Annotated in this window: 53 protein-coding genes, 4 tRNA genes and 2 pseudogenes (2 of these 59 cut by a window edge); 35 read left to right on the top strand and 24 right to left on the bottom strand. The window is 41.1% G+C overall.

Translation table 11 applies throughout. The features are described from left to right. The 7 genes from ACDG22_RS08345 to miaA form a co-directional block, all read left to right on the top strand. Positions 1-252, top strand: the final stretch of a protein-coding gene (locus tag ACDG22_RS08345; protein ID WP_270669123.1) for a DUF4153 domain-containing protein. It extends 1,470 nt beyond the left edge of the window; the window shows 252 of its 1,722 coding nt (coding positions 1,471-1,722); its start codon lies beyond the left edge, outside the window; the stop codon is at positions 250-252. A 17-nt stretch (positions 253-269) separates the two neighbouring features. Then, entirely contained in the window at positions 270-1,094 is an 825-nt protein-coding gene (pyrF, locus tag ACDG22_RS08340) for an orotidine-5'-phosphate decarboxylase (protein ID WP_007564889.1), read from the top strand. A gap of 282 nt (positions 1,095-1,376) precedes the next feature. Then, the gene (gene lpxD, locus ACDG22_RS08335; protein ID WP_007564891.1) at positions 1,377-2,417 is read left to right on the top strand and encodes a UDP-3-O-(3-hydroxymyristoyl)glucosamine N-acyltransferase; all 1,041 of its coding nucleotides are present in this window, start codon (positions 1,377-1,379) and stop codon (positions 2,415-2,417) included. A gap of 4 nt (positions 2,418-2,421) precedes the next feature. After that, positions 2,422-3,807: a bifunctional UDP-3-O-[3-hydroxymyristoyl] N-acetylglucosamine deacetylase/3-hydroxyacyl-ACP dehydratase gene (locus ACDG22_RS08330; protein ID WP_007564893.1), complete on the top strand. Its 1,386-nt coding sequence runs from the start codon at positions 2,422-2,424 to the stop codon at positions 3,805-3,807. Positions 3,808-3,912: 105 nt separating this feature from the next. After that, positions 3,913-4,680 carry an acyl-ACP--UDP-N-acetylglucosamine O-acyltransferase gene (lpxA, locus tag ACDG22_RS08325; RefSeq protein WP_007564895.1) on the top strand — a complete coding sequence of 256 codons (768 nt, stop codon included), beginning with the start codon at positions 3,913-3,915 and terminating at the stop codon, positions 4,678-4,680. Between the two features lie 51 nt (positions 4,681-4,731). Beyond that, complete coding sequence (locus tag ACDG22_RS08320; RefSeq protein WP_007564897.1) at positions 4,732-5,286, top strand: IS1096 element passenger TnpR family protein; 555 nt, start codon at positions 4,732-4,734, stop codon at positions 5,284-5,286. 112 nt (positions 5,287-5,398) lie between these two features. Then, entirely contained in the window at positions 5,399-6,304 is a 906-nt protein-coding gene (miaA, locus tag ACDG22_RS08315; protein ID WP_007564899.1) for a tRNA (adenosine(37)-N6)-dimethylallyltransferase MiaA, read from the top strand. Between the two features lie 476 nt (positions 6,305-6,780). On the opposite strand, the gene ltrA is transcribed toward miaA, so the two are convergent. The 3 genes from ltrA to ACDG22_RS08300 form a co-directional block, all read right to left on the bottom strand. Beyond that, a complete protein-coding gene (gene ltrA, locus ACDG22_RS08310; RefSeq protein WP_007567634.1) occupies positions 6,781-8,187 on the bottom strand; it encodes a group II intron reverse transcriptase/maturase in 1,407 nt (468 codons plus the stop codon). Positions 8,188-8,714: 527 nt separating this feature from the next. After that, a complete protein-coding gene (locus tag ACDG22_RS08305) occupies positions 8,715-10,001 on the bottom strand; it encodes an NCS2 family permease (protein ID WP_178269915.1) in 1,287 nt (428 codons plus the stop codon). A 27-nt stretch (positions 10,002-10,028) separates the two neighbouring features. Next, positions 10,029-10,730, bottom strand: a complete 702-nt coding sequence (locus ACDG22_RS08300) for a nucleoside-specific channel-forming Tsx family protein (RefSeq protein ID WP_007570589.1) — start codon at positions 10,728-10,730, stop codon at positions 10,029-10,031. Between the two features lie 744 nt (positions 10,731-11,474). Between ACDG22_RS08300 and ACDG22_RS08295 the strand changes: the two genes are divergently transcribed. Then, positions 11,475-13,484: an AAA family ATPase gene (locus ACDG22_RS08295; RefSeq protein WP_178269914.1), complete on the top strand. Its 2,010-nt coding sequence runs from the start codon at positions 11,475-11,477 to the stop codon at positions 13,482-13,484. A 5-nt stretch (positions 13,485-13,489) separates the two neighbouring features. On the opposite strand, the gene ACDG22_RS08290 is transcribed toward ACDG22_RS08295, so the two are convergent. Both ACDG22_RS08290 and ACDG22_RS08285 read right to left on the bottom strand, forming a co-directional pair. After that, on the bottom strand, positions 13,490-14,422 hold the full coding sequence (locus tag ACDG22_RS08290; protein WP_118482969.1) for a glycoside hydrolase family 25 protein: 933 nt from the start codon (positions 14,420-14,422) through the stop codon (positions 13,490-13,492). Positions 14,423-14,523: 101 nt separating this feature from the next. Then, positions 14,524-16,167, bottom strand: a complete 1,644-nt coding sequence (locus ACDG22_RS08285) for a diphosphate--fructose-6-phosphate 1-phosphotransferase (RefSeq protein ID WP_007570582.1) — start codon at positions 16,165-16,167, stop codon at positions 14,524-14,526. A 145-nt stretch (positions 16,168-16,312) separates the two neighbouring features. Here ACDG22_RS08285 and ACDG22_RS08280 point away from each other — a divergent pair, with 145 nt between their 5' ends. The 3 genes from ACDG22_RS08280 to ACDG22_RS08270 all read left to right on the top strand — a co-directional run bounded on the left by ACDG22_RS08280 (position 16,313) and on the right by ACDG22_RS08270 (position 18,395). Beyond that, positions 16,313-16,585, top strand: coding sequence for a hypothetical protein (locus ACDG22_RS08280; protein WP_007570580.1), 273 nt, complete (start codon positions 16,313-16,315; stop codon positions 16,583-16,585). Positions 16,586-16,590: 5 nt separating this feature from the next. Then, positions 16,591-17,148, top strand: coding sequence for a 1-acyl-sn-glycerol-3-phosphate acyltransferase (locus tag ACDG22_RS08275; RefSeq protein WP_007570578.1), 558 nt, complete (start codon positions 16,591-16,593; stop codon positions 17,146-17,148). Positions 17,149-17,435: 287 nt separating this feature from the next. Further along, a complete protein-coding gene (locus tag ACDG22_RS08270; RefSeq protein WP_178269913.1) occupies positions 17,436-18,395 on the top strand; it encodes a bile acid:sodium symporter family protein in 960 nt (319 codons plus the stop codon). A 74-nt stretch (positions 18,396-18,469) separates the two neighbouring features. Here ACDG22_RS08270 and ACDG22_RS08265 read toward each other — a convergent pair whose 3' ends face one another. From ACDG22_RS08265 to ACDG22_RS08235, 7 genes and pseudogenes are all read right to left on the bottom strand, one after another. After that, on the bottom strand, positions 18,470-20,101 hold the full coding sequence (locus tag ACDG22_RS08265; protein WP_178269912.1) for a WG repeat-containing protein: 1,632 nt from the start codon (positions 20,099-20,101) through the stop codon (positions 18,470-18,472). A gap of 219 nt (positions 20,102-20,320) precedes the next feature. Next, positions 20,321-20,486: pseudogene (locus tag ACDG22_RS08260) on the bottom strand (MobV family relaxase); the annotation flags it as partial. A 441-nt stretch (positions 20,487-20,927) separates the two neighbouring features. Further along, entirely contained in the window at positions 20,928-21,620 is a 693-nt protein-coding gene (locus ACDG22_RS08255; protein ID WP_118034412.1) for an SIMPL domain-containing protein, read from the bottom strand. A 4-nt stretch (positions 21,621-21,624) separates the two neighbouring features. After that, a complete protein-coding gene (locus ACDG22_RS08250; RefSeq protein WP_118034411.1) occupies positions 21,625-22,194 on the bottom strand; it encodes an immunoglobulin-like domain-containing protein in 570 nt (189 codons plus the stop codon). After that, complete coding sequence (locus tag ACDG22_RS08245) at positions 22,191-23,819, bottom strand: WG repeat-containing protein (RefSeq protein ID WP_178269911.1); 1,629 nt, start codon at positions 23,817-23,819, stop codon at positions 22,191-22,193. Before ACDG22_RS08245 ends, ACDG22_RS08250 begins: the two co-directional genes overlap by 4 nt. Positions 23,820-23,917: 98 nt before the next feature. Further along, positions 23,918-25,288, bottom strand: coding sequence for a MobV family relaxase (gene mobV, locus ACDG22_RS08240; RefSeq protein WP_178269910.1), 1,371 nt, complete (start codon positions 25,286-25,288; stop codon positions 23,918-23,920). A 154-nt stretch (positions 25,289-25,442) separates the two neighbouring features. Further along, complete coding sequence (locus ACDG22_RS08235; RefSeq protein WP_258997494.1) at positions 25,443-25,838, bottom strand: hypothetical protein; 396 nt, start codon at positions 25,836-25,838, stop codon at positions 25,443-25,445. Positions 25,839-26,178: 340 nt separating this feature from the next. Between ACDG22_RS08235 and ACDG22_RS08230 the strand changes: the two genes are divergently transcribed. Then, complete coding sequence (locus ACDG22_RS08230) at positions 26,179-26,328, top strand: hypothetical protein (protein ID WP_178269908.1); 150 nt, start codon at positions 26,179-26,181, stop codon at positions 26,326-26,328. Here ACDG22_RS08230 and ACDG22_RS08225 read toward each other — a convergent pair. The 3 genes from ACDG22_RS08225 to ACDG22_RS08215 form a co-directional block, all read right to left on the bottom strand. Continuing rightward, positions 26,325-26,696, bottom strand: a complete 372-nt coding sequence (locus ACDG22_RS08225) for a hypothetical protein (RefSeq protein WP_178269907.1) — start codon at positions 26,694-26,696, stop codon at positions 26,325-26,327. The genes ACDG22_RS08230 and ACDG22_RS08225 overlap by 4 nt on opposite strands. Before the next feature lie 201 nt (positions 26,697-26,897). Next, positions 26,898-28,706 (bottom strand): reverse transcriptase/maturase family protein, encoded by a 1,809-nt coding sequence (locus ACDG22_RS08220; RefSeq protein ID WP_370858840.1) that lies wholly within the window; start codon positions 28,704-28,706, stop codon positions 26,898-26,900. A gap of 550 nt (positions 28,707-29,256) precedes the next feature. Then, complete coding sequence (locus tag ACDG22_RS08215) at positions 29,257-30,417, bottom strand: site-specific integrase (RefSeq protein WP_270230477.1); 1,161 nt, start codon at positions 30,415-30,417, stop codon at positions 29,257-29,259. 299 nt (positions 30,418-30,716) lie between these two features. On the opposite strand from ACDG22_RS08215, the gene ACDG22_RS08210 reads away from it, so the two are divergent. The 4 genes from ACDG22_RS08210 (at position 30,717) to mnmA (ending at position 37,104) form a co-directional block, all read left to right on the top strand. Continuing rightward, a complete protein-coding gene (locus ACDG22_RS08210; RefSeq protein ID WP_270230478.1) occupies positions 30,717-33,584 on the top strand; it encodes a golvesin C-terminal-like domain-containing protein in 2,868 nt (955 codons plus the stop codon). A gap of 61 nt (positions 33,585-33,645) precedes the next feature. Further along, positions 33,646-33,972, top strand: a complete 327-nt coding sequence (locus ACDG22_RS08205) for a hypothetical protein (RefSeq protein WP_022125100.1) — start codon at positions 33,646-33,648, stop codon at positions 33,970-33,972. Positions 33,973-34,149: 177 nt separating this feature from the next. Next, positions 34,150-35,964 (top strand): YgiQ family radical SAM protein, encoded by a 1,815-nt coding sequence (locus ACDG22_RS08200; protein ID WP_007570542.1) that lies wholly within the window; start codon positions 34,150-34,152, stop codon positions 35,962-35,964. Between the two features lie 78 nt (positions 35,965-36,042). Further along, a complete protein-coding gene (mnmA, locus tag ACDG22_RS08195; RefSeq protein WP_040312142.1) occupies positions 36,043-37,104 on the top strand; it encodes a tRNA 2-thiouridine(34) synthase MnmA in 1,062 nt (353 codons plus the stop codon). 70 nt (positions 37,105-37,174) lie between these two features. Here the strand turns inward: mnmA and ACDG22_RS08190 are convergent, their stop codons facing one another. Next, positions 37,175-37,774 carry a MarC family protein gene (locus tag ACDG22_RS08190; RefSeq protein WP_007570538.1) on the bottom strand — a complete coding sequence of 200 codons (600 nt, stop codon included), beginning with the start codon at positions 37,772-37,774 and terminating at the stop codon, positions 37,175-37,177. Between the two features lie 170 nt (positions 37,775-37,944). Between ACDG22_RS08190 and ACDG22_RS08185 the strand changes: the two are divergent. From ACDG22_RS08185 to ACDG22_RS08160, 6 genes and pseudogenes are all read left to right on the top strand, one after another. Further along, positions 37,945-38,604 (top strand): annotated as a pseudogene (locus ACDG22_RS08185) (Crp/Fnr family transcriptional regulator); the annotation flags it as partial. 39 nt (positions 38,605-38,643) lie between these two features. Further along, positions 38,644-40,680: a M3 family metallopeptidase gene (locus tag ACDG22_RS08180; protein ID WP_270230488.1), complete on the top strand. Its 2,037-nt coding sequence runs from the start codon at positions 38,644-38,646 to the stop codon at positions 40,678-40,680. Next, complete coding sequence (locus ACDG22_RS08175) at positions 40,677-41,141, top strand: DUF4847 family protein (RefSeq protein WP_022125105.1); 465 nt, start codon at positions 40,677-40,679, stop codon at positions 41,139-41,141. The genes ACDG22_RS08180 and ACDG22_RS08175 overlap by 4 nt, the downstream gene beginning before the upstream one ends. Before the next feature lie 11 nt (positions 41,142-41,152). Further along, positions 41,153-41,587 (top strand): deoxycytidylate deaminase, encoded by a 435-nt coding sequence (locus ACDG22_RS08170; RefSeq protein WP_007570533.1) that lies wholly within the window; start codon positions 41,153-41,155, stop codon positions 41,585-41,587. Positions 41,588-41,592: 5 nt separating this feature from the next. Next, entirely contained in the window at positions 41,593-43,233 is a 1,641-nt protein-coding gene (locus ACDG22_RS08165) for a S41 family peptidase (protein ID WP_007570531.1), read from the top strand. Between the two features lie 223 nt (positions 43,234-43,456). Beyond that, a complete protein-coding gene (locus ACDG22_RS08160) occupies positions 43,457-44,017 on the top strand; it encodes a 5-formyltetrahydrofolate cyclo-ligase (RefSeq protein ID WP_007570530.1) in 561 nt (186 codons plus the stop codon). 29 nt (positions 44,018-44,046) lie between these two features. Here ACDG22_RS08160 and ACDG22_RS08155 read toward each other — a convergent pair whose 3' ends face one another. Both ACDG22_RS08155 and recF read right to left on the bottom strand, forming a co-directional pair. Continuing rightward, positions 44,047-44,337 (bottom strand): DciA family protein, encoded by a 291-nt coding sequence (locus ACDG22_RS08155; protein WP_007570528.1) that lies wholly within the window; start codon positions 44,335-44,337, stop codon positions 44,047-44,049. Then, entirely contained in the window at positions 44,334-45,455 is a 1,122-nt protein-coding gene (gene recF / locus ACDG22_RS08150; RefSeq protein WP_007570526.1) for a DNA replication/repair protein RecF, read from the bottom strand. Before recF ends, ACDG22_RS08155 begins: the two co-directional genes overlap by 4 nt. Before the next feature lie 163 nt (positions 45,456-45,618). On the opposite strand from recF, the gene ACDG22_RS08145 reads away from it, so the two are divergent. From ACDG22_RS08145 to ACDG22_RS08120, 6 genes are all read left to right on the top strand, one after another. Beyond that, the gene (locus ACDG22_RS08145) at positions 45,619-46,296 is read left to right on the top strand and encodes a tetratricopeptide repeat protein (RefSeq protein ID WP_007570524.1); all 678 of its coding nucleotides are present in this window, start codon (positions 45,619-45,621) and stop codon (positions 46,294-46,296) included. Between the two features lie 154 nt (positions 46,297-46,450). Then, on the top strand, positions 46,451-46,945 hold the full coding sequence (gene ribH, locus ACDG22_RS08140) for a 6,7-dimethyl-8-ribityllumazine synthase (protein WP_007570522.1): 495 nt from the start codon (positions 46,451-46,453) through the stop codon (positions 46,943-46,945). A 51-nt stretch (positions 46,946-46,996) separates the two neighbouring features. After that, positions 46,997-47,079 (top strand) — tRNA-Tyr (locus ACDG22_RS08135). A gap of 8 nt (positions 47,080-47,087) precedes the next feature. Continuing rightward, positions 47,088-47,160 (top strand) — tRNA-Gly (locus ACDG22_RS08130). Positions 47,161-47,185: 25 nt separating this feature from the next. Next, positions 47,186-47,268 (top strand) — tRNA-Tyr (locus ACDG22_RS08125). 8 nt (positions 47,269-47,276) lie between these two features. Then, positions 47,277-47,349: transfer RNA gene (locus tag ACDG22_RS08120), tRNA-Gly, on the top strand. A 92-nt stretch (positions 47,350-47,441) separates the two neighbouring features. On the opposite strand, the gene ACDG22_RS08115 is transcribed toward ACDG22_RS08120, so the two are convergent. From ACDG22_RS08115 to ACDG22_RS08100, 4 genes are read right to left on the bottom strand one after another with little or no spacing between them, the layout of a single operon-like run. After that, entirely contained in the window at positions 47,442-48,434 is a 993-nt protein-coding gene (locus ACDG22_RS08115; protein ID WP_155162804.1) for an ISAon1 family transposase, read from the bottom strand. Continuing rightward, complete coding sequence (locus ACDG22_RS08110) at positions 48,400-48,786, bottom strand: ISAon1 family transposase N-terminal region protein (RefSeq protein ID WP_007565224.1); 387 nt, start codon at positions 48,784-48,786, stop codon at positions 48,400-48,402. The genes ACDG22_RS08115 and ACDG22_RS08110 overlap by 35 nt, the downstream gene beginning before the upstream one ends. Positions 48,787-48,831: 45 nt before the next feature. Continuing rightward, complete coding sequence (locus ACDG22_RS08105; RefSeq protein WP_370858839.1) at positions 48,832-49,836, bottom strand: ISAon1 family transposase; 1,005 nt, start codon at positions 49,834-49,836, stop codon at positions 48,832-48,834. Then, positions 49,802-50,188, bottom strand: coding sequence for an ISAon1 family transposase N-terminal region protein (locus tag ACDG22_RS08100; RefSeq protein ID WP_007565224.1), 387 nt, complete (start codon positions 50,186-50,188; stop codon positions 49,802-49,804). Before ACDG22_RS08100 ends, ACDG22_RS08105 begins: the two co-directional genes overlap by 35 nt. A gap of 140 nt (positions 50,189-50,328) precedes the next feature. On the opposite strand from ACDG22_RS08100, the gene ACDG22_RS08095 reads away from it, so the two are divergent. The 6 genes from ACDG22_RS08095 to ACDG22_RS08070 all read left to right on the top strand — a co-directional run bounded on the left by ACDG22_RS08095 (position 50,329) and on the right by ACDG22_RS08070 (position 55,749). Next, positions 50,329-51,033 (top strand): SIMPL domain-containing protein, encoded by a 705-nt coding sequence (locus ACDG22_RS08095; protein ID WP_007569794.1) that lies wholly within the window; start codon positions 50,329-50,331, stop codon positions 51,031-51,033. A gap of 353 nt (positions 51,034-51,386) precedes the next feature. Further along, the gene (gene rpsA, locus ACDG22_RS08090; RefSeq protein WP_007569796.1) at positions 51,387-53,171 is read left to right on the top strand and encodes a 30S ribosomal protein S1; all 1,785 of its coding nucleotides are present in this window, start codon (positions 51,387-51,389) and stop codon (positions 53,169-53,171) included. A gap of 157 nt (positions 53,172-53,328) precedes the next feature. Further along, positions 53,329-54,243, top strand: a complete 915-nt coding sequence (locus ACDG22_RS08085; RefSeq protein WP_270668775.1) for a ribonuclease Z — start codon at positions 53,329-53,331, stop codon at positions 54,241-54,243. A gap of 83 nt (positions 54,244-54,326) precedes the next feature. Beyond that, complete coding sequence (locus tag ACDG22_RS08080; protein WP_270668776.1) at positions 54,327-54,878, top strand: RNA polymerase sigma factor; 552 nt, start codon at positions 54,327-54,329, stop codon at positions 54,876-54,878. 49 nt (positions 54,879-54,927) lie between these two features. Beyond that, complete coding sequence (locus tag ACDG22_RS08075; protein WP_270668777.1) at positions 54,928-55,302, top strand: hypothetical protein; 375 nt, start codon at positions 54,928-54,930, stop codon at positions 55,300-55,302. Positions 55,303-55,320: 18 nt separating this feature from the next. Then, entirely contained in the window at positions 55,321-55,749 is a 429-nt protein-coding gene (locus ACDG22_RS08070) for a hypothetical protein (RefSeq protein WP_007569024.1), read from the top strand. 53 nt (positions 55,750-55,802) lie between these two features. Here the strand turns inward: ACDG22_RS08070 and ACDG22_RS08065 are convergent, their stop codons facing one another. Together ACDG22_RS08065 and ACDG22_RS08060 are read right to left on the bottom strand one after the other, a co-directional pair. Further along, positions 55,803-57,023 carry an IS256 family transposase gene (locus tag ACDG22_RS08065; protein ID WP_370858838.1) on the bottom strand — a complete coding sequence of 407 codons (1,221 nt, stop codon included), beginning with the start codon at positions 57,021-57,023 and terminating at the stop codon, positions 55,803-55,805. Between the two features lie 212 nt (positions 57,024-57,235). Then, positions 57,236-57,373 carry a winged helix-turn-helix domain-containing protein gene (locus ACDG22_RS08060; RefSeq protein ID WP_007569028.1) on the bottom strand — a complete coding sequence of 46 codons (138 nt, stop codon included), beginning with the start codon at positions 57,371-57,373 and terminating at the stop codon, positions 57,236-57,238. 131 nt (positions 57,374-57,504) lie between these two features. Between ACDG22_RS08060 and mazG the strand changes: the two genes are divergently transcribed. Then, positions 57,505-57,671 carry the start of a nucleoside triphosphate pyrophosphohydrolase gene (gene mazG, locus ACDG22_RS08055; protein ID WP_270668779.1) on the top strand. It continues 619 nt past the right edge of the window, so only the first 167 of its 786 coding nucleotides appear in the window; it begins with the start codon at positions 57,505-57,507; its stop codon lies off the right edge, out of view.

The raw sequence follows: 57,671 nt of genomic DNA, 5'->3' as shown, positions 1-57,671 counted from the left end.
TCAACTAATGACGAATGCGAAAAACAAATATTGGCCATACCGTTACAACAAGAGAACGATACTGTGTACATAAGCTACCAGACCCTTGAGAAGCTTAACCAATATAAATATGGAGAAATGCCTCCGACAGAATTGAAATGCAACTCAAATAGAAAAATATTTTACCTCACCGAATTTTCGGTCGAGAATACCACAGAAAACAACAAAAAACATACACAAGTAAGTATAAACGGTTATTTATTCAGCAAATAATTTAAAACCCTATAGATATGAACAAACAGCAATTATTCGAAAACATTAAAAACAAAAAATCTTTTTTGTGTGTAGGACTGGACACTGATATCAAAAAGATACCAGAACATCTGTTAAAAGAGGAAGATCCTATTTTCTCTTTCAACAAAGCTATTATTGATGCTACAGCTCCTTACTGTATTGCTTATAAACCCAATCTGGCTTTCTATGAAAGTATGGGAGTAAAAGGATGGATCGCATTCGAAAAGACTGTAGAATACATTAAGAAAAATTATCCTGACCAGTTCATCATTGCTGATGCAAAACGAGGAGATATAGGTAATACTTCTGCCATGTATGCTCGCACATTCTTCGAAGAGCTTAACATTGATTCTGTAACTGTAGCTCCTTACATGGGAGAAGACAGCGTGACTCCATTCCTCACTTATGAAGGTAAATGGGTTATTTTGCTGGCACTTACATCCAACAAAGGTTCACACGATTTTCAGTTGACTGCCGATCCGGAAGGTGAACGTCTTTTTGAAAAGGTTCTTCGTAAATCTCAAGAATGGGCTAATGACCAAAACATGATGTATGTTGTTGGAGCCACTCAAGGACGTATGTTCGAAGATATTCGTAAGATTGTTCCTAATCATTTTTTATTGGTTCCGGGAATCGGTGCACAAGGAGGCTCACTCGAAGAAGTATGCAAGTACGGAATGACCAAAGAATGTGGTCTGATTGTCAACTCCAGCCGAGCTATTATCTATGCAGATAAAACTGAAAACTTTGCAAAAGTAGCAGGAGAAGAGGCTCATAAAGTACAGCAACAAATGAGTGAATTACTGAAAGCTATCTTATAATAAGATCTTTCCCAAAGAATAACTTCCTGCTACTAAATCAGGAGAATTTGTTAAATCAATCTAAAATACTGTCTTCCGTTTTTATACATGGAAGGCAGTATTTTATTTTATAAATCAGAGAAAAAGAACACTTTTCCGATAGGATACAGATAAATAATTTACATTTTACACGGATATATAAAAAAAAAATACGTAATTTGCATAATTAACAACGTGGATGTAGTTTTAAAGACATTCCAAAACTCAAACTATTAAAGTAAAAAAAGAACAAAAACATCAATTATGGAGTTTTCAGCCAAGCAAATTGCAGAATATATCCAAGGAACAATTGTGGGAGATGAAAATGCCACTGTACACACTTTTGCTAAAATAGAAGAAGGTATCCCAGGTGCATTATCTTTCTTATCAAATCCTAAATATACGCATTTCATATATGAGACTCAATCGTCCATTGTATTGGTCAATAAAGATTTCACACCTGAACATGAGGTAAAAGCAACTCTGATTAAAGTAGAGAATGCCTACGAAAGTCTGGCAAAGCTGATGACCTTATATGAAATGAGCAAACCGAAAAAAACTGGCATCGATCCATTGGCTTCAATTTCACCTAGTGCAAAAATTGGCCAGAATGTTTATATAGGTCCTTTTGCTTGTATAGAAGACGGAGCTGAAATTGGAGATAATACCTATATACATCCGCAAGTAACAGTTGGAGCACATGCCCGAGTTGGAGAAAACTCTATTTTATATCCTCAAGTAACAGTATATCATGACTGTCGCGTAGGGAACAATTGCATTATACATGCCGGGGCGGTTATCGGAGCTGACGGATTTGGTTTTGCACCATCACCTGAAGGTTATGAAAAAATCCCCCAAATAGGTATCACTATCATCGAAGATAATGTAGAAATTGGAGCTAATACATGTGTAGACCGTGCTACGATGGGAGCAACAGTTGTACATAAAGGAGCAAAGCTCGACAATTTAATCCAATTAGCACATAATGTAGAAGTCGGCAGCCATACCGTGATGGCATCACAAGTTGGAGTTGCCGGATCTGCAAAAATAGGAGAATGGTGTATGTTCGGAGGACAAGTTGGAGTTGCCGGACACATAAAAGTAGGTGACCATGTAAACGTTGGAGCACAGTCTGGAATACCGGGTAACACAAAATCTGGAAGTACTTTAATGGGATATCCAGCTATTGAACCGAAGCAATTTGCTCGCTCATCTGCAATATTCAAGAAACTCCCAGAGATGTACACTGAACTAAACCGATTACAAAAGGAAATTGAAGAACTAAAAAAACAACTTAATAAATAAACCCATGTTGAAACAACAAACTTTAAAAGGCAGCTTTTCACTGAATGGCAAAGGGCTTCACACAGGAGTCAAACTGACAGTTACATTCAATCCTGCCCCAGAACATCACGGGTATAAAATTCAGCGAATAGATCTAGATGATCAGCCCATCATTGATGCAGTAGCTGAAAATGTAGTTGATACAACCCGCGGTACAGTCTTGGTGAAAAACGGGGTAAAAGTAAGTACCGTAGAACATGCCATGGCCACACTTTATGCAGCTGGCATAGACAATTGCTTGATTCAGGTTAACGGTCCGGAATTTCCAATTCTGGACGGAAGTGCCAAAGCATATGTAGAATGTATCAAACGAGTTGGCATTGAAGAACAAAATGCGCCGAAAGATTTTTATATAATCAAGTCTAAGATTGAGTTCCGTGATGAAGCTACCGGTTCATCCATTACCGTACTTCCAGATGATAAATTTAGTGTCAACACACTAATTTCATACGACTCAAAAATACTTACCAACCAATATGCTACTTTAGAGAATATGGAAGATTTTCCAGCAGAAGTAGCATCGGCACGTACTTTTGTTTTTGTTCGAGAAATCGAACCATTGCTTAATGCTGGTCTGATTAAAGGAGGCGATCTGGATAATGCGATTGTCATTTACGAAAAGCAAATGACACAAGAGAACTTCGATAAGCTGGCAGATGTAATGGGAGTACCTCATATGGATGCAAGCCAATTGGGATATATCAACCATATTCCATTGGTATGGCCTAACGAACCTGCACGTCATAAGCTTCTTGATATTATCGGTGACTTGGCATTAATTGGAAAACCTATTAAAGGACGAATCATTGCTACCCGTCCGGGACATACAATCAATAACAAGTTTGCCCGTCAGATACGCAAGGAAATTCGTTTGCATGAAATTCAAGCACCTGTATATAATTGCAACGAAGCACCAATCATGGATGTAAACCGCATTCGCGAATTACTTCCTCACCGTTATCCATTCCAATTAGTAGATAAAGTTATTGCCATTGGAGCAAACCATATCGTTGGTATAAAAAATGTAACATCCAACGAACCGTTCTTCGTTGGCCATTTCCCTAACGAACCGGTCATGCCTGGTGTGCTTCAAATAGAAGCAATGGCACAAGTCGGAGGATTGCTGGTATTGAACTCTTTGGATGATCCGGAAAAATATTCTACTTATTTCTTGAAAATAGACAATGTTAAGTTCCGGCAGAAAGTTGTTCCGGGTGACACGTTAATATTCCGTGTAGAATTAATGGCACCTATCCGCCGAGGAATTTCTACTATGAAAGGCTATATCTTTGTTGGCGAAAAAATTGTCTGCGAAGCTGAATTCATGGCACAAATAGTGAAAAACAAATAAAAACGATACATAAACAAGGATGAAGAATTCTATCTAATACATTTAGACTGAATTCTTCATCCCTGCAATTTATACTCTTAATACTTAATACTTCTTATAAAAAATATGATTAGCCCATTAGCATACATACATCCAGAAGCTAAAATAGGAGAAAATGTCGAAATAGGTCCCTTTGTATTTATTGACAAGAATGTAGTGATAGGCGACAATAATACAATTATGCCCAACGTAAACATTTTATATGGTTCACGTATTGGAAATAATAATCGCATTTTCCCAGGAGCAGTCATCGGAGCGATTCCACAAGATTTAAAGTTTCGTGGAGAGGAAACAACCGCAGAAATCGGTGACAATAATACCATCCGTGAGAATGTAACAATAAACAGAGGAACAGCTGCAAAAGGAAAAACAATAGTAGGCAACAATAATCTGCTGATGGAAGGAGTACATGTTGCTCACGATACAATTGTCGGAAGCGGATGTATTATAGGAAACTCTACAAAAATGGCAGGCGAAGTTATCATCGATGATAATGCAATTGTCAGTGCCAATGTTTTGATGCATCAGTTCTGCCGGGTAGGAGGTTATGTTATGATTCAGGGAGGATGCCGTTTCAGTAAAGATATTCCTCCTTATATCATTGCCGGTCGCGAACCGATTGCATATAGTGGAATTAACATTATCGGATTACGCCGTAGAGGATTTTCAAACGAATTAATTGAAAACATCCACAATACATATCGCATTATTTACAACAGCGGAAAAAATGTTAGTGATGCTTTGCAGCAAATTCGTGAAGAGATTACTATGACTCCGGAAATTGAATATATCGTTTCTTTTATTGAAAATTCGGAAAGAGGAATTATCCGATAAAGAAAATTTTATATCTTTACAACATCAACGAATATTAAACAGGAAAGAACAATGGTATATAAATTCAGAATCATATCCGATGAAGTCGATGATTTCTTGAGAGAGATAAAAATCGACTCAGAAGCTTCTTTTTACGATTTACACGAAGCTATATTAAAATGTACCGGTTATAAAGATGATCAGATGACTTCTTTTTTCATCTGCGATGATGACTGGGAAAAAGAAATTGAAATTACTTTAGAAGATATGGGTAATGGAAGCTCTGAAGAAGATACTTTCGTTATGAAGGAAACTCCATTAAGTGAACTGTTGGAAGACGAAAAACAGAAATTACTTTATGTATTCGATCCGCTTGCTGAACGTGTTTTCTTTATAGAGCTTTCCGAAATTATTACAGGAAAGGATTTACAACATGCAACTTGCTCACGCAAAGAAGGAAATCCACCTAAACAAACCATTGATTTTGATGAGCAAATGAATACAAACACTGCTCTCGATTTAGATGAGAACTTCTATGGTGACCAAGATTTCGATATGGAAGACTTCGATCCGGAAGGCTTTGATATGGAAGGAGGAAGCAATCCTTACGATGAAGACAAATATTAATTAACAGATATTGTAATTGTTATTTTCATCTACGCGAAAAGGAGGAAAATCTCGAAAGACAAATAACGGATACGAGATTATTCCTCCTTTTTTAGTTGCTTTAAAAGAATATATGAATAAACCAACACTCATTGTACTGATAGGTCCTACAGGTATAGGTAAAACAGATTTAAGTCTATCTATTGCCGAAGCATATCATACCTCTATTATTTCAGCTGATTCACGACAGCTTTATGCCGACCTGAAAATAGGGACGGCAGCCCCTACCCCCGACCAGTTAGCACGTGTTCCACATTATTTTGTAGGAACTCTGCAACTGACAGATTACTATAGTGCGGCACAATACGAAAGTGAAGTACTGAAAAAGCTTAATGAATTATTCCAAGAAAAAAGCGTAGTAGTACTTACAGGAGGATCAATGATGTATGTCGATGCCGTATGCAAAGGTATTGACGACATTCCTACCGTAGACAATGATACACGTCAGTTAATGCTGGAACGTTACGAACAGGAGGGATTGGAACGTTTATGTGCAGAGTTAAAGCTTCTTGATCCTGAATATTACAATATTGTTGACTTGAAGAATCCCAAACGCGTAATACATGCACTTGAAATATGCTATATGACAGGAAAAACATATACATCTTTCCGTACACGTACATGTAAGGAGCGTCCTTTCAACATATTAAAAATCGGATTAAAACGCGACAGGGAAGAACTATACGATCGTATTAACCGTCGAGTAGACATGATGATGGAAGAAGGATTACTGGAAGAAGCACGAAAAGTATATCCGTACCTCAACCTGAATTCACTGAATACCGTAGGATATAAAGAATTATTTAAATATTTCGACGGAGAGTGGGAGTTACCTTTCGCTATCGAAAAAATAAAACAGAACTCACGCATCTATTCACGTAAACAGGTAACATGGTTTAAGCGTGATACAGAAATAGCCTGGTTTCATCCTGACTCAACACAGGAAATCATGCAATACATTGAACAACATCTGGCATAAAGCAAACATTTATTCCTGGTGAACTGCACATTTAAAATAGAAAAATAGTCCCGATTCGGTACAATTCTTTCAAATCCATCTCCGACCGAATCGGGACTAGTAACATAAAATAATACATGTTGTCCGATAATACTTTTCAAATCATCAATAACTTATTGATATACATAAAATTAAACAACAACTTTAATAAGGGAGCTTATCCATAAAAATAATACTTAGAATCAGCTTATTCAATATGTTTATCGAAAACAAATAACAATAATACCATTAAATTACACCCGTTCGAGACACAGAGCTAGTGTTTCACTGAGTGTATCCGAGGTAAGTTTGCCTTAGAAGTAATGATGGAAAGTTAATAGACAATTTTGCATTTCAATCGAGTAGGAGGTAAACATTAATCATAGGTGTTTATCTCCTATTTTCATGTTCACCGACCTCTCACACCACCGTACGTGCCGTTCGGCATACGGCGGTTCCTATTTTGGGTACCATTCGAGATACGAGCCCATTAAGGTAGGATATCCTGCTTTTCGCAGGCTATCATTATTTATCGCCACTTTCAATATAGGACTGTCAGCGATACGCCAATAACCTTTGCGAGTGTTACCCCATTCACATGCCTTATATTTTTCTATACCGCATTTAATGAGGTTCCCCACCTTGGTCTTGGGTTTCTTCCAAGCTTTCCATATACACATACGTATTCTACGTCTTAACCACTCATCTGTGTCAAGAAGAAAGCGTTTCATATCGGCAAGGTGATAGTATCCAATCCACCCACGTATGTAATCTTTCAGCTTCTGTTTCCTCTTGACGTATCCCCATCCATTGCTACGATTAGTCAGCTCTTTGAGGCTCAATTTCATCTTTGCTTTGGATTTAGGGTGTACTGTAAGGCGATATTTGCCTTTCATTACATAAAAGGAATAACCGAGATACTTCACTCCTCGAACATACGATACTACAGTCTTTTCCTTGTTGACTTTAAGATATAGAGTTCCCTCTATAAATCGGGTTATGGACTCTTTGACTCTTCTTGCTGCCCTTTTGGACTTACAGAATATCATCGAGTCATCGGCATACCGCACAAAAGGAAGTCCTCTGCGTTCGAGTTCCTTGTCCAGCTCATTGAGCATAATATTACTTAACAATGGACTTAGTGGTCCTCCTTGGGGAGTTCCTTCCTCGCTCACTTCGAACAGACCTTTGTTCATTACACCGCTTCGGAGATATTTGTGTATCAGACTGACAACTCTGCCGTCTTTAATAGTACGGCTGAGAATTTCTATGAGTTTGCTATGGTTCACGGTATCGAAGAAGCGTTCAAGGTCAAGGTCTACAACGTACGTGTAGCCTGTATTGATTATCTCTTGGGCTCCTCTCACCGCGTCATGACAACCTCTTCTCGGACGGAAGCCATAACTTCTCCTGGAGAATTGTTTCTCATATATAGGACTCAGAACTTGGTTAATGGCTTGTTGCACCAAACGGTCTACCACAGTGGGGATTCCTAATAGACGCATCTTGCCATTGTCCTTGGGGATTTCTACCCTTTTGACGGGGTTCGGACGGTAAGAACCGTCCATCAAGGAACGGATGAGCGCATCTTTGTTGGCTAATAGCCATAAAAACAATTGTTCACATGACATATTGTCGATACCGCCACAGCCCTTGTTTCCAATCACTGCCTTATAGGATCGGTTTAGGTTCGCAGGACTCAGGATTTGCTCGAAAAGGTGTTCCTTGTCGAATGGTACTTCCACGATGTTGTCTTCACATATCCACATGAAAGTCTGCACTCCCTCATACCATTCGGTTTCCGACCTATCTCTTTGAGGGCAGTCATTAACTTCGGATAATGTTTTCTGCATTCGTTCTTTCATTAGGTATGTTTCAATTACTATCGTTTAATTATTAGGTTCAGTCCTTCGCAAACCTATCGGCTCGTTTGCTACTATGACTTCTGCTGACTTCTCACGGCAAGCTTTACTCCGCTGATTTCGATTTTTTTCTATTTTCATGCGTCCGTGAGACCTCCTCGGATAAGGGTATTAACTTTCAATCTTATGTCTGCTTCATCTACATTAACCGTTCCGAATAGCTATAGGGCTTTGGTTTGGGTAGCAACCTTACCCACGGTTTTTATGCCTTATATGAAGTTTCTGTTCGTCAGACCAGATGTTTGCCGCCAGCTTCTTTCAGATTCCACCTCACGATGGACACCCTTGCTATTGGCTGTATGATTCCCGCTATTAGGGCTCATTGGGGACTTGCACCCGTTAGCTAATACTCATGCCGAGCATACTATCAAAAAAGCATGTGAAACAAAGCCTGAAGACTTTTATTTCACATGCTTTTTATATTAATCTATCAAAGCTATCTCTCCCTTAAAACAGAGAGAAACTAGATTCTACATAAAGAACTTAAAGACAAAGATAACCGACAAAATATACATAGCCGGAGTCAATTTCTTATAATTTCCGCATAATAAATTTATCAGCACATAGCTTATCATTCCCAATACAATACCATCAGAAATACTATAAGCCAAAGGCATAAAGATAATACATATAAATGCAGGTATAGCCTCCGAATACTCAGTAAGATCAACTTTCTTGATAGAAGACATCATCATCAATCCTACCAGAATCAGTACCGGAGCAGTAGCAGCCCCCGGAACAGCCAGGAAGAAAGGAGCAAGAAACAAAGCAAGCAAGAAACAAACAGCTGTAACAAAAGCTGTCAGACCGCTACGTCCACCCTCACCTACTCCTGAAGCACTTTCCACAAAAGTAGTAATTGTACTGGTTCCCAACATAGCACCTACCGTTGTACCAACAGCATCTACCAAAAATGCTTGTTTCAAGTGAGGAATCTTTCCTTCTTTTGTCACCATACCAGCCTTAGTAGTTACTCCCACCAGTGTACCGATTGTATCAAACATATCTACAAACAAGAAAGTAAACACTACTATTACCATTTCTTTAGTAAATATATGTTCCCATTGGAATTTAAAGAAAATCGGCTCAATAGAAGGAGGAGCACTTACAATGCCGTCAATATGTGTCAATCCCATTGGAATACCAATAATTGTAGTCAGCAAAATACCAAAAAGCAAAGCTCCGCGTACACGCTTCACCAACAAGATAGATGTAACCAGCAAGCCGATAATTCCCAGCAAAGCAGAACCTGAAGTTATATCCCCCAACGAAATAAGAGTCGCATCATTATTCACAATGATACCAGCATTCTGCAAACCCAGAAAAGCAATAAACAGACCAATACCTGCACCAATCGCATTTTTCAATGTAGCCGGCAAGGCATCAACGATCTTTTCACGCAAATTGGTAACTGTCAGCAAGATGAAGATAATACCCTCCAGCAAAACGGCAGTCAGTGCAAATTGCCATGAGTACCCCAGTGTCAAACAAACAGTATAAGCAAAAAAGGCATTCAGTCCCATACCCGGAGCCAGTCCGAAAGGTAATTTGGCATAAAAAGCCATAAGCAAAGTAGTAAAGGCCGACGCTATCACAGTGGTAGTAAACAACGCCCCTTTATCCATTCCCGTAGCACTCAGGATGTTCGGATTAACAGCAAGAATATAAGCCATCGTCAGGAAAGTTGTGATACCAGCCAGTACCTCAGTACGTACACGTGTCACTTTCCGGTCGAAGCCAAACAATTTTTCCAGCATACTATTTATAATTTTATGATAAATCTATTAGAAAGTCCACTTCATTGCCAGCGTAGGGATATAATAGAATCCGTTACGAGTAGCAAAATTCGTACTCATCTCCCACTCTGTACCAACGCTTAAATTCAAATCCTTATTTACATGCTTAAACTGATTCAGGTTTACCCAGAACTGAGGCTCAGTCATAAAGATGTAATTATGTTCGTTACCGTGAACATCAAAATGTTTCTCACGCCAGAAATCAGCAAAACCGCTGAAAGTATACTTACCCTGACAGAAGTTGATAGTCCATGTACCAGTCACCTGGAAGTTATGCGGTTCGTCATTCTTCTGGATATACTTATACATTACCTGCACACCAAACACACGAGAAAAGTCTGCACTGTTCCAGTTGTATGCCGGACCGGCCAGAAAAGCATTGTTAATATAATTCAAACCACCATTATATTCTATATGAGCAGATACAGGAGCTTTCCAGAATTTCAGTTCACGGCTGATTTCCCAATAAGCAGAAGCCACGCCCTTATCTGTATAGTCCATATCAACAAAGAAGAAAGTACTACCCCACTTGTCAGCTTTAAACATTTCTACTGTAGTAGTAACCCATGGACGGTCCTCCAGAGAATTGTACATAGCACGTCCTAAATCATAATGCAACTGGATGTTTTGTGCCTTTGCCACTCCTGCAAAACAGCACATCAAAAGAACGAATAAGAATGTTTTTTTCATCGAATTTTAATTTTGCTTAATAATTTGAAAACGCAAAAATAGTAAAAAATCTGTTTAAAAGCATAAATAAAAGCTATTTTGTTTCTCTTTTTAGCATTAATCTCCTTCTACACACCAATCATATACCTTAATTATATATGCGAAGAACATGCAGTCCTCATCGACTGCCCCGATTACTTTTTCCGCCAAAAGTCCAATACCCTCCGATAGAAATGTTCAGTCACGTCACACCTATGTAACAAAAGAAGGGCTTTTTTTGATTTAGGTCAAAAAAGAGGCACTTTTTGCAATATATATGCTATAAAACATATTTTCTATTAAAATAACTCGTATATTTGCAGTGTAAAACAAAAGGAAATAATAAAAGACTAGACTTAACTAGATTTGAATTTTTAAGGTTAAAGGTTGAAAAGATGAATTAAAAAGCCGGCCGTGAGGCTCGCCGTAAAATTAAAAAGTAAAGTTTTCAGGTATTATTTAATGTTTAACTAAAAAAGAAAGGATAACATTATGAAAAAGGTAAAAAACATTTTTCACAAGATCGTAAATGCAGATCCAATGATCTGGGGTTACGTAATGCTGAACGATAAGATCAGCAAGTAAAAACAAGCTGAATGCTGAAAAAGGCTTCAGCTTTGAGAGAGAATCTGATAAATGCCGAGAGGCGTGTAAATAATCAACTAAGCGGTTGCACATGCGACCGCTTTTTTTATGTATCTTTGTCAGCAAATCAAGTTTTCACCTATGGCATATACACCGATAGATACCGACAACGCAGAGTTCCAAAATGCTTTAAAGCTGATACAATACACCCGCCAGTCGGTTTTCCTGACCGGAAAGGCCGGAACCGGTAAATCTACCTTTCTGAAACATGTATGCCAGATTACCAAGAAAAAATTTGTGGTACTTGCCCCGACAGGCATTGCAGCCATCAATGCAGGAGGAAGTACCCTGCACAGCTTTTTCAAGCTCCCTTTCTATCCCCTCCTGCCCGACGATCCCAACTTTAGTCTGAAAGGAGGAAAACTGCACAGTTTCCTGAAATATTCATCAGACCACCGCAAACTCATCAAGAATATCGAACTGGTGATCATCGACGAGATTTCCATGGTACGTGCCGATATCATCGACTTCATCGACAAAGTGCTACGTGTATATTCACAGAACATGCGCGAGCCCTTTGGCGGAAAACAGCTGCTGCTCGTAGGAGATGCCTTCCAGCTGGAACCGGTAGTGAAAAGCGATGAACGAGAAATTATTAATCGCTTCTACCCCAATCCCTACTTCTTCTCTGCACGTGTATTCCGCGAAATGGAGCTGGTAGCCATCGAGCTGACTAAAGTATACCGACAGACCGACAAAGTCTTCGTCAACGTGCTCGACCATATCCGCACAAACACCGCCGGAGCAGCCGACCTACAACTGCTGAACACACGTTACAACGCCCCGGTAAAGGCAAGCGAAAACGACATGTACATCACTCTTGCTACTCGCCGAGACAACGTAGACTATATCAACGAACGTCGTCTTGCCGAACTTCCCGGCGAAGCCGTCACCCTGCAGGGAGAAATACATGGCGAGTTCCCCGAAAGCAGTCTTCCTACACTTATGGAACTGACCATAAAACCCGGCGCACAAATTATTTTCATCAAGAACGATTCCGAAAAGCGCTGGGTAAACGGAACCATCGGAACCATTTCCGGTATCGATGCCGACGGAATCATATATGTCATTACCGAAGACGGAAAAGAACTGGACGTTCATCGCGAAAGCTGGAGCAATATCCGCTACCGCTATAATGAAGAAGAAAAGAAAATTGAGGAGGAAGAACTGGGAACATTTACACAATATCCTATCCGCCTTGCCTGGGCTATAACCGTACACAAAAGCCAAGGCCTTACATTCAGTCGGGTAGTCATCGATTTTACCGGTGGAGTTTTCGCCGGCGGACAAACCTATGTCGCTTTAAGCCGCTGTACTTCATTGGAAGGCATCTGCCTGAAACGTGAAATAACCCGTGGAGATATCTTTGTCCGCCCCGAAATTGTAGCTTTTTCACAACGGTTCAACAACGAACAAGCCATCGAGCGTGCCATGAAACAGGCACAAGCCGACATACAATACGTAGCTGCTGTCAAAGCATTCGATAAAGGCGACTTCGAAGAATTTCTCAATCAATTCTTTAAGGCTATCCATTCACGTTACGATATAGAAAAGCCCCTCCAGCAGCGTTTCATCCGGAAAAAGCTTGGCACCATCAACAAGCTGCGCGAAGACAACAAGCGACTGAAAGAACAGATGCAGGAACAGCAGAAAAATCTTCAAAAATACGCCAAAGAATACTATCTGATGGGAAATGAGTGCATCACACACATGCACGACACCCGTGCGGCACTTGCCAATTACGATAAAGCCATCGAACTGTATCCTGACTACGCCGATGCATGGGTACGTAAAGGAGTCACCCTGTTTAATGCCGACCGTATAAATGAAGCTGAAGCCTGTCTAGACAAGGCTGTACGTCTGCGCCCGATGGAATTTAAAACCGTTTATAACCGCGGAAAACTGCGTCTTCATACAGGAGATACCGAAGGAGCTATTGCCGACCTCGACAAAGCTACTACCCTGAAGCCTCAACACGCCGGAGCACACGAATGCTTTGGCGATGCACTTACACAAGCCGGAAAAGAAATGGAAGCAGCCATCCAGTACCGCCTTGCCGAAGAGCTCCGCAAGCGTAAATCCAATCAATAAAATAGTTAGTTTTCTTCTTCAGACACAGGAATTGTCATCTGCTTCAGTTCCTCCAGTGTTCCGTTGAACACATTCAGGTCCACCTGTTCCCTTATGCCCGGCAATGTACCGGCATCTGTATGCTGCCAGAATCTCCACTGGCCCTTATATTCTACAGAATCAACATAATAATGAGCAATCCAATACGGATAAGTATTGAAGACAGAATCGTTCAGATAACGAGTTTTAAACTTATACGAAGTATAAAGAATAGGCTTCACTTTATAATGCTGTTCTATTTTACGAAGCCATACCAGCAAATCTTTCCGCAAACGGTCGTCATCATCCCCTCGCTTTTCTATATCCAGCACAGGAGGAAGATCTCCCGGCTCCAGCTGAACCGAGCGGATAAAGAAATCAGCCTGCCGCGAAGCATCTGTCTTTGGATTATAAAAATGATAAGCACCGCGGATAAACCCGTACTGTCGCGCCAGATCAAAGTTATGGACAAATGTAGTATCACTGAAATCTCCACCTTCCGAAGCTTTCAGAAAGACAAAACGGATAGGGAATGGAGTAAACTGTGTCTTGCTGAGCACTGCCCAGTTTATTTCACCCTGATGGTGAGAAATATCGAACCCATGCACCCGATAGCCTGAAGGAAGACATACGCCATATGCCTTTGTACCATAGCAAGGCTTCCATCTGTATGCATAAGGACGGATAAAGAAATAATAAAACCCGATGACCAGCAATGCAGCAGCCCCTCCCATCAGAATATAATATATCCACGATGGAACTTCCCACTTACGTGCTATTTTCTTTTTATCCTTGCTGCGTCTGGTTCTTCTCTTCGGTCCTCCAGAAGAAGTCGTATTCGATGAAGAAGAACTCGTGCGCTTACGGGATGTAGTTTTGCGAGGCTTATTTACCACCATTATGGGCGGTTCTTTTGTCATAGGTTCTATCCAGTTACATTAAAAAATAGTCACTGCACCTCTCTGCCAGTCACAGACAGGCAGAGAAGGCAATGACAGATTTCTTTATTTATAAGCAATTATTATTTTGCTTGTTCAAGCTGCAAAGTCTTAGTCGGCTGATCGCAAACTTCAGTAGGACCAAAGTACTGGATCGGACCCGGATAAACATAAGCAGTTTCTTTAGCCCAAGTTTCACGCTGAGCAGCGAAAGCCTTGAACGGAGCACCATCCAACTTAACCAGAGCTTTCTGGATAACCGGTTTCATTTCACCGTGACGGCGTTCCATGTTCATCATCATTGTGATAGGCACACCACCTGCAATCCATTCAGCAGCCGGAGCAGTAGTGTTACGAACTGATGACATATAACCAGTCTTACCGTTAGCAATCAACATAGATGCAGTGTAACCCAAAGAGTAGCAATAGTCAGCATCGAAGTTAGATGGAGCAGCGCAACGTCCTTCGTAACCGAAGAAGTGGTGCTGAGCAGCAAACTTACCAACATATTTACCTTCTTCTTTCCATGCAGCCAACTTAGTAGCAACCATTTCAGACAACAGTTTTTCAGTTTCGATCAATGAAACCTGAACGTTTCCGTGCGGGTCACGATCCAAAGACAACTGACGAGCAACACCTTCCGGCAGAGAAGCGTAGATAGCAGCATTTTCCGGAGTCAGCTTGCTGATGATGTATTCACGCTGTTTAGAACGTTTGATGTTGTTGAATTCTTCACCGTTAGCAGCCAAGAAGTCGTTCAATTCAGCGATCAGACGCTTCATAGCAGGGATGAATTCGATCAAACCTTCCGGAATCAATACTGTACCGAAGTTGTTTCCTGCAGCAGCACGGTCAGCTACAACCTGAGCAATATATGTTACTACATCATCCAAAGACATGTTCTTAGTTTCAACTTCTTCAGAGATGATACATACATTAGGCTGAACCTGCAAAGCACATTCCAAAGCGATGTGAGAAGCAGAACGTCCCATCAGTTTGATAAAGTGCCAGTACTTGCGAGCTGAGTTACAGTCACGCTGGATGTTACCGATAACTTCAGCATAAGTCTTACAAGCAGTATCAAAACCGAATGAAGTTTCAATCATGTCGTTCTTCAAGTCACCGTCGATAGTCTTCGGACAGCCGATAACCTGGATACCATAGTTCTTAGCTGCATAATATTCAGCCAATACACAAGCATTTGTATTAGAGTCATCACCACCGATGATAACCAATGCTTTGATACCCAATTCTTTCAAGATTTCATAACCTTTTTCGAACTGATCTTCTTTTTCCAGTTTAGTACGACCAGAACCGATAATATCGAAACCACCAGTATTACGGTATTCGTCGATAATATCAGCTGTCAGTTCCATATATTTGTGGTCAACCAATCCACCAGGACCCAGGATGAAACCATACAATTTGTTTGCAGGGTTCAATTTCTTTACGCCATCAAACAAACCAGAGATTACATTGTGTCCACCAGGAGCCTGACCACCAGACAAAATTACTCCCACGTTCATAGGAGCATATTCTTTTTCTTCTCCTTCAACAAATTTAATCAACGGCATGCCGTAAGTATTCGGGAACAATTTCTTGATTTCTTCCTGATCGGCAACCGACTGTGTAGGTTCTCCTTCCTGTACCTTTACAGCACCCTTCAATGCCTTAGGCAATTTTGGCTGATAAGCAGCTCTTGCAATTTGTAATGCGCTTTTTGTCATAATTGTTTTTAATTTATATAAGGTGTATAAATTTCGGTATGGCAAATTTCGCCTTTTTTTCGGAAATATGAAAACGTATGCAAAAAAAATGTTATCTTTACCCCGCAATCAATCTATTTTATTAACCCATTAAAACAATAAAACTATGGCTAGTAGAAGAAATTTAAAAAAGAACGTCAATTATATTTCCGACCTTATCGCAGGTCTGTGTATCGTAGAAAGCATGAATGCCAAAGATGAAAACCGTGAAGAACTGAGCAAATTGTTCCTTCAGGCAGTCAATCTCCGTCAGGACATCATCAGCCGCATCAGCCATACTGAACCGGGTAATGTAAAAGGCTTCTATAAGAAACTGAAAGAAGACTTCAACAACGGTACACAAACTATTTTCAAAAAATTGGAAGAACTGGGTAAATAAGGAGCATGAAACAAGCCATTTGCAGCTTTATCTACCACAAGATACTGGGATGGAAAGCTGAAGTTTCCGTCCCTGATTTCGACAAGTGCATTATCTGTGCAGCCCCTCACACCACGAACTGGGATCTGTTTATCGGCAAGCTGTTTATCAGTGCCATAGGTCGTGAGTCGGGATTCATGATGAAAAAAGAATGGTTCTTCTTTCCGTTGGGTATTTTGTTCCGCTGGATGGGAGGAATCCCCGTACATCGTGACAAACGTACCTCAATGGTAGATCAAGTCATCAAGCAAGTAAACGCCAGCGAGAAATTTCATCTTGCCATCACCCCTGAAGGAACCCGCTCTCCTAACCCGAACTGGAAAAAGGGATTCTATTACATAGCATTAGGGGCAAACATTCCTATCGTACTGATCGGCATCGATTACGAAAAGAAATGTATAACAGCAGGCAAGTATATCATACCCAGCGGGGATATAGACAAGGATATGCGCGAAATCAAACTGTATTTCAAAGATTTCAAAGGAAAACATCCTCACAAGTTCGTCTTAGGCGATATAGACTGACAATGTATAGTCTTTATATACAACGTCCTGTGTGCTTTTTCACACGGGACGTTTTGTTTTTATAATTCATCAGGAAGTTCCTTTTTCTTTTTGTACAAATTTTCTCTAAAACTTCATGATATTTTGGAGAAAAGATGCTGAATTTTTAATCAAAATATCTGCAATAATTTATTTCCCGCCTTCGATTCACCGGAAGTTGACAGACAGTGCTTTCGACAAGACAAACATACACGTCAAGATTCACATGAAATTTTGTAACTTTGCAGACAATTTTTGAGATAACAACAATGAAAAATAAACTCATCCAACTATCTATATGGATTGCCGCCCATATTACCCTTGTGGTAGTGCTAGTGACGGCTGTGGCCCTCTTTTTGCCTTCTTCGTTCGTCTGGATAGACACTTCGGCCATCACACCAATGCTGGGCGTAGTGATGTTCGGCATGGGACTAACACTCCGTCCGTCCGACTTCAGACCGGTCTTACAGCATCCGAAAGACATTCTCGTCGGCGAACTGGCACAGTTTCTTATCATGCCCTCACTGGCGTGGCTACTCTGTAAGTTACTGTCTTTGCCGGAAGAACTCGCCTTAGGAGTAATCCTCGTAGGATGTTGTCCGGGAGGTACGGCCAGCAACGTTATCTGCTACCTGGCCAAAGGTGATGTAGCCCTGAGTGTAGCTATGACCGGAGTTTCTACCCTGCTGGCTCCCATCATGACACCTGCCCTCGTATGGTTACTTGCCGGTGAATCGGTGGAAGTAGACGTAGCAGGCATGTTCTTAAGTATCGTACAAGTGGTGATAGTACCCATCGTACTAGGAGTGGCTGCCAATCATTACTTCCAGCGGACTACCCGACGAATAGTGCCGTTGCTACCGATGATTTCTACCTTATCCATTGCCTTCATCATCGGCATTATCGTAGCACACAACGCGACCAGCATCCTTACATGCAGCCTGATAGTAGCTGTAGCGGTAATTCTACATAATGTATTCGGACTAGTCTTAGGGTACGGCCTCTCTGCCATAACCGGAAGCGAACCGTCTAAACGTTCGGCCATTGCCATCGAGGTCGGCATGCAGAATTCCGGTCTGGCGACTTCACTTGCCGCCACCCATTTTGCCTTGTTTCCTATGGCAGCCGTACCTGGAGCCATGTTCTCGGTATGGCACAACTTTTCAGGCAGCATCGCAGCACAGATTTTCAGAAGACAATCAGAAAATCAGCATAATGTGATTTTATAAGAATCAAGGCCTATATGGTATTCGGTGCATTAGATAAGAAAAGTTGAGGTAAGGGCTAAAGTTAGCAATAAACCCTATAAAATTTTGCCATTCGTATCTATATAATACCAGTCGGGACTATCCCAGTAATATTTTTCATCTTTAGAATCAGGAACGACCTTACTTTCTCCTGAAAATGTAACCTTTGCCTTGCCATTCTCAAAAGGGAAGGCAAATTTGAATTGGGGCTTTATAACTATATTCCCTAAAGAATCAGCGAAGCCAATCAGTCCGTTTTCATCCGTTATACGAAACAGTCCTTCCCGAAGTTTATCCGGTCCGTTGTCATACTGAAAGACGTAGAACAGTTCTTCGCCTTGACCATTCAAGCAGACAATCCGGGTATCTTGCTTGTTTTCGTATGCGAAAACTAAATTTTTGACGCGATTTATTTGACAGTAATTATACTTGCCGTATGGCACAATGGTATCTCCCCGTTCATTCAGGAAGCATACGGGAACACCTGTCTCAAGATTTTTCTCAAATGTATGAGCAATCAGCTTGCCTTTTGTCTTCCTGAAGAAAACGTTCATGGTCCATATAGACTCCCGGTATTTGCTTTTGCCATAATAACTGATGGCAGGTGTCCATCGGGGCATACCTTTGATAATATCCACTACTTGCGCGTCCCACTCATGTATGCCGCAGCTACGGAAAACATCAACTTCGGATACCTCTCCATACGAATTTATTTTTACTTTATAAAATCCTCTCATCTGTTCTTTATTACCTAACAAACTCGGATCGTACACAAGTCTTTCGTCTATATAATTTTGTATAGTCCTTGGATTTCCATCCATGAAACGAGATGGTGATTCCCATTCCACAAAGCAATGTTTCTGTTCTTCTTCCCAAATACTGTCTTTTCTTACTCTGTCTTTATAGTGTTGTGGCAGAAATGGGACATATACTGTGTATAGACATTCCATACGCTTCCCGTTCTTGTCCCGACATGGTAGGCAGTGCGGAAGCTCTTTGGTCAATCTAATGACTTCCTTGTCGAAGTCTTTATATTTGGTTGTCAAAATATTGATAGCACGTGGCAATCCCAAAGTATCAATGGAAAACATCACTACAGAATACCCCGCCCTGTTCTTTTTCAGCAATTCTTCCGGGTATTTCATCTTGGCAACATAGTATTTTGTCAGATCATAATCCCAAACAGCCCATCGTGGAGGTTCTATCGTGGATAAATCTTTAACAGGTTCTCCGGTTATCATTGTAACACCCATGTTCCAAATTTCCTCTTTACGCCAGATACTGTCCAGCCGTTCTTCGTTCTTACGCTGTCCTTCAATACTGTTGTCTGTTACACATTTGACAGAGCCGACTCCCATCGTCAAGCTATCCGGCAGATATTGGAAAACCAAAGTGCTGTCTGTCAGTTCTTGAATGATATACTTTTTCCTTGACTCAAAAACCTTGATTGTATCTCCACATAAAGAATAAGAATAAAATGTTTCTGTTTTCTTCTCATCATATAAAAAAGTCTTTTCCCATCCTGCATCACGAAATTCCATCTTCATAGCATATTGCCTACCTTTTGGTAATTGTACATTCCAGATTTTGTTTTCCAGCAATGCGGATATGTCTGTATAATCGCTGTTTTGTGCGGTAAGCTTACTGATAACGACCAATGAACACAATATGAACAGAAACTTTTTCATAATCTTTCATCTTGATGATACTCAAAGATACTGATAATAAGTAACCTAACCAATTTTTGACTATTCCTTTTCGATTAAGACTAAGTAAATTAATTCTTATATTTGATTCCTTTTCTGTCTTAAAACTGTATAAGGCTTTTTCCGTATAGTTGTAAAACTTGTCGAACTGCTCCTTGAGCCACTCTCCAATGGGCTTCCCTTCGATGCAAAGTACAAGAAATCACGGTAGTATTGAGCTGTTGTCGTATGCCGTGCTTCTGAGCCACGTACACCTCGTTGCAAAACCGTATTTTTCCATTGCTTTTGCGTAACTGTCGTGGTAGGTAACGAGTTTCTTACATGTTAGCACATCATCGGCACACAGACGTACGGTATTGGCTTTCTTGTATTCTCACGTCACTATCCGTAGATGTGTGGTGTATGTTAGTCCAAATACTGGATATGAAATTTAATTTTCCACTTACACAAGCAATAAAAAAACTAACCTGAAGCCGAGTTTAAAACTATTATTGATAACATAACTATACACAGAATAACCAATTGATGCTACATCATATCAACTTTGACATCAAGACTTTTAGCATCATTTCCCCCGTTTCACAAGGTTATTCCACAGATTTTCTGTAAATCTGTATAAGGAATATAGCTATTTGATATTAAACAAGTTAGAAGGATTACCTTGTTTTGGGGTAATGATTTGGCAACCGTTCTAATTGCCGTGGTCTGCATCGCTTTGCTTGTTTGGGTAACTCTTACGGATGCAAATATACACAAATAAAGCGGACGAAAAGAAGAATATGGCATTTTCCTTTCGTCCGCCTTACATTTAATCAATGATTTCAAAACGTACCAGCATGGAATATTTTTTCTTGATGGTGCGGAAGTTGTCGAATGAAGAAGCATCGGATGACAGGACATTGCTTTGTGCAAACGGGAACATATTATTGCTGCTCCCTTCTTCTACAATACGTATCACGTTACCCAGTCTCTTACCCAACGCCTCCACCAAATAGGTTGCTTTCCGTTGAGCGGCTTTCAGTGCTTCAATCTTCCCCTTTTGGTGATAGGCAAGTATATCCTTGTTCTCCAATTCACCGATGCGCATGGTGTGGATACCTTTCGTATCAATGTGCTTGACGATTTCATTTATCTGATTGAAGTCGGTCAGTGTAATATCAAACTTCTTGGAAACCAAGAAGTCCTGCCCTTGCTGCCGCCAATAATCGCCGATTTCTTCTGTCCGGATAGCATTTTGTGGGATGCCTGCTTGGGCAATGGCTTCTCTCAATCCTTGTTCTATCTCTGCCAAAGGCACTTTGGTGCGGTATTCTTCGGGCTTCGATTTCCCGTCGAATTCTTCCTCGAAGTATTCACGGATTTCAATCAGATAATGGATTCTGTCGGGTACAATTTCTATTTCCGATGTACCTGTCACTTCAATGTACCGTTCATTGGTTTGCGCTTGCAAGGAAAAGGTTGCCAATAGACTGATAATGAATACTGATAATCTTGTTTTCATAAAGCTATTTGATTTCAAATTCTGCACTTAATTCTATATACTCTCTTTTCGCGGAGAACGATTTACATATCCGGTATTTCCCTTTGGGAAGATAATAGTACCTGCCGACGGGGAAACGAAAGCAATACAATAAAGGTGCTTTTTGCTTGTTAAACCCATCATCAAACCAACTTCTGTCACCTTTTGTTTTAGCTATACCCCATTCTTTCCCGTTCCATTGTTCTAATTTCCAACCTCTTCCATACATCAGCGAAACAGGTGTCGGGTTTGCAACGAACACATTAACGATTTGTACATTCTCCCCATAAACAGAACATTCCGTCCACATGGAAACTGGTTTGTCTTTGTACTTGTCCGACAAATCTTCGACATACCAAAGGTAACACTCTGGCGTATCATAGATGACGGTGTCTTTATCCGCTGATACAACTTGGATGCTTGTAACCGTATCGTTTCCTCCAATGATAGCCAATTCTTTGTCCGGTGTTGCTTCCGGCTGGAACTGTTGCCGCTTGTTGGTGCAACTCAGGCAAACGGCACTTGATAACATTGCTACTAAAATTATAGTTCTCATTGTATAATCTCTCCTTTCTTGTTAATATATTGCCATTTATCACTTACCCATTCGCGATGCTCTCCGTCAAATATCGCTTTCTCTTCTCCTGTAAATGTAACTTTTGCTTTGCCGTTCTTGAATGGGAAAGCAAATTTGAATTGAGGTTCAATGACTACATTGCCCAAAGAATCGGCAAAACCTATCAGTTCGTTCTCATCCGTGATACGGAAAAGTCCTTCACGGATATAATCGGGTCCGTTATCGCATTTGAACACAGAGAACAATTCTTGGCCTTGATTGTTTATGCAAACAATCCGTGCGTCCTGCTTGTTCTCATACACAAAACCGATGTCCCGTATAGTGTCTGTTTCGCAGAATTTGTATTTGCCGTATGGCACAATGGTATCGCCTTGTTCATTCAAATAGCATATAGGGACATCGACCTCAAGACGTTCTTCAGTTGTGTGGGCAATCAAACACCTGTCCTTCTTAAAAATTATAGGTATAGTCCATACAGATTCCCTATATTCTCCTTTCCCGTAGTAATTGATGGTAGGCATCCAGCGGGGCATCTTTCTGATGATGTTCAATACTTGATTATCCCAATCTTCAATGCTACAGCTTCGCAGGGTTTTGGCTTCATATACTTCCCCATACGAGTTAATCCGCACCGTATAGATGCCTCTCACCTGCTTCTTGTCCCCCAACAGCGCTGGGTCATATACCAGCCGTTGGGTGATATACTCTTGTGCAGACCACGGCTTCGCTTCTTGGAAATAAGCGACTGTTTCCCATTCAACGAAGCACTGTTTCAATTCTTCTTCCGCAATGCTGTCCGCCTTTATCCTATCCCTATAGTGTTGGGGCAAGAAAGGCACATACACCGTATAGAAACATTCCATCCGCTTGCCGTCCTTATCCCTGCATGGTAAGCAATGCGGCAATTCCCTTGTCAGTCGGATAACTTCTTTGTCGAATTTTTTATGTATGGTGGTCAATATATTAATGCCGCGCGATAACCCTAATGTATCGATAGAGAACATAACTACGGAATATCCGGCTTGGTTCTTCTTCAATAGCTCTTCGGGATAAACCATTTGGGAAGTGTAATATTTCTCCAAATCGTAATCCCATTTCGCCCATCGGGGAGGCTCTATGGTTGACAAGTCTTTGATTGGCTTTCCGGATATTGAGGCAATGCCCTTGTTCCAGATGTCCTCTTTGCGCCAGATACTGTCCAGCCGATTTTCATTCTCACGCATCTTTGCAGGCGAATTAACGATATTGATGTATTTCACCGCCCCAACACCTATTGTCATCCTTTCCGGCAAGTAAAGGATAACCAGTGTACTGTCTGTGAGTTCGAGTATTTTATATTGTTTACGGTCATACGTTTTGATGGTATCACCGCATATCCCGTAGGAGGTTTCAATCGTGTCTGTTTTCCCCTTGTACAAGAATGTAGACCTCCAAACATGGTCGCGAAACTCCATTTCCGTGACATATTGTTTTTCGTCCGGCAATTTTGCCCGCCAGATTTTGTTTTCCAATAAGACAAGCGTGTCTCCCTGAACGGTGTTTTCTTGTGCTTGGACAACACAGACGGTCGCAAGTAAAAGTATGAAGGCGAAGAATCTTTTCATGACACGATACATTGATAATATGACAAAAATAGCGAAAAGGAATAACCTAATCAATTATTAGACTATTCCTTTCCCGTTAGGTTTAAGCAAATTAACTCTTATTGTCGAAGACTTTTCCTGCTTCGAGGTGATATGACAGTCTTTCGCATGGATGCGTATAGCCTATCGAACTGCTCCCTGAACCATTCACCAATCAATTGCCCGTTGATGGCAAGTGCAAGTTTAGAGCTGTCTTTCGGGTCTTTCACCATTTGGAAGCCAGCCTTCTCGGTCTTGAACTTCCGTTTGTGTTCCTCCGAATAGAGTTCGCCCTCGTAGAATAGCGGCTTGCCACTGATGAGCGTAGCGGTCTGCCTCTCGTTGAAACCGACTTTAAGGCAGAACTTCTCCATATACACCAATTCTTGGAACAGCGGAAACCATGTTTGGGCTTTTGAAATGATGGATTTCAAAAATGATACCTTCTTTTGGTGTTCCGCTTCCTTGTCCGTTATTTCCTTCCGATGCTTGGCTTGCATTTCCATAAGCTGGCGGTTGTGTTCCTCCTGCTGCCACTCAATCTGTTGCTGCAATAGTTCTATTCTCTCGTCACGGGCTGCAACCTCGCTTTGCAGGGCATGATTGTCGGCTTCCAACTCCTTGAGTTTGCCGCTGCCGAAAAGAGAGCCGACCTTTGCCACAAGTGCGGTCTTAGCTTCCGTCTTGGCGGCTTCCAGCTTCTCCGACTTGATTTCCCGTTTCACTTCGTCAAGCTGTTGTTCCGCCTGTCGCTGTTCGGTCTGCAACTGCTGCACGTTGGCTTCCAGTTCTCCCGTATGCCGTTTCAAATCACGGTAGTATTGGGCGGTTGTCGTATGGCGTGCTTCCGAGCCACGCACACCACGTTGCAAGCCATATTTCTCCATTGCTTTTGCGTAACTGTCGTGGTAGGCAACGAGTTTATCACGTGTCAGCACGTCATCGGCACACAGGCGCACGGTATTGGCTTTCTTGCGGTACGAGCGTTTACCTTCCGTCTGCTTTTTCTTGGCTTTCCTGCGCTCTCCTGTTACTATCGGTACAACAGTGGCATGAATGTGCGGTGTGTGCTCATCCATGTGCAGGACTGCCGAAACGGTATTTTCCTTGCCGAAGGTGCGATGAAGCCATTGAAGGTTGTCATCACACCATTCGTCAAGTCTGCCCTCGTCCTGTATTTTCATCATATCCTCGTGCGTACCCGAAAGCACGATTCTGATTGCCCGTACTTGGTCGGGGGTTATCTTACGTTTGATGCCTGCCGTACGGATACGGTGGCTTATTGCTTCGGTACGGTCGGACACTCCATCGGGAAACTCCACCAGTTCACGGTTGAGATGTGTACGTGTAGGGTCTGCGTTCTTGGGTATGGTCTTACGTTCTATGTGGTCGGATGCGCCCGTGTCAGCCGAGCCTTTCGCTTTGTTGATTTGAATGCTTATATATCCCATGCTTGTTTTTCGTTTTCAGGTTTGACAAATTGGTTTGTTGGTTCCCGTCTGCTGCGGTCATGCCGCATGGCAAACGGGGGTGTCCAGAGGGGTGTAACCCCGTTGGCTCATTGGGGCGTTTTTAGCTGTGCTTGCACTGCGTAAAGAAAATGCCCTAATGAGCTATGGCTTTTCTGTTCTCAAAAGCCTGTGAGAGTACCAGCGGTATAGGCAGACCTTTTGATATGATACGCCTTTCCTTGTCGGCTGGTCGGACAGCAGGTAGGTCGGATGTCAGACCAGCCTGCGGATAGTGGCATTTCCTTCCGTTCGTATGTCCGGCAGACTTGTTGGTGGATAAAAATCCGATGAATTGATGAGTTGATAGGATAATAGACTGATAACCATAATGATATACATTCATCATTGTTTCATCAAACCGCTCGCCAAAAGAAAAGTGATGTAGAGTGCGGTGTGTCCTTTCTCTTTTCATCAGCCCGATTCTCTTGTTGAAAGGTTGATGAAGACGTAAGTTGCTGTTTCTCTTTATGTTTATATATACTTTCATCATTTCATCAAAATATCAGAATTTTTCCAGTTGTGTTTTGTTTATTGTGTAGTAACGTCCTATTCCTCTTATCGGTGAATAATGACAATCCCGATTTACAATCTTGTAGAGAGTTGTACCTACGCAAATGATTTCTTTTTTTCTTCATGTTCTTGATACAGGTTTTAGTGCTGCCTACATTCTGTCGGCAACGGGTTAAACATGATTGCAAAGCTACGGAAGTGTCGGTAAAATCTTGATACGCAAATCTATGCGGAACGGCGCAAAACAGGTCATGCAAAAAGAAAATGCAGTATAAACGGGTGGCTCTTTCAGGTAAAAGGAGATAAAAAAGCCCGAAGTCGTGGAATATGCACTTCTTCGGGGACTGGTTGTTGCAGATAATTACAGATTGACTGACGCACTGATTAACGGATTTAATGACTTCATGTCGTCACTACGTCAGATTAAACCGTTAATCATCAAATGGCTGAACATAAAAAGTTCATTCTAACATTCATTCGACATCCTGTTATTCATTGACACCAGCAGGACTTGTTTTTCTTTTCGGCGGCACAATCTTTCCAGCAGTGCATTGCGAACCGTTGCGGCACCTGACGTGTCAATGCGGAAAGCGAGTGCCACCACCATCGGCAAGGCATACATGTCCGCATAATAGCCGTTGGGCAGCTTGATACGTTTTTCAGCTTCAAGAGGATTAAAAACTCTACACTTGTACACGGCACGAATGGCGGCACGGAGCGTCGGGGCGATTACCCCGAACAGCTCTACCAGCTCCATTTCATTCATCCATATATTACCTGTATCGGATGGTATGGTAATTCTACCATAGCTGTCCGTTGTGATTATTTCCCGTTTCATATCCCTGCCATTTTCACGTTTCCGAATGATTTGCTCAGTTTGTCGCCCAGCATCGTGAGGTCATTATCCAATTTCTGCACGGTTATCTGTAGGCTCGGCAAACAACGCCTTTCCGCTTTACAGCGGTAGGTTTTCGTTTGCCTGCCCCCGAACCGTACTTACACGTCTCCATGTATACGGCTCTCCATCTGTAACATCATCTTACTTGACACATCTCTGGATTTTTGCGTTACACTCCGCACATACAACCAAAGTCTTTCTGTGCATGTAGAGCATTTTGCGTTCCCAGTCATTTTTACCTTTTAACTCTTTGAGTGTGCGGACATGGTGCATTACCACTTCTCCGTGCTTGCCACATAGTTCGCACGTTTTTGTTGTAAGCCTTTCTATCAGACTCAACGATGGCGTTTTGAACATGTACGGCAGATTGTCACTTGGGGCTGTTTCACAATCCGTTTTACGGGCATACCCCTCATTATAGAATACCCTGTACTTGGTTTCTCCTCCCTTGTTTACAAAAGGCACTGCAAAGAGATTGTCCTTGCGGTATCTTTCAATGACTTTTCTCACTGACATATTCAGCTTTTGAGCAAGAGTTTTGTACATGGAGAACTTCATAATACAGCCGAAAGAGCGTCCCAAAGCCGATGCATTGTTTGCTATTGAGTAATAGTTGTAGAACCCTCGTATTTCGGTATTAAACTGAGATACAATCTCGTGCGCTTCATTGTCAATCATATAAGTCCTGCCTTTTGACACCCATGTCTCCTTGCCGTGTTTGGTGACAACTTTCATGGCTTCGAGGCTGAGCAGCTTGTTCTTGATTACTTCTCTTGAAACGTGCAATATCACGTTCCCATTGAAGTATCTGCGCACTGTTCCGTTACTGTTTCTCTTTGTGGCATAGTCTTTACGGACATATATTTCGTAACCCAAAAATTTTGCGCTGTCTTGTGCATTTGTAATCAAAGTCTTTTCCTGTGACATCTCCAGTCTTAACTTTTCCTGCATAAACTTGGTGATGTCCGCTTTGATTCTCTCACATTCGTTTTTCGTTCCGATAACCCCGATTAGAAAATCATCGGCATAGCGCACATATCTCAGTCTGCGAAAATTTCTATCCATATCGTTGCCACTCGGCATTGTTAGTATCCACTTCTGCTTTTTGTGCAGTTCTTCTACCATCCTTGTTCTTACGTTTACATCCTCAACTTCATTTATCCTACGTTTTAGGTAGTGTACTCTGCTGTTGAGTTTGCAAATGTCCTTGTTTCGGCTTCTTGCTGTCCCTTTATTGAATTTCTTGGCATATTCATTCATGTACTTATCGAACTTGTCAAGGTATATATTTGCCAAAATAGGGCTTATGATACCACCTTGCGGTGTCCCTGAATAAGTCTTGTTGAATTGCCACTCTTCCATGTACCCTGCATTGAGGAATTTCCGTATCAGACGAAGAAATCTGTCGTCTGCTATTCTGCCTTTCATTATTTCTATCAGCACATTATGGTCTATGTTGTCAAAGAAGCCTTTTATATCTCCCTCAATGAACCATTTTGCACCGTTGAAATTGTTTTGTAGACTTTTCAGTGCTGTGTGGCAGCTTCGGTTTGGTCTGAAACCGTGCGATGTCCACTCAAAGTGTCCCTCATATAAGGCTTCAAGCACCATTCTTACTACCTCTTGAACCAATTTGTCTTCAAAAGACGGTATTCCTAGCGGACGCATCTTCCCATTCTTTTTCGGAATGTAAGTTCTCTTTGCAGGATTGGGACTATAAGTCTCATCCTTTATACTCTCTATGAGTTTGTTTATCCTATCAATGCTCATTTCATCCTCAGTTTTGCCATCTGTGCCGGGTGTCATGTTGCCCGGCTTTGCATACATACGTTGGTAGGCGACAAAGAACATCTGTTCATTGAATAGAATACGGTAAAGCCTTTCGTATTTATACTCGGGCTCATTGCTGTGTCCAGCTAAAATGTTTAATACTTGCTCTGGATTTCTCATACGTCTCTCACGTTTTCCGTTGTTTGTATTAAAGTTACAGACTACTTCCCTTCGCCATGTACAAGGCTTTCCCCTGCTCAGACTACTACGGAAGTTCCGTTACCATATCGGATATTCAAAAGCTTTCTTTATAGCTGTTTGTTCCAGCGTTCCGACTTAGGTAATCCCCAGTTAGTTCTCTTAATAACTATTAGCACGACATACTGTCGGATGCGACTTTCGTTCTTGTCCGCTTATTGCGGCTGTGTCATAGTCGGTTCTTTATGCTCTGCACTAACGCACAAAATAGGCAGAGTACTATGAAACAACGTATGTATAATAGTCTTCCGTTGTTGCAAGATTTGGTACCACTGAACTATCATTCAACCAATCAAGGCTTCATCCTTATGTATGTCTTTTCGTCTTGCCCCTCAGTCGCCACCTGACTATTAGTGGACTTGGAGCTTTAATCAGTATGCTACACTCCCCATCGGGTTTCCCCTTTGGATAAACTGATTGACGATAGGATTATATCGAACCCAATCCTAACTTCTTGCTAAAGAAGTATTTATTAAGCAACCATTCTGGGCGCACTCGCATAGATTTGCGTAGTCTTGATGTTCGTATGCCCCAAAATACGGCTGACACTCTCGATTGGCATCCCTTTGCTGAGAGCCAGGATCGCAAATCCGTGCCTTGAGCAATGAAAGCTGATTTTCTTGGTGATGCCGCATTCCTTTATCATCTTTCCCATACGCTTGCATATTGACCAATAGTTGAGATTGGGGAATACAAGATTGTTTTCCTGAAAAGCCTTGTAACGCTCGATTATCTGCAAGGGAATATCCAGCAGCTTCACCTGAAACGGTACACCCGTCTTGTGTCGTTTGGAAATAATCCATTTCTCACCGTTCACTTCCACAATCTGGTCGTTGCTTAATTCCTTTATATCCACGAATGAGAGGGCGGTAAAACTGGCGAAAACAAAAATATCACGGAGATAGGAGTTCTTGGGGTCTTTGAGCTGAAATTCCATCAATGTTTTTAACTCATTCTCCGTCAGATATTCACGCTCTTTCGTGTTCGGGCTTATATGGAACTGGGCAAACGGATTCCTCGGTATATGTCCGTTGAAATGCGCCCGCATCACCACACCTTTCAGCCACATGCAGTTTTCCCATATCGAACCGTTGTGCAGTCCGGCTTCGTTGGAAAGGAACACGGCGAACTCCTTGATGAAGTCGGGCGTAAGTTCAGGCATGGAGATGTCGTTCCGCTTGTAATGTGACCTGATGAATGCCGCCACATGGTTTCTTGCCCGTACCCTTGCCATATAGGTTGCCCTGCCCCTGTCTTTTCCGACACGCTTCTTGAACACTTCATTTTCCTTGTCGAAAGCACCGAGCAACGTTTCATACTCACCGCCCAATCCCTGATAGGCATTGCGTACCATTTCTGCCATTACATAGGCTTCACGGTCGGATATACGCTGGTAATGCTTGATGATTTGAGCCTTGATGTTGTCAAGCGCAAGATTGGTTTCCCTCGCTTCCATACTCTTGCCCTTTGCCTTGTTCCCTTTGGCATCCCAAAGCTCTTTCGGGATAGTCCGCTTGCAGCTGAACTGTGCTACCGTACCATTGATTGTAACTCGTCCCATGATGGGGACAATTCCGTTCTTTTCCTTACTGCCGTTCACGTAGAACAGCACCTTGAATGTGCTTCTTGCCATACTCGTTTCTTTTTGGTTGCAAAACTATAAATCAACGAGTTACCTATTGATAAGCAAAACTGCGCAGAACGCCGCAAAATGAAACAGGAACTGTTAAATCTGCACTTTCATCGGGTAATGATTAGGAAACCGTTCTTTTGCTTTAATCTGCTTTAAGACGGTTTTCAACTGTCTGCCCAACTTCTGCGTTTTTCCTCTAACTCCCTAATTATCAAATCCTGTTGCGTTAATCTGCTGCAATTCGGCGGATATTCCACAGATTTTCCGTAAGTTTGTCCCTCAACATAAAAACTTACATTATGAAACGATTTTTTCTTGCATATATCTGCCTGTTACTTTGTGTTTCAGGTAATTTACCGGCTCAAAGCTTGGAAAAAAATATTGAACAACGCTTGACGGACTATTTCATTAATTACCAGACGAGTTATGCAAATATCGGTACATGCAAACTCGACCACTTTACAGTCGATCATGAGCACAAGACTTTACAAGTATATGCCAATGATAATTTTGGTTACCAGCCTTTTACAGAAGAAAACACACAGGCTATTTACCGCTCTCTGAAACAGTTATTGCCTGGCCCCGTAAATTACTATCGGATAACTCTGTATGCTGACGGTCAGCCTATAGAAAATCTGATACCTAACTTTCTGCGCAAGAAGGGAAAGGACAAGGAACGTCTGTATGGAAAAATAGAATATAAAGGTGATGCATGGACGCAGAATATCTCGAAACCGTTCAAAATCAGTCAGGGATTACAGGACCGGCATATTGCCGTATGGCAAAGTCACGGAAAATTTTATAAGAACGACCGTAACGAATGGCGCTGGCAGCGTCCACGCTTGTTCGGTACTACCGAAGATTTGTATACTCAGTCTATCGTAGTACCTTATCTTATTCCGATGCTCGAAAACGCCGGAGCAGTGGTTTTTACACCACGTGAGCGCGACTGGCAAAAGAATGAGGTGATAGTGGACAATAATACATGTACTCCCGGCAGCCGGTACTTCGAAAAGAATTACAAAAAAAACGTATGGAAGACCACCTCGCAACCGGGGTTTGCCCAGAAATATCTCCGATATCCTGACAACTATAATCCGTTCCGCGACGGCACGGCACGCTTTATCTCTACCCTCTCAAAACCAGAAAAAGCTTTTGCCGAATGGATTCCCAATATTCCTGAAACAGGAAAATATGCTGTATATGTAAGTTATCAAACTTTGCCTCAGAGTGTTTCGGATGCCAAATATCTGGTATTCCATAAAGGAGGCGTCACCGAATTTAAAGTCAACCAGCAAATGGGTGGCGGAACGTGGGTGTATCTGGGTACATTCGAATTCGACAAAGGGGTGAACGATTACGGTATGGTAGTACTGAGTAACGAAAGTTCGCAAAAAGGTGTAGTTTGCGCCGACGCTGTCCGCTTTGGAGGTGGTATGGGAAATATCATTCGTGGCGGAAACGTCAGCGGAGTACCACGTTACCTGGAAGGAGCACGTTACTGGGGGCAATGGGCAGGAATGCCATACGAGGTATACAGCAAGAGTCAGGGGGAAAACGATTATAATGATGATATCAATGCACGTTCACTGATGACCAACTACCTAAGTGGAGGTTCGGTGTTCAATCCCACGGAAAAAGGTCTGAAAGTTCCTTTCGAACTGACTTTTGCCATGCATAGTGATGCCGGATTCAAGACTGACGATGCGCTGGTTGGCTCACTGGGTATCTATACAACCAATTTCAACGACGGAAAGGTAAACAGCGGGATTTCACGTTATGCATCACGCGACTTGACAGACATGGTACTGACCGGATTGCAAAAAGATATCAGTTCACGCTTTGGCATACAGTGGGCACGACGCAGCATGTGGAACCGGAACTATAGCGAAACTCGCCTGCCGGCTGTACCTTCGATGATACTCGAAACACTTTCGCATCAGAATTTCGCCGATTTGAAACTGGGCTATGAACCGGAATTTAAATTTACGGTAGCACGTTCTGTTTACAAATCGATATTGAAATACCTCGCAGAAATGCATCATAGCAACTATACAGTTCAGCCGTTGCCAGTCAGCCATTTTGCAGTGACTGAAGGAAAGAAGAAAAATACATTCGAACTGCGCTGGATTCCAACAGAAGACCCGTTGGAACCAACAGCAAAAGCTCAGGGATATGTGGTTTATACGCGTATCGGATATGGTGGATTCGACAATGGAACATACGTAAAAGGGAGCAGTTTTACTGTAAAAGCAGAACCTGGGCTGGTTTATAGTTTCAAGGTTACCGCTGTAAATAAGGGAGGTGAAAGTTTCCCTTCAGAAATTTTGTCGGCTTACAAGGCAAAGAGAAGTAAAGGTACAGTACTCATTGTAAATGCATTTCACCGTACAAGTGGACCGGAATCAATGAATAACCTTATGATGCAAGGTTTTGATATTCAGTCCGACCCGGGATTGCCATACATCAGCACGACAGCATTTTGCGGCTACCAGCAGAATTTTAACCGCACAAAAGCCGGTATTGAAACTGAAGATGGTTTAGGTTATAGCGGCAATGAGCTGGAAGGAATGCAGATTGCCGGAAATACATTCGATTATCCGTTTGTGCACGGTAAAGCTATCCAGACAGCCGGACGCTATTCGTTTGTGTCATGCAGCAGCGAAACTGTTGAGAGTGGTTCTACTGATTTAACTCCGTATTACATGGTAGATATTATTTATGGAGCAGAAAACAGCACTTTGAGCAACCGTATGCAACAGGCTCTTACCAATTATTGTCGAGGTGGAGGAAAATTGTTTATCAGCGGTTCTTATATCGGTAATAAGCTGGGCGATACAAACTTCACCGCCAATGTTTTGAAATACACATACGGAGGAAGCATGAAACATGTACGCTCGGGAGAGATTTTCGGAACGAATATCAGGTTTCAGATTCCACGTGGTGCCAATGAGCAGACGTATGCTGTTCCTGCCCCCGACTGTATTCTTCCAGCTGAACAAGCTTTCCCTGTATTTTGTTATACAGAAGGAAAACAGTGTGCCGGAGTGGTTTATAAAGGAGCGTACCGTACTTTTGTTTTGGGCTTCCCTTTCGAAAGTATCGTGAATGCTGACCAGCGGACACATGTCATGAAAGCCATGCTGCACTTTTTTGAGGAGAAATAATGCTCTCTATTCATTTAATTTTTTATCTTTGCTCATGTAAACGTTAAAAATAATCAAGACTATGTACACAATACAAACAAACGTATCTGGCACACGCAGCATGGAGATATCGGAAGAACATCTGAAAACAATTCAAAAATATGCCTTGTTCCAACAACTGATAGACAGCAACGGTATTGTTGATGAATCGGTTCTTGACAAGCTGAAACTGAATGTCCGTTCGCTTATCGCATCCATGACAGAGAATTGTAAAGATTTATTAGATCTTTGCATTGATGTTATTTACCACAATAATATGAAGGCATTCGGACTTCATCAGTTGATTCTGCTTTACATTAAGTGGGAAAACGAACAACAGACAACAGAAGAAGAAACAGAAGAAGAATAATAAGAAAGGGCCTGTTTTAAATTTCATACCGGTTTATTTTTTAGTTTTCCGTAAAAGAAAGCTGTAAAAATGCCGGAAAAACACATATCCGAAATTTTAAAACAGGCTCTTTCCTTGTTTTCTGGCAAGGAATTTAAGAAAAGGGCAATGCCTGTGACTAACTAAAAATATTGAAATTTGAAAGAGTATAAACTAACCGACTGGTTGCCTACAACCAAAAAAGAAGTAGAATTGAGAGGATGGGATGAACTGGATGTTATCCTGTTCAGTGGAGATGCATATGTAGATCATCCTTCGTTTGGTGCTGCCGTCATCGGTCGTATGCTGGAAGCACAAGGACTAAAAGTGGCCATTATTCCCCAGCCTAACTGGCGTGACGATTTGCGCGATTTCAAAAAACTGGGACGACCACGATTGTTTTTCGGTGTTTCTGCCGGATGTATGGATAGTATGGTCAACAAATATACGGCCAACAAACGTCTGCGCAGTGAAGACGCATATACTCCCGACGGACGACATGACATGCGTCCGGAATATCCAAGCATTGTTTATACTCAGATATTGAAAAAACTCTATCCGGACGTACCAGTCATCCTGGGGGGAATCGAGGCTTCCCTGCGCCGGTTGACTCATTATGATTATTGGGAAGACAAAGTCCGTCCTTCTATCCTGACTGAATCAGGAGCCGACTTGTTGATATACGGAATGGGAGAAAAACCCATTACAGATTTATGCAAACGGCTGAAAACAGACGGTGCTATCCCCTACGACTTACCTCAAACGGCTTATTTGTGCCGGAAAGCTAAGTTTGCTTCCAGCGAAAACGATTTGCGCTTGTTTTCACACGAGGAGTGCTTGAAGGATAAAAAGAAACAGGCACAAAACTTCCGCCATATTGAGGAGGAATCGAATAAATATGAAGCTGCACGCATCTATCAGGAAGTTGGAAACGATGTGGTAGTGGTGAATCCTCCATACCCTCCAATGACACAGGGAGAACTTGATATGTCGTTCGACTTGCCTTATACCCGCTTGCCTCATCCTAAGTATAAAGGGAAGCGGATTCCTGCCTTCGACATGATAAAATTCTCGGTCAATATTCATCGGGGATGCTTCGGAGGATGTGCTTTCTGTACGATTTCTGCGCATCAGGGAAAATTTATCGTGAGCCGGAGCAAGGAAAGTATTTTAAAGGAAGTAAAGGCTATTACGGAAATGCCTGATTTTAAAGGTTACTTAAGTGATCTGGGAGGACCTTCGGCAAACATGTATGGTATGCACGGACGTGACGAACGTATGTGCCGCCGGTGCAAACGCCCGTCGTGTATCCATCCTAAGGTGTGTCCGAACCTGAATACCGATCATCGCCCGCTGCTGGATATTTATCATGCTGTCGATGCGCTCCCTAAGATTAAAAAGAGTTTTATCGGAAGCGGTGTCCGATATGATTTACTGTTGCACGAGAGCAAGGATCCTGAAGTAAACAAGAGTACGGCGGAATACACTCGGGAGCTGATAGCACGTCATGTAAGCGGACGCTTGAAGGTGGCTCCGGAACATACCAGCGACCGTGTGCTTTATATCATGCGTAAACCGCCGTTTGAACAGTTCTATCGCTTCAAACGTATCTTCGACCGAATAAATAAGGAGCTGAACCTGCGTCAGCAAATCATTCCTTATTTCATCAGCAGTCACCCGGGATGTACTGAAGAAGATATGGCTGAACTTGCCGTTATCACCAAACGGCTGGATTTCCACCTGGAGCAGGTACAGGACTTTACTCCTACTCCTATGACTGTAGCTACAGAGGCATGGTATACAGGCTATCATCCTTATACACTGGAACCTGTATTCTCTGCCAAAACTCAGAAAGACAAACTGGCACAGCGTATGTTCTTCTTCTGGTACAAGCCAGAAGAACGGCGTGCTATCATCAATGAGCTGAAGAAAATAGGAAGAAGTGACCTGATCGACAAGCTATATGGCAGGTAGTAAATGCAAAATACCCTAAAAAAGGTATTTGCTACAAAGCTGATAGGCGGTATCTTTGCAACAAACAAAATATCGCCCATGAATATAGCTGCACTTATCTCAGGCGGAGTAGACAGTGCCGTAGCCGTACATTTACTCTGCGAGCAAGGATACAAACCTGACTTATTTTACATTAAGATAGGAATGGACACCGACAACGAACTTAGTTGTACGGCAGAAGAGGATATCGAACTGGCTACTGCTACGGCACGCCGTTACGGTCTGCAACTGGAGATTATTGACCTTCAGAAAGAATATTGGGATCAGGTGGTAGCATATACAATAGAAAAGGTTCGAAACGGGTTTACTCCCAATCCGGATGTAATGTGCAACAAGCTGATCAAATTCGGTTGTTTTGAGCAAAAGGCTGGATATGCTTACGATAAAATAGCGACAGGACATTACGCGTCAACTTGTGAACTGAATGGAAAAACCTGGCTGGCAACAGCAAAAGATGCGATTAAAGACCAGACTGACTTTCTGGCTCAAATCAATTATCTGCAAGTTTCCAAATTGCTATTTCCGTTAGGCGGTTACATGAAAAAAGAAATACGCCATATTGCAGCTCAGGCAAAACTGCCCAGCGCACAAAGGAAAGACAGTCAGGGAATCTGTTTTCTAGGAAAAATCAATTACAACGACTTTATACGACGCTTCTTAGGAGAACGCCAGGGAAGTATCATAGAACTGGAATCGGGTAAAGAAATAGGCAAACATCGCGGATTCTGGTTTCATACTATCGGCCAACGTAAAGGACTGGGATTGAGTGGAGGTCCGTGGTTTGTTGTAGACAAAGATACAGAAAACAATATATTGTATGTATCGCATGGATATGACACAGAACAGCAATACAGCAATGAATTCAAATTAACAGACTTTCATTTCATTACAGACAATCCATGGCTTACGGAAAAAGAACAGCAAGTCTGCTTTAAAGTCCGCCACACAGACGGCTTTCATCAGGGAAATCTCATATTAAAGAATGGCATATGCCACATCAGAAGCTCTGAAAAAATACAAGGTATCGCTCCCGGTCAGTTTGGGGTTATTTACGACAAAGACGCCCATTTATGTATCGGAAGTGGAGAAATACGAAAATAAAGTCTCTCTACATCTGGATAAATCGGGAACAAGCTGCAGTTTTTCTCCTGCATGGCTTGTCCTGATTTTATTATTTTAACTGTTGGAACTGATCTATCAAAGAAGTTATATTTGCAGTAAACAGGCGAGCGGAAATAGCAAGCAAAATTATACCGAAGAATTTCCGGATAATATAAATACCACCTTTCCCTAAAATGCGTTCTATACGGTCGGTCATCTTCAGTACGATATATACCCACACCATATTTAGCAGTAGCGCGATAATAATGTTAATGGAAGCATATTCGGCTCTTAGTGAAAGCAAGGTAGTAAACGAACCGGCTCCGGCAAGCAGAGGGAAAACCAAAGGGACCAGTGTCGCCTCTTTTATAGGTCCTGTATTCTTAAATATCTCTATATCAAGAATCATTTCCAGCGACATTAGAAAAATTACAAATGCTCCGGCAACGGCAAACGAAGCAATGTCAACCTGAAATAGCTTCAGCATCATATCACCGGCAAAAAAGAACCCTAACAATAATGCCGCAGCAATTAAAGTAGCCTGAACAGCATTTACCGCACGACCTTTTTGCTTTAAATCTAAAATAATAGGCACAGCACCTATTATATCAATTACTGCAAACAATACGATAAAAGCACTGATCAGCTCTTGAAAATTTAAAGTTCCCATATTCTCTTCATTACGATTAATGTTACGCAAAGTTATGCAAAAATAACCATAATGCAAGGGAGCAGGCAAACATTATCAGACGGAAAGAAACGATAAAAAAGGTAAAAGCCGGAAAAACATTCAAAATATTCGCTACTTTTGTACGTTAAAATATAACTTAATAAAGTTAAATGCCGATGCAAAGCACTATGTACGATAAGCTTTTATTGCTACCTCTGTTTCAAGGACTATGCAAGGAAGACTTTACATCCATACTGGAAAAAGTTAGATTGCATTTTCAGAAGTATACAGCCGGAAGCCGCATTGTAAAACAAGGTGATTATTGTAACAATATCATTTTCATTTTACAAGGTGAAATACGCGCTGAGTCTGTAGACCATACTTACCATTATACCATCCACGAAACACTGGAAAGCCCTCAAATCATTGAGCCTTACTCACTGTTTGGCATGTATCCGCAATATACGGCATCGTATTATGCACATACAAATGTAAATGCCATAACCATAGACAAAGCTTATATTCTGTCGGAGCTTAATAAATATGAGATATTTCAGCTCAATTATTTAAACATGTTGAGTAACCGGGCACAAACGATCTACCGTAAGCTGAAAAGCCCACATGCAAGTGACACACTGGATAAAATAGTAAATTTCATGCAACTCCGGTGCATCACTCCTACCGGGGAAAAGAAACTCCAGATTCGCATGGAAGACCTTGCAGAACAGATTGACGATACAAGAATTAATGTATCGAAAGTGCTGAACGAACTAAAAGACGGAGGAGTTATCCGGTTGAGCCGAAGAATTATCGATATACCCGACATGGAAACATTGAGTAATTACAAAGAGAATAAAAAAACTTTATTTATGGAAAACCCGTTTTTACAACCATATACAACGCCGCACGGAACCGTTCCTTTTGACAAGATAGAGCTTGTACATTACGAGCCTGCTATCCGGGAAGGAATCAGCCAGGAAGATAAAGAGATAAATGATATTATATCGAATCCGGAAAAACCGACATTCAAAAATACAATACTGGCACTGGAACAGTCGGGCAAGTTACTGGATCAGGTAACTACAGTAATGTTTAATCTGATGAGTGCTGAAACCTGCAATGAACTGGATGAAATTGCAGAGAAAATGATGCCTTTACTTTCGGAGCACAGCAACAATATCAGCTTAAATGAAAAACTCTTTGAACGCGTAAAGCAGGTTTACGAAGACAGAAAGAACCTGAAGCTTACTCCGGAAGAATTGCGACTGCTTGAAAAGACATACGACGGTTTTGTACGAAACGGAGCTAACCTGTCAGAAGAAGATAAAGTAACATTCAGAAAAATAAGTACAGAGTTAAGTTCACTGACTCTGCGTTTCTCACAAAACCATTTGAAAGAAACAAATAGCTACGAGTTGCTTTTAGATTCTGAAGAGCAGTTGAAAGGACTCCCTGAAAGTATTATAGAAGCTGCGGCTCATACAGCAAAAGAAAAAGGGAAAAATGGCTGGATAATTACCCTGCAAGCACCCAGCTATGTTCCTTTCATGAAATATTGTGAGAACCGCGAATTGCGCCGTAAACTGTATATGGCTTACAATACCCAATGTATACACGACAATGAGCAGAACAATGAGGATGTTGTAAAACAATTGGTAAATCTGCGCATGCAGCTAGCACAGCTTCTCGGATTTAAGAATTATGCAGACTACGCACTTCGCAAACGTATGGCAGAAAACAGTGAGCGAGTATATCAGTTACTCGATCAGCTGCTGGAAGCATATACGCCAACCGCCCGAGAAGAAGTGAAAGAAATTGAAGCGCTTGCACAACGTACAGAAGGAAAAGACTTCCAGCTGATGCCGTGGGATTTTTCATATTATGCAGAAAAACTGAAAAATGAGAAATTCAATCTCGACGAGGAAGCACTTCGCCCCTACTTTGAGTTAAGCAGGGTCAAGGAAGGTGTATTCGGACTGGCAACCCGCCTATATGGTATTTCATTTAAAGAGAATAAAGACATCCCGGTATATCATCCGGACGTAAAGGCTTATGAAGTATATGATAAAGACGGCAGTTATCTGGCTGTTCTGTATACTGATTTCCATCCGCGTGCGGGAAAGCGCTCTGGAGCATGGATGACAAGCTACAAAGAGCAATGGATAGAAGCAAACGGAACCAACAGTCGTCCTCATGTTTCTGTAACCATGAACTTTACCAAACCGACAGCCAATAAGCCTGCATTGCTCACTTTTTCGGAAGTAAATACATTCCTTCACGAATTCGGACATGCGCTGCATGGTATATTCGCCAACACTCGCTTTAAAAGCATGAGTGGGACAAATGTCTACTGGGACTTCGTAGAACTGCCTTCGCAAATAATGGAAAACTTTGCCATTGAAAAAGATTTTCTTAATACATTTGCACGTCATTATCAGACAAACGAATCTATTCCGGAAGAATTGTTGCAACGGATTATAGATGCTTCAAACTTTAATGTTGCTTACGCTTGTCTGCGACAAATCAGTTTCGGATTACTGGATATGGCTTGGTACACCCGGGATAAGGTGTTCGACGGTGATGTTCGTGAATATGAACGTGAAGCATGGAAACGCACGCAATTATTACCTCCGGTAAAGGAAACATGCATGACCGTACAATTCGGACATATCATGTCGGGAGGATATTCTGCCGGATATTATAGCTATAAATGGGCTGAAGTGCTTGATGCCGATGCTTTCTCTGTTTTCAAGGAGAAAGGAATATTCAATCAGGATGTTGCCCAATCGTTCCGGGACAATATTTTATCAAAAGGAGGAACTGAACACCCGATGACTCTTTACAAACGATTCCGGGGACAAGAACCGACCATTCACGCATTACTAAAACGAAATGGAATAAAATGAAGCTAGATATAAGAAAATATATACGCTGTCTGCTATTTGTACTGCCTTTCTTGTTGGGCAGTTGCAATCAGGAAGATGACATAAATGAAATTTTTGTCAGTGGCCAGTGGCAACTGGTAAATTATTATACAGGCATAGACTGGAATAATTATAATGCCAATGCCAAACCTACATATACCAAGCCTGAAGATTTGAAAGTAATAAACGCTTTCAGCATTATGTTCAACGACGACGGAACGGTTCAGGGCAATATCGAGAATGGTACGTATAGCGGTAAATGGCAGGCCAATGCCAAAGACCGTTCTATCAGAATTACTCAGATAGAATGTACGGTAAGTCTTTCTGGAAAGAACAAAGAATTTATAGATAAACTGAAAAACGTTCAATTTTATCAAGGCGACAATATCATGTTGCGCCTTGCACCCAATGAACGTACCACATGTATGCAATTCAGACATTAATATATTATGTTATGGAAAATACGGAAAACAAACAAGAGATTCTTGACAAGCGCTATATGCAAATGGCTACTATCTGGTCGGAAAACTCATACTGTAACCGGCGAAAAGTAGGTGCCTTGATAGTAAAGAACAAAATGATTATTTCTGACGGATACAATGGTACTCCGGCGGGATTTGAAAACGTGTGTGAAGATGAACATGGCATCACTAAGCCTTATGTACTGCATGCAGAAGCCAATGCTATCACAAAAATAGCAAGATCGAACAACAGCAGTGAGGGAGCAACCCTTTATGTCACAGCATCTCCTTGCATAGAATGTGCCAAGCTTATTATCCAAGCTGGAATAAAGCGTGTGGTTTTTGCTGAAAAATATCGGCTGGAAGATGGATTGGAACTCCTAAAACGTGCAAATATAGAACTAGTTTATTTAACTCCTAACGAATAAAAGATATGAGTAGTAACAAGAATCGACTAATGCCTTTCCTACTGGCTATCTGTCTTGTAGCTGGTATCCTGATAGGAACGTTTTATACGAATCATTTTTCTGGCAACAAGCTGGGAATCATCAATACATCTTCTAATAAACTGAATGCCCTGCTGCATATAATCGATGAACAATATGTAGATACTGTAAGTATGTTCAATCTGGTAGAAGAAGCCATGCCGCAAATCCTTGCCGAGCTGGACCCGCATTCATCATATATTCCGGCAAAAGACCTGGAAGCTGTTAATTCGGATCTGAAAGGAAGTTTCAGTGGTATCGGAGTTCAGTTTACGATACAAGATGATACGATTCATATTAACAGTGTAATTCAAGGTGGTCCGTCTGAAAAAGTCGGCCTTCTTGCCGGCGACCGTATCGTAGAGGTAGACGATTCTAGCTTCGTAGGAAAAATAGTGACCAATTCGGAAGCCATGCGTCGTCTAAAAGGCGAAAAAGGAAGTAAAGTCAAATTAGGTATATACCGACCGGGAGAAAAAGAAATTCTTCATTTCACCGTGGTACGTGGAGATATACCTGTGAAAAGTATTGATGCAGCTTACATGATTAATGACAAATTCGGATACGTCAAAGTCAACAAATTCGGTGAGACAACCTATCCGGAGCTGCTGGTTGCATTAGCACAATTGTCTCAGGCAAACTGCAAAGGTATGATTATAGACCTTCGTGGAAACACTGGAGGATATATGGCAGCTGCCATTCAGATGGTAAATGAATTCTTGCCGAACAATAAACTTATTGTATATACGGAAGGAAGAAAGTCGCCACGTGAAAATTATACTTCAAACGGAACAGGAAGCAGCCAGACTATGCCACTTATTGTCTTAATGGACGAAGGATCTGCATCGGCCAGCGAGATTTTTGCCGGAGCAATTCAAGATAATGACCGAGGAACCATTATCGGCCGCCGTTCTTTTGGAAAAGGTCTTGTACAGCAGCCTATCGAATTCAGCGACGGTTCTGCTATCCGATTGACTATCGCACGTTATTATACACCTTCCGGACGTTGTATTCAGAAGCCTTATGAAAAAGGAAATGATGCAGAATACGAAATGGACATTATCACCCGTTACGAACATGGAGAATTTTTCTCAGCCGACAGTATCAAGCAGAATATAAAAGAAATTTACCATACAAGCTTAGGACGAACGGTATATGGAGGTGGTGGTATCATGCCGGATATTTTTGTTCCGCAAGATACAACAGGTATGACTTCATATTACAGAATGGCTGCTACACGCGGCTTAATTATCCGTTATACGCTCGACTATACAGATAAAAACCGTAACAAGCTTAAAGAGTATGATACTCCCCAAAAGATGGAAGCTTATTTAAAAACTCAAAATCTGTTAGAGAAGTTCGCTGAATATGCAGAGAAGAAAGGACTAAAACGTCGGAATATCCTGATGTATAAATCGAAACAGCTGTTCGAAGAAAGCTTATATGGAAACATCATTTACAACATGTTAGGCATAGAGGCATACATCACTTATTCAAACTTGACAGATAAGACTGTACAAAAGGCTCTTGAAGTACTGGAAAAAGGAGAATCATTCCCCCAAGCTCCAGAAAAAACTTCAGAAAAATAAACGAAGCGTCTTAATTCAACGAATATTCAAAGAATAAGAGAGTATGTCAAAACTCAAGTTCCATAAAAAGGAATTTAGAATCTGAAGCTTGACTACTTTATTTACAATAAAAGAGCCTTATCATTATCCTGAAACTGGGGTTTGATAAGGCTCTAAATATTTAGATTCTATAATAGATAATTATTACGGTTACTTTTAGTTGATCTTAATCCTCTCACTCAATATGTTAAAAGAAGAAAAACGTTTACTACGTCGCTGCATCGCAGACAAAAAAAAAATGTATACTAATCATGAATTGGCTACATACTCTACGTTGCTGCTAAGCAAATTGGAAAGGCATCCACTTTTTGCTGAAGCCCAAACAATATTAATGTATTACTCATTGCCTGATGAGGTACAAACGCACGATTTCATCGAAAAATGGAGTCATAGTAAAAACATTATCTTGCCTGTTGTAAAAGGTGACGAGCTCGAACTACGATATTATACAGGAAAACAGGATCTTCAAAAAGGCAGTTACAATATAGAAGAACCTCAAGGTGAACTTTTAAGCAACTATGACAAAATAGACCTTGCCATTATCCCTGGTGTAGCATTCGACTCACAGGGTAATCGTCTGGGAAGAGGAAAGGGATATTACGACCGACTGCTTAAGCAACTTAATGCATATAAAATAGGTATCTGCTTTCACTTTCAGATTTGTACGTATATCCCTACCGAAATATTCGACAAGCCTATGGATGAAGTGTGGAGTGAAGAGGAATCTTTCATACCAAACAAATAAAAGAGTATGTAAAATTCCACCGAATATCATCAACGGAAGATGATATTTACAATAACCTGTGCTCCTACTTGTGAATTCAGGTTACGAATCAACAATTGACGACTCATCATCAGCTCCTGACGGAGAACGGATGAAGACAAATGTACGAAAAGTACTTGATTCTTAATGTATATATTAGTCGTATAACGAGCAATAGCTTCCCCCACGACATCCTTCCAGGCATCAACCAGCCGATATTCATTCAAAGGAGTTTCAAGTCCCTCCTGTCTGAGAAGACGCCGCAACACCTCTCCTACCTGTTCTGTATTATTCCGCTTCATATTTCCTCCTCTTCATTGCAACGTTCAGATACAACTCCACCATCAACTTCAAAGAGTTTATAATCTCCTTCGATCTTACGTAAGATTTTATCCAAATGATCTCTGTTCGTATCGGTCACAAATATTTGTCCGAAACTGTCTCCAGCAACCAATTTTACAATTTGCTCAACACGAGAAGCATCCAACTTATCAAAAATATCATCTAACAATACGATGGGAGTGGTACGACTTCCGGTACGCTTCAGGAACTCAAACTGAGCTAACTTCAACGCTATCAGATACGTTTTATTCTGCCCCTGAGAGCCTTCCCGCTTAATGGGGAAATCTCCCAGCTGCATTATCAAATCATCCTTATGGATACCACGGGTAGAATATCCTAAAATACGATCACGCTGACGAACCTCCTTCAGTTGTTCAAGAAGATTTCCTTTGGCAGCATGCGACTCATAGGACAAGCTTACTTGCTCCCTGTCCTGGGAAATATAAGAATAATACGACTGGAAAACGGGAATAAATTCATCAATAAAGGCTTTACGCTTGGCATATACCGTTTCACCGGAAGCAGCCATCATCTCCTCCCACACCAACATCAGCTCTTCTTCCGGTTCAACATCTGCTTTAAGCAATGAATTTCTCTGAAGAAGGGCTTTGTTATAACGGATCAGAGCCTCTAAGTATTCACGGTCAAACTGCGAAATGACGACATCAATAAATCTGCGCCGCTCTTCACTTCCACCTGCAATCAACCACGAATCGGCCGGTGAAACCATGACAAGAGGAATCAGCCCTATATGGTCTGACAGGCGTGAATACTCTTTTTTATTACGTTTGAATTGCTTTTTCTGACGGCGTTTCAGCCCACAATATACTTCTTCGGGCTCTCCCTCGTCCGTTTCATAAAACCCCTGCACAACAAAAAAGTCACGATCATGCAAAATATTTTGTGAATCAATGGCATTGGTAGCACTTTTACAAAACGAAAGATAATAAACTGCATCCAGCAAATTGGTTTTTCCCATCCCATTTTTGCCTATTATACAATTCATTTTACGTGAAAAAGCAACTTCTACTTGCTCCAGATTTTTATAGTTTAATATAGAGATGCGTTTAAGCCACATAGTTCAAAACCTAAATTCAGACTACAAAATTAGCAATAAAAGCACGATTGATAAAAAAACATGCCCGCAAATTTCATTTATAAACATAAATAAACTACTTTTGCTGACCGAAATATAAATTACTAAATAATAGAAGAGAAATAATAAAAAACAATTAAATAAAATGGCAGAACAAAAACACACTCATGACCCATTGAATGTAGATGAAGCACTGAGTACTTCTGAAGCATTCCTTTTAAAGTACAAAAACCTGTTAGTAGGTATTGTAGTAGCTATTGTTGTTATCGTATGTGGCACATTGGCTTACAAACATTTTATCGGTGAACCTAAAGAGTTGAAAGCTTCTGAGGCACTTTTCAAAGGTGAACAGTATTTTGGCAACGACAATTATGAAACTGCACTGAAGGGTGACAGCTTGGGTTACGCAGGTTTTCTGAAAATAGCAGATGAATTCAGCGGTACAGAAGCAGGAAACTTGGCAAATGCTTATGCTGGTATTTGCTATGCACAGCTCGGAAAGTATGAAGAAGCTGCAAAATATCTGGATAAATTCAGCGCAGATGATTATATGGTTGCTCCTGCCATTATTGGTACAATGGGTAACTGTTATGCTCAGATGGGACAGCTTGACAAAGCAGCTGCAACATTGCTGAAAGCTGCAGACAAAGCAAACAGCACTACTTTAAGCCCAATCTACTTGCTTCAGGCTGGTCAGATACTTGAAAAGCAAGGTAAAAATGCAGAAGCTGTTGAAGCTTACAAGCAAATTAAAACAAAATATGCAAACTCATTCCAGGCAATGGACATTGATAAATACATTGACCGTGCTTCAATCAAATAATAACTAGCATATTTATTACATATATAATAAGGTATTGTCATTCGGAGCAAAGCGAAGAATCTCGGATACATCAACGTGGATGCTCATGAGATTCAAACTTTACTCCGAATGATTTTTTATTTCATATTCATCTAATCATTTATACATAATTATTATGGCAACAGCATATCACAACTTATCAGATTACGATTTCACCTCTGTACCCGACGCTTCTCAAATGCGTTTTGGAATTGTTGTCTCAGAATGGAACAGCAATATAACTGGCGCATTATTGGAAGGTGCGGTAAAAACATTGAAAAAGCATGGTGCAAAAGACGAAAACATACTTGTACAAACAGTTCCAGGAAGTTTTGAATTAACTTTCGGCTCAGCACAAATGATAAAAAGTGGAAAAGTTGATGCAGTAATAGCTTTAGGATGCGTAGTTCGTGGAGATACTCCACATTTTGACTATGTTTGCGCCGGAGCAACTCAAGGAATTACACAACTGAATGCAACTACCGATATACCAGTGATTTACGGCCTAATCACGACCAATAACATGGAACAGGCTGAAGAACGAGCAGGAGGAAAATTAGGCAATAAAGGCGATGAATGTGCAATTACTGCAATAAAAATGATAGATTTTGTTTGCAAATTAAAAAAATAGTTGTACCTTTGCATCGCAATTGAGAAAAACACTAGTCAATCAGTTGCGAAAGGGCAAATACCAGAGTGGCCAAATGGGGCAGACTGTAAATCTGCTGGCTTACGCCTTCGGTGGTTCGAATCCATCTTTGCCCACTAAAATTGCGGAAGTAGCTCAGTCGATAGAGCATTAGCCTTCCAAGCTGAGGGTCGCGGGTTTGAGTCCCGTCTTCCGCTCTTCTGAAAATATTATTAATCTGTTGGGCAAATACCAGAGTGGCCAAATGGGGCAGACTGTAAATCTGCTGGCTTACGCCTTCGGTGGTTCGAATCCATCTTTGCCCACTAAAATTGCGGAAGTAGCTCAGTCGATAGAGCATTAGCCTTCCAAGCTGAGGGTCGCGGGTTTGAGTCCCGTCTTCCGCTCTTCTGAAAAGACCATGAGATTCATGGTCTTTTTTTTATTTTACCCTTCAATATTTAATAAAACCAAACGGAAAGCACGGGTCAGTAGAAATTTAGTGGGGATACGCATATAGCTTCGCAATGCGGAATAAAAAGAACTTCTTATCAGCTACGCCTCTTAGATTTGCTCTGAACAGTTTAATTTTTGCATTGAACGATTCTGCCATCGCATTTGAAGAACGATGGTTGTAGAAATTCAGTATTTCATCATAGTGCTCATAGAAAGTAGCAGCAATGACATTAAAAGAATGCATCCCTGCTTCTTCTACTTTATTATACCATCGTGCCATAGCCAGACGTGCAGCGTCCTTTATGGTGTTCTTAGAGAAAATCATCCGCAGGGAATGGCACAAACCGTATGCCTTTTTGATGTCAGGGTATTCCTCAAATAGGATTGCTGCCCTTTGCTTCTGTTTTTCTGTCCATTTATCAGCTGACTTGAAAAGCAGATACCGGGAGCGTATAAGTAATTCCCTACGGGTATCGCCATTGGAATATCGGTATGGGACATAATCTTCGTTCTTCCGCTTAGCTTCTTCCATTTCCTCATTGGCCTGCTGTATGGCATCCCAACGGTGTTTGATGCGTAATTCCTGCACAGCATCACAAGCTAATCTCTGAATGTGAAAACGGTCTATCACACGGCTGGCTTCAGGAAATGCAGTCCGTACAATCTTGCGCATGGAGTCTGAAAGGTCAAGTGTCACTTCTTTAACGGCATAACGGCTTTCCTCGTCAATTCGTTGCAGCACAGCTATTACATCCTCTGATTTAGTTCCTGCCACGACAGCTACCAGGGAGCACTCTCTCGTACAGGCATCACGGTTGGTTACAAAGGTGTAAAGTTCACCGTTGGAGAGTGAGGTCTCGTCAATCGCCAGATACGGTCCCATATTTTCCGGAAACAGCATCCATTCACCGGCATGGGATAACTGTTCCCAATTACGATATCCGCTGAGAACCTCCTTGTACTGTTTTTCAAATGTATGACCATCTATATGATAGAATTCCTCAAGCGTACGGCAGGTCACTGGGGATGTCTCCATACGTTTCTTTTAAAAAAGCCCCAAATTCTTTGGAGTATCTGGTTCCCTTGGCTACAACATCGAGGTCGATGGGAATACTGAAACTTTTACCTGTGCGCAAGTCCGTCCAACGACGACGTCTGATCTTGAGGATTACCTTATGGTCCCGTATGGGAAAGTCTGTCACATTAACAGCTTCCATAAAACCTTTGGATTCAAAATGTTCGTCATTGCTTAACTTGGAATTCATCTTTTCATCCAGACTAATATGAATCTCTTGAGAGGTTTGTTCAACTCCAGAGATAAGAAAGTAATCTAATATCTGAGCCGGCAACACGAGGCTGGCTAGCATATTCAAATAATCGTTTTTCATAATGCGAAGTAAGCAATACTTTACGAGTATAAAAAATAATCCCCACTAAATTTCTACTGACCCGGGATACGCATATAGCTTCGCAATGCGGAATAAAAAGAACTTCTTATCAGCTACGCCTCTTAGATTTGCTCTGAACAGTTTAATTTTTGCATTGAACGATTCTACCATCGCATTTGAAGAACGATGGTTGTAGAAATTCAGTATTTCATCATAGTGCTCATAGAAAGTAGCAGCAATGACATTAAAAGAATGCATCCCTGCTTCTTCTACTTTATTATACCATCGTGCCATAGCCAGACGTGCAGCGTCCTTTATGGTGTTCTTAGAGAAAATCATCCGCAGGGAATGGCACAAACCGTATGCCTTTTTGATGTCAGGGTATTCCTCAAATAGGATTGCTGCCCTTTGCTTCTGTTTTTCTGTCCATTTATCAGCTGACTTGAAAAGCAGATACCGGGAGCGTATAAGTAATTCCCTACGGGTATCGCCATTGGAATATCGGTATGGGACATAATCTTCGTTCTTCCGCTTAGCTTCTTCCATTTCCTCATTGGCCTGCTGTATGGCATCCCAACGGTGTTTGATGCGTAATTCTTGCACAGCATCACAAGCTAATCTCTGAATGTGAAAACGGTCTATCACACGGCTGGCTTCAGGAAATGCAGTCCGTACAATCTTGCGCATGGAGTCTGAAAGGTCAAGTGTCACTTCTTTAACGGCATAACGGCTTTCCTCGTCAATTCGTTGCAGCACAGCTATTACATCCTCTGATTTAGTTCCTGCCACGACAGCTACCAGGGAGCACTCTCTCGTACAGGCATCACGGTTGGTTACAAAGGTGTAAAGTTCACCGTTGGAGAGTGAGGTCTCGTCAATCGCCAGATACGGTCCCATATTTTCCGGAAACAGCATCCATTCACCGGCATGGGATAACTGTTCCCAATTACGATATCCGCTGAGGACCTCCTTGTACTGTTTTTCAAATGTATGACCATCTATATGATAGAATTCCTCAAGCGTACGGCAGGTCACTGGGGATGTCTCCATACGTTTCTTTTAAAAAAGCCCCAAATTCTTTGGAGTATCTGGTTCCCTTGGCTACAACATCGAGGTCGATGGGAATACTGAAACTTTTACCTGTGCGCAAGTCCGTCCAACGACGACGTCTGATCTTGAGGATTACCTTATGGTCCCGTATGGGAAAGTCTGTCACATTAACAGCTTCCATAAAACCTTTGGATTCAAAATGTTCGTCATTGCTTAACTTGGAATTCATCTTTTCATCCAGACTAATATGAATCTCTTGAGAGGTTTGTTCAACTCCAGAGATAAGAAAGTAATCTAATATCTGAGCCGGCAACACGAGGCTGGCTAGCATATTCAAATAATCGTTTTTCATAATGCGAAGTAAGCAATACTTTACGAGTATAAAAAATAATCCCCACTAAATTTCTACTGACCCGAAAGCACACCTTTCGATTTTAATCACTATCTTAGGTTTAGAAATTTATCTAACCAACTATTAAAGACTAAACCATTATGAAGAACTTTAGAATTGAATCATTAATCCTTGCAATCGGATTGTTATTGCTGGGAATTTGCATCCAAAAAGGATTTAAATCGTTCGCAGAACGCGACAGAAGCGTAAATGTCAAAGGACTTGCAGAAATGGAAGTACCGGCTGATAAGGTCACATGGCCACTTATGTACAAAAGCTTAGGCAACGACTTGAATGCTCTATACGACAATATAAAGAACTCAAATAAAATCATTACTCAGTTTCTTATAGAAAAAGGTATAGACGAGAAAGAAATCAGCATTAATGCCCCTGAAATCATTGATCTAAAAGCTGAACGATACAGCAATAATGACAATAGTCCCTACCGATACAACGTTACAACTGTCATTACAGTAACTTCAAATAAAGTGGATTTAGTAAGAAGCCTTATAGCAGAACAAGGTGAATTGCTAAAAAGAGGTATTGCAGTAACAGGAGGCGACTACCGGTACAATGTGCAGTATGAATACACGGGACTTAATTCTATCAAACCTCAAATGATAGAAGAAGCAACCAAAAACGCACGTCAGGCTGCGGAAAAATTTGCAAAAGACTCGGAAAGCGAACTAGGAAAAATACGGCACGCCAATCAAGGACAGTTCACTATTACAGATCGTGACGCCAATACTCCTTATATTAAGAAAGTGCGTGTAGTTACGACTATTGATTATTCGTTAGAAGATTAACAGATTAATCAGACATCAAAAGAATATATAAGAAGCAGAGCTCGCGTGCAAAACAATCCACCTGCACGCGAGTTTTTTTATAAACCCATAACACTTCTCTCCTATCTTCCTCCACGAGAAGAAGCAAAACATCCAAACCTGCTTATACAAGAATCCAACTATAAACATAAAGTAAGACTGGAAGCATAACCTAACACAGCCTAACCAGAAATTCCCAATATCTCTTAAAGTTTCTATCAAAAAAATCATGAAATGTTGTATCATTCAGGATTTTATTGTACTTTTGCAGCCGATTTATATAAACAATATAAAGTCTAACACAATTAGTTATTTACAAACAATTTATTAATTTAATGGAAAACTTAAAAAACATTGCTCCTATTGAAGATTTCAACTGGGATGCTTATGAAAGCGGTGATGCAGTAACCAACGTAAGCAAAGAAGAACTTGAAAAAGCTTATGACAGCACCTTGAACAAGGTTAACGACCGTGAGGTTGTAGATGGTACTGTAATCGCAATGAACAAACGCGAAGTTGTAGTTAACATTGGCTACAAATCAGACGGTATCATTCCGTTGAGCGAATTCCGTTACAATCCTGATTTGAAAGTTGGTGATACTGTAGAAGTATACATCGAAAACCAGGAAGACAAAAAAGGACAGTTGATCCTGTCACACAAGAAAGCTCGTGCTACTCGTTCTTGGGATCGTGTTAACGCAGCTCTTGAAAATGAAGAAATCATTAAGGGTTACATCAAGTGCCGCACTAAGGGTGGTATGATCGTTGACGTATTCGGTATCGAGGCATTCTTGCCGGGTTCTCAGATTGATGTTAAACCTATCCGTGACTACGATGTATTCGTAGGAAAGACTATGGAATTCAAAGTTGTTAAAATCAACCAGGAATTCAAAAACGTTGTTGTTTCTCACAAAGCTCTTATCGAAGCTGAACTGGAACAGCAGAAGAAAGAAATCATCGGTAAACTTGAAAAAGGTCAGGTACTTGAAGGTACTGTTAAAAATATCACATCTTACGGTGTATTCATCGACTTGGGCGGCGTAGACGGTTTGATCCACATCACAGACTTGTCATGGGGTCGTGTAAGCGATCCTCGCGAAGTTGTTTCTTTGGATCAGAAGTTGAATGTAGTTATCCTTGACTTCGATGATGAAAAGAAACGTATCGCTTTAGGTTTGAAGCAATTGACTCCGCATCCATGGGATAGCCTTGATCCAAACTTGAAAGTTGGTGATCACGTTAAAGGTAAAGTTGTCGTTATGGCTGATTACGGAGCATTCATCGAAATCGCTCCGGGCGTAGAAGGTTTGATCCACGTTTCTGAAATGTCTTGGTCACAGCACTTGCGTTCAGCTCAGGACTTCATGAAAGTTGGTGATGAAATCGAAGCTGTAATCTTGACTTTGGATCGTGAAGAACGTAAGATGTCTTTGGGTATCAAACAGCTGAAAGCTGATCCATGGGAAACTATCGAAGAAAAGTATCCTGTAGGTTCTAAGCACACTGCTAAAGTACGTAACTTCACTAACTTCGGTGTATTTGTAGAAATCGAAGAAGGTGTAGACGGTTTGATTCACATCTCAGACCTGTCTTGGACTAAGAAAATCAAACACCCATCAGAATTTACTCAGATTGGTGCAGATATCGAAGTTCAGGTATTGGAAATCGACAAAGAAAACCGTCGTTTGAGCCTTGGTCACAAACAGTTGGAAGAAAATCCATGGGATGTATTCGAAACTGTATTTACTGTAGGTTCTATCCACGAAGGTACTATCATCGAAATGTTGGATAAAGGTGCTGTAGTAGCATTGCCTTACGGTGTTGAAGGTTTCGCAACTCCGAAACACTTGGTTAAGGAAGATGGTTCACAGGCTCAGTTGGACGAAAAGTTGGAATTCAAAGTAATCGAATTCAACAAAGACGCTAAGAGAATCATCTTGTCTCACAGCCGTATTTTCGAAGATGCAGCAAAAGCTGAAGAAAAAGCAGAAAAGAAAGCTACAAAGAAATCATCTAAGAAAGAAGAAGCTCCTATGATTCAGAACCAGGCTGCTTCTACAACTTTGGGTGACATCGATGCATTGGCTGCTTTGAAAGAACAATTGGAAGGTAAGAAATAATTCTTAAATTCTAGATATCAGGAAAAGGGATTGTGCTAAGCACAGTCCCTTTTTTTATACCTTAAGCCTTGATTAACTCAATCGTATTCCCTCATTTTATTTAAAATCTTTCTACCCATATTTTCGGTTCTCCATTAATATACCTATCTTTGTTTATATGGAAAAATTCGAAGTAAACATATTAGGATGTGGATCGGCACTACCGACAACCCGGCACATGGCAACCTCACAAGTCATAAACATCCGGGAAAAGCTATTTATGATCGACTGCGGAGAAGGTACTCAAATCCAGCTACGCCGCTCACGATTAAAATTCAGCAGGTTAAACCATATATTTATCTCTCACTTACATGGAGATCATTGTTTTGGACTAATTGGACTGATTTCTACATTCGGTATGCTGGAACGTACAGCCGACTTACACATTTATTGTCATCCGGAGCTGGAAAAACTGCTTACACCGCATATAGGCTTTTTCTGTAAAGGCATGCCATATAAAGTTATATTTCATACCTTTAACCCAAGCGAGCAAACAATCATATACGATGACCGTTCCGTTACGGTAGAAACAATTCCATTGCGCCACCGTCTGCCTACTTGTGGATTTATCTTCCGTGAAAAACCAACTCAAAACCACATCAAACGTGATATGATAGACTTCTATCATATTCCTGTATGTATGATAAACCGAATAAAAAACGGAGAAGACTATGTAACAGAAGAAGGAACGGTTATTCCCAATGAACGACTCACAACTCCTTCCAATCCCCCACGCTCTTATGCCTACTGCTCCGATACTGCATATCTTCCACGCATTACAGAACAGATAAAAGGTATAGACTTACTGTTCCACGAAGCGACTTTCGCTAAAACAGAGGCAGCCCGAGCCAAACAAACCATGCACTCTACAGCCGAACAAGCCGCAACGATTGCCCGCGATGCACAAGTCAAGCGGTTGATTATAGGACATTTCTCTGCAAGATATGAAGATGAGGCACATCTACTTCAAGAGGCACAGAGTATTTTTCCGGAAACAATACTGGCACAAGAAAACATGAACATTACTCTTTAATGAGAATGTTAATAAAATCCAACCAACTTAAACCCTATTGCCTAGACAACAATCCAAACAACTGAAATAAAGAATCGAACAATATGAATACATACAACGAGGAAGATGTAATCAATCGACTGCAATATCCGGAAACTCAACGTGCTGCTTTCGGAGAAGTAGTAAAAGCATACAGTGAGCAACTGTACTGGCAAATCAGGCGAATGGTTCTCTCCCATGATGATGCAAATGATTTATTACAAAATACCTTCATCAAAGCGTGGAGCAACTTAAATTATTTCCGGGGAGAAGCTAAACTTTCTACCTGGCTGTACCGTATTGCCCTAAACGAAAGCCTGAACTTTCTCAACAAGCAACGCGCACAGAATCAACTTTCGATTGATGATGAAGAAGCGATGGCCTTAAACAAGCTGGAAAGTGATCCCTATTTTGATGGTGACCATACACAGCTTCTATTTGAAAAAGCAATTCAAACGCTTCCAGAAAAACAACGCATGGTGTTCAACCTGAAATATTTCCAGGAAATGAAATATGAAGAGATATCCGAAATTCTGGGAACAAGTGTGGGAGCCCTTAAAGCTTCTTATCATCATGCCGTAAAAAAAATAGAAGAATTTTTAAACCAAAACGATTAATCCTTATGAGCAAACAGCTATCTAATATAATAAAGGAGGGTAACATACTATGAAGGAAGATAAAGATTTACTGAAGAAATATGGAAAGAAGAATCCTTTCACTGTTCCAGAAGGATATTTCCAGGATTTTAGCGAGAAACTGATGGAGCAACTTCCTGAAAAAGAAGTTATGCCTGAACCAGAAATCAGAATGTGGGATCGCATCAAGCCATGGGTTTACATGGCTGCCATGTTTGTAGGTCTGATGTTCACTGTACGCGCTTTCGTAGGCGAACAACCTTCATCACAAAGCACAGATATGGAAATTGGAAATTACACAGAAATACCAGACGAATACCTCGATCCGATCGTCAATCAGACAATGATGGATGACTACGAATTATATCAATACTTAACCGAAGTTGACAACAATATTTACAACTAAAGAAAAATTAAACCAGACATGAAAAAACTATTTTATATTTTGGCTCTTTTCATAGGCTTCTGCAGTAGTGTGTATGCGCAGAAGGCTAAACTGAGTAAAGAAGAGTTCCGTAATATACAAGAAAAATTCATTACCGAAAAGGCAAACCTTACAACCAAAGAGGCCAAACAGTTTTTCCCGCTTTATTTTGAGCTACAGGATAGAAAAACTGCCTTAAACAAAGAAGCCTGGAAAAAGATAAGAAAAGTTAAAGAAGAAAATGTAAGTGAAAGTGAATACGGTCAGTTGATAGAAGATGTTATAGAAACACGTATCCAAATTGACAAGCTTGACTTAGAATATGTCCGTAAATACAAAAAAATTCTTTCTGCCAAGAAAATTTTTGAAATACAGCGAGCTGAAATGAAATTTCACCGAGAGCTCCTGAAACCTAAAAAGAAAAAATGACACTGTCCAAAATTTTGTGTAAATGGAAACAGGATTCAGTTGTAAGTTTGTTCTTATATCTGAATTCTGTTTTCAAACATAAGCATAAATTGATTCATAATCAAGCCCCAGTTTGAAATAGGCATTGTCCATTTCTTTTCAATCTCCATAAGCGAAAGATAAACGGTCTTTTTTACAGCATCATCCGAAGGGAATGAAAGCTTTGATTTGGTGTACTTTCTGATTTTTCCGTTTAGATTCTCAATGAGATTAGTTGTGTAGATTATTTTCCTGATTTCCAGCGGAAACTGGAAGAAAACAGTCAAATCATCCCAGTTGTTTCTCCATGAAAGTATAGCATAAGGATACTTTCCTCCCCATTTCTTTTCCAGATTGTCAAGTTCTGTGGCTGCAACCTCTTTGTTGGGTGCATTATAGATATTCTTCATATCCGCTGTAAACTCTTTCTTATCTTTATAAACGACATATTTACAGGAGTTTCTGATCTGATGTACCACACAGATTTGAGTGGATGACTGAGGGAATATACTGCGGATAGTATCCGTAAATCCATTCAGATTGTCGGTACAGGTAATCAGTATATCCTGCACTCCACGGGCTTTTAAGTCGGTCAGGACGCCCATCCAGAAAGAAGAGCTTTCCGATTTGCCAACCCACATGCCAAGAACTTCCTTCAGGCCGTTCTGTTTCAGTCCGACGCAAAGGTAAACAGTCTTGTTTATGATCTTACCGTTATCCCGTACCTTGAAGACAATACCGTCCATCCAGACTATCAGGTAAACAGGATCAAGAGGACGGTTCTGCCATTCCTGGGCAGCCTGATTGACTTTGTTGGTAATGATGGAAATGGCCGATGTAGAGAGCTCTATTTCATAAATCTCACGCATCTCTTCCTCTATGTCAGAAACGCTCATTCCTTTGGCGTATAGGGAGATAACGAACTTTTCTATAGAAAGTCCACGACTTTCATGTTTGGGCACTGCTATCGGCTCAAACTGGCCGTTACGGTCACGTGGAATAGAAATGACAGACTCTCCATGTTCGGTCTGGATTTTCTTCGGATAACTGCCATTCCGGGAGTTGCCGGTATTGTTCCCTGTCACAGAATTCTTTTCATAGCCCAAATGGGCGTCCATTTCGCCTTCAAGCATCTTCTCCAGCACCTGGGCATGCAACTGTTTCAGAAACTTGCTCACATCCGCTTCTGTCTTGAACTGGCTAAGGAACTCCTTGCTTAACACCTCATCAGGCACTACTTGATTCTTTTCTTTCATAATCTTCTTCATTTTGCAAATCTATAAAATAAAAAATACGAGACTCAAACTTGAATCCCGTATTTTCCATTTACACAAAATATTTTATAGTGCCTTATGGAAAATGCAACGCATTTTTATTTTTATCCGATATAGTAACTCAGTTCGATATACAATGCAGTATTTTGTCCTTGCATACTTTCGTCGAGCTGGATTTTTCCTTCACATGCCAGTCAGCCGATAGCTGCATTTAGTTCTCTGTCGCGAAGACCGGTTGCTTTTTTAAGCTCTTGGTATTCCCATTTTCTGTTATCTCCATGTAACAGATGCCATATTGCCTTTGCTGATTCTCCAATACTTTGCGCGTTCATAATTATTAAATTTTGATTGGTTATTACAAAGTTTGTTTGATAATTAGTTATCAATTCTCACAAATGTAGTATTTTTTGTGAGAAAATCCAATTTCTTTGTAATTTTGTCTTTCAAAAAAAGAAAACTGTATATGTATACAAGAAAAGAACAAATGGAGGCTTTCGGGCGATTGCTCGATGTACTCGATGAGCTGAGGGTAAAATGTCCTTGGGATAGAAAACAGACAAATGAAAGCTTACGTCCAAATACCATTGAGGAAGTTTATGAGCTGTGTGATGCTTTAGTAAAAAATGACCA

Source organism: Phocaeicola coprocola, from assembly GCF_041333015.1.
In the GTDB taxonomy this organism is placed as follows: Bacteria; Bacteroidota; Bacteroidia; order Bacteroidales; family Bacteroidaceae; genus Phocaeicola; species Phocaeicola coprocola.
This window is presented reverse-complemented; position numbering and strand designations above follow the sequence as displayed.

Excerpts from the sequence above, each read along its gene's own strand:
- ACDG22_RS08300 (WP_007570589.1), bottom strand. The coding sequence starts at position 10,730 with ATGAAAAAAACATTCTTATTCGTTCTTTTGATGTGCTGTTTTGCAGGA.
- ACDG22_RS08145 (WP_007570524.1), top strand. The coding sequence starts at position 45,619 with ATGGCAGAACAAAAACACACTCATGACCCATTGAATGTAGATGAAGCA.
- ACDG22_RS08170 (WP_007570533.1), top strand. The coding sequence starts at position 41,153 with ATGGAAAATACGGAAAACAAACAAGAGATTCTTGACAAGCGCTATATG.
- ACDG22_RS08205 (WP_022125100.1), top strand. The coding sequence starts at position 33,646 with ATGTACACAATACAAACAAACGTATCTGGCACACGCAGCATGGAGATA.
- ACDG22_RS08265 (WP_178269912.1), bottom strand. The coding sequence starts at position 20,101 with ATGAAAAAGTTTCTGTTCATATTGTGTTCATTGGTCGTTATCAGTAAG.
- ACDG22_RS08285 (WP_007570582.1), bottom strand. The coding sequence starts at position 16,167 with ATGACAAAAAGCGCATTACAAATTGCAAGAGCTGCTTATCAGCCAAAA.
- ACDG22_RS08175 (WP_022125105.1), top strand. The coding sequence starts at position 40,677 with ATGAAGCTAGATATAAGAAAATATATACGCTGTCTGCTATTTGTACTG.
- ACDG22_RS08110 (WP_007565224.1), bottom strand. The coding sequence starts at position 48,786 with ATGAAAAACGATTATTTGAATATGCTAGCCAGCCTCGTGTTGCCGGCT.
- ACDG22_RS08320 (WP_007564897.1), top strand. The coding sequence starts at position 4,732 with ATGGTATATAAATTCAGAATCATATCCGATGAAGTCGATGATTTCTTG.
- ACDG22_RS08160 (WP_007570530.1), top strand. The coding sequence starts at position 43,457 with ATGTTAAAAGAAGAAAAACGTTTACTACGTCGCTGCATCGCAGACAAA.
- ACDG22_RS08085 (WP_270668775.1), top strand. The coding sequence starts at position 53,329 with ATGGAAAAATTCGAAGTAAACATATTAGGATGTGGATCGGCACTACCG.
- ACDG22_RS08235 (WP_258997494.1), bottom strand. The coding sequence starts at position 25,838 with ATGATGAAAGTATATATAAACATAAAGAGAAACAGCAACTTACGTCTT.
- ACDG22_RS08270 (WP_178269913.1), top strand. The coding sequence starts at position 17,436 with ATGAAAAATAAACTCATCCAACTATCTATATGGATTGCCGCCCATATT.
- ACDG22_RS08245 (WP_178269911.1), bottom strand. The coding sequence starts at position 23,819 with ATGAAAAGATTCTTCGCCTTCATACTTTTACTTGCGACCGTCTGTGTT.
- ACDG22_RS08065 (WP_370858838.1), bottom strand. The coding sequence starts at position 57,023 with ATGAAAGAAAAGAATCAAGTAGTGCCTGATGAGGTGTTAAGCAAGGAG.
- ACDG22_RS08290 (WP_118482969.1), bottom strand. The coding sequence starts at position 14,422 with ATGACAAAAGAACCGCCCATAATGGTGGTAAATAAGCCTCGCAAAACT.
- ACDG22_RS08280 (WP_007570580.1), top strand. The coding sequence starts at position 16,313 with ATGGCTAGTAGAAGAAATTTAAAAAAGAACGTCAATTATATTTCCGAC.
- ACDG22_RS08165 (WP_007570531.1), top strand. The coding sequence starts at position 41,593 with ATGAGTAGTAACAAGAATCGACTAATGCCTTTCCTACTGGCTATCTGT.
- ACDG22_RS08295 (WP_178269914.1), top strand. The coding sequence starts at position 11,475 with ATGGCATATACACCGATAGATACCGACAACGCAGAGTTCCAAAATGCT.
- miaA (WP_007564899.1), top strand. The coding sequence starts at position 5,399 with ATGAATAAACCAACACTCATTGTACTGATAGGTCCTACAGGTATAGGT.
- ACDG22_RS08060 (WP_007569028.1), bottom strand. The coding sequence starts at position 57,373 with ATGAACGCGCAAAGTATTGGAGAATCAGCAAAGGCAATATGGCATCTG.
- ACDG22_RS08095 (WP_007569794.1), top strand. The coding sequence starts at position 50,329 with ATGAAGAACTTTAGAATTGAATCATTAATCCTTGCAATCGGATTGTTA.
- ACDG22_RS08190 (WP_007570538.1), bottom strand. The coding sequence starts at position 37,774 with ATGGGAACTTTAAATTTTCAAGAGCTGATCAGTGCTTTTATCGTATTG.
- recF (WP_007570526.1), bottom strand. The coding sequence starts at position 45,455 with ATGTGGCTTAAACGCATCTCTATATTAAACTATAAAAATCTGGAGCAA.
- ACDG22_RS08250 (WP_118034411.1), bottom strand. The coding sequence starts at position 22,194 with ATGAGAACTATAATTTTAGTAGCAATGTTATCAAGTGCCGTTTGCCTG.
- ACDG22_RS08215 (WP_270230477.1), bottom strand. The coding sequence starts at position 30,417 with ATGGCAAGAAGCACATTCAAGGTGCTGTTCTACGTGAACGGCAGTAAG.
- ACDG22_RS08305 (WP_178269915.1), bottom strand. The coding sequence starts at position 10,001 with ATGCTGGAAAAATTGTTTGGCTTCGACCGGAAAGTGACACGTGTACGT.
- ACDG22_RS08080 (WP_270668776.1), top strand. The coding sequence starts at position 54,327 with ATGAATACATACAACGAGGAAGATGTAATCAATCGACTGCAATATCCG.
- mnmA (WP_040312142.1), top strand. The coding sequence starts at position 36,043 with ATGAATATAGCTGCACTTATCTCAGGCGGAGTAGACAGTGCCGTAGCC.
- ACDG22_RS08180 (WP_270230488.1), top strand. The coding sequence starts at position 38,644 with ATGGAAAACCCGTTTTTACAACCATATACAACGCCGCACGGAACCGTT.
- ACDG22_RS08100 (WP_007565224.1), bottom strand. The coding sequence starts at position 50,188 with ATGAAAAACGATTATTTGAATATGCTAGCCAGCCTCGTGTTGCCGGCT.
- ACDG22_RS08070 (WP_007569024.1), top strand. The coding sequence starts at position 55,321 with ATGAAAAAACTATTTTATATTTTGGCTCTTTTCATAGGCTTCTGCAGT.
- ACDG22_RS08210 (WP_270230478.1), top strand. The coding sequence starts at position 30,717 with ATGAAACGATTTTTTCTTGCATATATCTGCCTGTTACTTTGTGTTTCA.
- ACDG22_RS08075 (WP_270668777.1), top strand. The coding sequence starts at position 54,928 with ATGAAGGAAGATAAAGATTTACTGAAGAAATATGGAAAGAAGAATCCT.
- ribH (WP_007570522.1), top strand. The coding sequence starts at position 46,451 with ATGGCAACAGCATATCACAACTTATCAGATTACGATTTCACCTCTGTA.
- ACDG22_RS08115 (WP_155162804.1), bottom strand. The coding sequence starts at position 48,434 with ATGGAGACATCCCCAGTGACCTGCCGTACGCTTGAGGAATTCTATCAT.
- mobV (WP_178269910.1), bottom strand. The coding sequence starts at position 25,288 with ATGGGATATATAAGCATTCAAATCAACAAAGCGAAAGGCTCGGCTGAC.
- ACDG22_RS08330 (WP_007564893.1), top strand. The coding sequence starts at position 2,422 with ATGTTGAAACAACAAACTTTAAAAGGCAGCTTTTCACTGAATGGCAAA.
- pyrF (WP_007564889.1), top strand. The coding sequence starts at position 270 with ATGAACAAACAGCAATTATTCGAAAACATTAAAAACAAAAAATCTTTT.
- lpxA (WP_007564895.1), top strand. The coding sequence starts at position 3,913 with ATGATTAGCCCATTAGCATACATACATCCAGAAGCTAAAATAGGAGAA.
- ACDG22_RS08155 (WP_007570528.1), bottom strand. The coding sequence starts at position 44,337 with ATGAAGCGGAATAATACAGAACAGGTAGGAGAGGTGTTGCGGCGTCTT.
- ACDG22_RS08255 (WP_118034412.1), bottom strand. The coding sequence starts at position 21,620 with ATGAAAACAAGATTATCAGTATTCATTATCAGTCTATTGGCAACCTTT.
- ACDG22_RS08225 (WP_178269907.1), bottom strand. The coding sequence starts at position 26,696 with ATGAAACGGGAAATAATCACAACGGACAGCTATGGTAGAATTACCATA.
- ACDG22_RS08275 (WP_007570578.1), top strand. The coding sequence starts at position 16,591 with ATGAAACAAGCCATTTGCAGCTTTATCTACCACAAGATACTGGGATGG.
- ACDG22_RS08220 (WP_370858840.1), bottom strand. The coding sequence starts at position 28,706 with ATGAGAAATCCAGAGCAAGTATTAAACATTTTAGCTGGACACAGCAAT.
- rpsA (WP_007569796.1), top strand. The coding sequence starts at position 51,387 with ATGGAAAACTTAAAAAACATTGCTCCTATTGAAGATTTCAACTGGGAT.
- lpxD (WP_007564891.1), top strand. The coding sequence starts at position 1,377 with ATGGAGTTTTCAGCCAAGCAAATTGCAGAATATATCCAAGGAACAATT.
- ltrA (WP_007567634.1), bottom strand. The coding sequence starts at position 8,187 with ATGAAAGAACGAATGCAGAAAACATTATCCGAAGTTAATGACTGCCCT.
- ACDG22_RS08105 (WP_370858839.1), bottom strand. The coding sequence starts at position 49,836 with ATGGAGACATCCCCAGTGACCTGCCGTACGCTTGAGGAATTCTATCAT.